This window comes from Pedobacter sp. KBW06, from assembly GCF_003852525.1.
Classification (GTDB): domain Bacteria; phylum Bacteroidota; class Bacteroidia; order Sphingobacteriales; family Sphingobacteriaceae; genus Pedobacter.
In genome coordinates, this window is record NZ_QAJL01000003.1 from 773,371 (window position 1) to 831,041 (window position 57,671).

Annotated in this window: 52 protein-coding genes; 26 read left to right on the forward strand and 26 right to left on the reverse strand. The window is 44.0% G+C overall.

Features of this window, described 5'->3' with window-relative positions:
• The first annotated feature begins 294 nt into the window (after window positions 1-294).
• The gene (locus DBR43_RS18050; protein WP_124583301.1) at window positions 295-846 is read left to right on the forward strand and encodes a DUF1003 domain-containing protein; all 552 of its coding nucleotides are present in this window, start codon (window positions 295-297) and stop codon (window positions 844-846) included.
• A gap of 23 nt (window positions 847-869) precedes the next feature.
• Here the strand turns inward: DBR43_RS18050 and DBR43_RS18055 are convergent, their stop codons facing one another.
• From DBR43_RS18055 to DBR43_RS18065, 3 genes are all read right to left on the reverse strand, one after another.
• Complete coding sequence (locus DBR43_RS18055) at window positions 870-2,303, reverse strand: AcvB/VirJ family lysyl-phosphatidylglycerol hydrolase (protein WP_124583303.1); 1,434 nt, start codon at window positions 2,301-2,303, stop codon at window positions 870-872.
• A 4-nt stretch (window positions 2,304-2,307) separates the two neighbouring features.
• Window positions 2,308-4,896 carry a phosphatidylglycerol lysyltransferase domain-containing protein gene (locus DBR43_RS18060; RefSeq protein ID WP_124583305.1) on the reverse strand — a complete coding sequence of 863 codons (2,589 nt, stop codon included), beginning with the start codon at window positions 4,894-4,896 and terminating at the stop codon, window positions 2,308-2,310.
• Between the two features lie 87 nt (window positions 4,897-4,983).
• Window positions 4,984-5,433, reverse strand: coding sequence for a VOC family protein (locus DBR43_RS18065; RefSeq protein WP_124583307.1), 450 nt, complete (start codon window positions 5,431-5,433; stop codon window positions 4,984-4,986).
• A 72-nt stretch (window positions 5,434-5,505) separates the two neighbouring features.
• Between DBR43_RS18065 and DBR43_RS18070 the strand changes: the two genes are divergently transcribed.
• The 3 genes from DBR43_RS18070 to DBR43_RS18080 are packed head-to-tail and all read left to right on the forward strand — an operon-like array spanning window position 5,506 to window position 7,516.
• On the forward strand, window positions 5,506-5,865 hold the full coding sequence (locus DBR43_RS18070) for a winged helix-turn-helix transcriptional regulator (RefSeq protein WP_124583309.1): 360 nt from the start codon (window positions 5,506-5,508) through the stop codon (window positions 5,863-5,865).
• Window positions 5,862-6,443, forward strand: coding sequence for a Crp/Fnr family transcriptional regulator (locus tag DBR43_RS18075; RefSeq protein ID WP_124583311.1), 582 nt, complete (start codon window positions 5,862-5,864; stop codon window positions 6,441-6,443). Before DBR43_RS18070 ends, DBR43_RS18075 begins: the two co-directional genes overlap by 4 nt.
• 59 nt (window positions 6,444-6,502) lie before the next feature.
• Window positions 6,503-7,516 (forward strand): NAD-dependent epimerase/dehydratase family protein, encoded by a 1,014-nt coding sequence (locus DBR43_RS18080; RefSeq protein WP_124583313.1) that lies wholly within the window; start codon window positions 6,503-6,505, stop codon window positions 7,514-7,516.
• A 37-nt stretch (window positions 7,517-7,553) separates the two neighbouring features.
• On the opposite strand, the gene DBR43_RS18085 is transcribed toward DBR43_RS18080, so the two are convergent.
• The 13 genes from DBR43_RS18085 to DBR43_RS18145 form a co-directional block, all read right to left on the reverse strand.
• Window positions 7,554-8,108 carry a DUF3347 domain-containing protein gene (locus tag DBR43_RS18085; RefSeq protein ID WP_124583315.1) on the reverse strand — a complete coding sequence of 185 codons (555 nt, stop codon included), beginning with the start codon at window positions 8,106-8,108 and terminating at the stop codon, window positions 7,554-7,556.
• A 24-nt stretch (window positions 8,109-8,132) separates the two neighbouring features.
• Window positions 8,133-9,359 carry an efflux RND transporter periplasmic adaptor subunit gene (locus DBR43_RS18090; protein ID WP_124583317.1) on the reverse strand — a complete coding sequence of 409 codons (1,227 nt, stop codon included), beginning with the start codon at window positions 9,357-9,359 and terminating at the stop codon, window positions 8,133-8,135.
• A gap of 4 nt (window positions 9,360-9,363) precedes the next feature.
• Window positions 9,364-10,602 carry an efflux RND transporter periplasmic adaptor subunit gene (locus DBR43_RS18095; RefSeq protein ID WP_233603028.1) on the reverse strand — a complete coding sequence of 413 codons (1,239 nt, stop codon included), beginning with the start codon at window positions 10,600-10,602 and terminating at the stop codon, window positions 9,364-9,366.
• Window positions 10,580-11,833 carry a TolC family protein gene (locus DBR43_RS18100; protein ID WP_233603029.1) on the reverse strand — a complete coding sequence of 418 codons (1,254 nt, stop codon included), beginning with the start codon at window positions 11,831-11,833 and terminating at the stop codon, window positions 10,580-10,582. The genes DBR43_RS18095 and DBR43_RS18100 overlap by 23 nt, the downstream gene beginning before the upstream one ends.
• Window positions 11,817-13,754, reverse strand: a complete 1,938-nt coding sequence (locus tag DBR43_RS33440) for an efflux RND transporter permease subunit (RefSeq protein ID WP_124583319.1) — start codon at window positions 13,752-13,754, stop codon at window positions 11,817-11,819. Before DBR43_RS33440 ends, DBR43_RS18100 begins: the two co-directional genes overlap by 17 nt.
• Window positions 13,751-15,049: an efflux RND transporter permease subunit gene (locus tag DBR43_RS33445; RefSeq protein ID WP_124583321.1), complete on the reverse strand. Its 1,299-nt coding sequence runs from the start codon at window positions 15,047-15,049 to the stop codon at window positions 13,751-13,753. Before DBR43_RS33445 ends, DBR43_RS33440 begins: the two co-directional genes overlap by 4 nt.
• Before the next feature lie 38 nt (window positions 15,050-15,087).
• Window positions 15,088-15,456: a heavy-metal-associated domain-containing protein gene (locus DBR43_RS18115; protein ID WP_124583324.1), complete on the reverse strand. Its 369-nt coding sequence runs from the start codon at window positions 15,454-15,456 to the stop codon at window positions 15,088-15,090.
• Between the two features lie 97 nt (window positions 15,457-15,553).
• Window positions 15,554-15,958: an HYC_CC_PP family protein gene (locus DBR43_RS18120; protein ID WP_124583326.1), complete on the reverse strand. Its 405-nt coding sequence runs from the start codon at window positions 15,956-15,958 to the stop codon at window positions 15,554-15,556.
• A 74-nt stretch (window positions 15,959-16,032) separates the two neighbouring features.
• Window positions 16,033-16,992 carry a quinone oxidoreductase family protein gene (locus DBR43_RS18125; RefSeq protein ID WP_124583328.1) on the reverse strand — a complete coding sequence of 320 codons (960 nt, stop codon included), beginning with the start codon at window positions 16,990-16,992 and terminating at the stop codon, window positions 16,033-16,035.
• A 65-nt stretch (window positions 16,993-17,057) separates the two neighbouring features.
• Window positions 17,058-17,621: a helix-turn-helix domain-containing protein gene (locus DBR43_RS18130; protein ID WP_124583330.1), complete on the reverse strand. Its 564-nt coding sequence runs from the start codon at window positions 17,619-17,621 to the stop codon at window positions 17,058-17,060.
• Between the two features lie 86 nt (window positions 17,622-17,707).
• Window positions 17,708-18,010: a hypothetical protein gene (locus DBR43_RS18135; RefSeq protein ID WP_124583332.1), complete on the reverse strand. Its 303-nt coding sequence runs from the start codon at window positions 18,008-18,010 to the stop codon at window positions 17,708-17,710.
• A gap of 242 nt (window positions 18,011-18,252) precedes the next feature.
• A complete protein-coding gene (locus DBR43_RS18140; protein ID WP_124583334.1) occupies window positions 18,253-18,465 on the reverse strand; it encodes a heavy-metal-associated domain-containing protein in 213 nt (70 codons plus the stop codon).
• Between the two features lie 29 nt (window positions 18,466-18,494).
• A complete protein-coding gene (locus DBR43_RS18145; protein WP_124583336.1) occupies window positions 18,495-20,723 on the reverse strand; it encodes a heavy metal translocating P-type ATPase in 2,229 nt (742 codons plus the stop codon).
• A gap of 440 nt (window positions 20,724-21,163) precedes the next feature.
• Here DBR43_RS18145 and DBR43_RS18150 point away from each other — a divergent pair, with 440 nt between their 5' ends.
• From DBR43_RS18150 to DBR43_RS18205, 12 genes are all read left to right on the forward strand, one after another.
• A complete protein-coding gene (locus DBR43_RS18150; RefSeq protein WP_124583338.1) occupies window positions 21,164-21,412 on the forward strand; it encodes a hypothetical protein in 249 nt (82 codons plus the stop codon).
• Window positions 21,413-21,545: 133 nt separating this feature from the next.
• The gene (locus DBR43_RS18155) at window positions 21,546-22,283 is read left to right on the forward strand and encodes a FadR/GntR family transcriptional regulator (RefSeq protein ID WP_124583340.1); all 738 of its coding nucleotides are present in this window, start codon (window positions 21,546-21,548) and stop codon (window positions 22,281-22,283) included.
• A gap of 58 nt (window positions 22,284-22,341) precedes the next feature.
• Entirely contained in the window at window positions 22,342-24,477 is a 2,136-nt protein-coding gene (locus DBR43_RS18160; protein WP_124583342.1) for a heparinase II/III family protein, read from the forward strand.
• 5 nt (window positions 24,478-24,482) lie between these two features.
• On the forward strand, window positions 24,483-24,818 hold the full coding sequence (locus DBR43_RS18165) for a cupin domain-containing protein (RefSeq protein ID WP_124583345.1): 336 nt from the start codon (window positions 24,483-24,485) through the stop codon (window positions 24,816-24,818).
• 17 nt (window positions 24,819-24,835) lie between these two features.
• Window positions 24,836-25,717, forward strand: coding sequence for an alpha/beta hydrolase (locus DBR43_RS18170; RefSeq protein ID WP_124583347.1), 882 nt, complete (start codon window positions 24,836-24,838; stop codon window positions 25,715-25,717).
• The gene (locus tag DBR43_RS18175; RefSeq protein WP_124583349.1) at window positions 25,714-27,000 is read left to right on the forward strand and encodes an MFS transporter; all 1,287 of its coding nucleotides are present in this window, start codon (window positions 25,714-25,716) and stop codon (window positions 26,998-27,000) included. The genes DBR43_RS18170 and DBR43_RS18175 overlap by 4 nt, the downstream gene beginning before the upstream one ends.
• A gap of 10 nt (window positions 27,001-27,010) precedes the next feature.
• Window positions 27,011-27,763, forward strand: a complete 753-nt coding sequence (locus DBR43_RS18180; protein WP_124583351.1) for an SDR family NAD(P)-dependent oxidoreductase — start codon at window positions 27,011-27,013, stop codon at window positions 27,761-27,763.
• Window positions 27,764-27,905: 142 nt separating this feature from the next.
• Window positions 27,906-31,109 carry a SusC/RagA family TonB-linked outer membrane protein gene (locus tag DBR43_RS18185; RefSeq protein ID WP_124583353.1) on the forward strand — a complete coding sequence of 1,068 codons (3,204 nt, stop codon included), beginning with the start codon at window positions 27,906-27,908 and terminating at the stop codon, window positions 31,107-31,109.
• Window positions 31,110-31,135: 26 nt separating this feature from the next.
• The gene (locus DBR43_RS18190) at window positions 31,136-32,716 is read left to right on the forward strand and encodes a RagB/SusD family nutrient uptake outer membrane protein (RefSeq protein ID WP_124583355.1); all 1,581 of its coding nucleotides are present in this window, start codon (window positions 31,136-31,138) and stop codon (window positions 32,714-32,716) included.
• A gap of 15 nt (window positions 32,717-32,731) precedes the next feature.
• Window positions 32,732-34,015, forward strand: a complete 1,284-nt coding sequence (locus DBR43_RS18195) for a hypothetical protein (RefSeq protein WP_124583357.1) — start codon at window positions 32,732-32,734, stop codon at window positions 34,013-34,015.
• Window positions 34,016-34,018: 3 nt separating this feature from the next.
• Window positions 34,019-36,406 (forward strand): chondroitinase-B domain-containing protein, encoded by a 2,388-nt coding sequence (locus tag DBR43_RS18200; RefSeq protein ID WP_124583359.1) that lies wholly within the window; start codon window positions 34,019-34,021, stop codon window positions 36,404-36,406.
• Window positions 36,393-37,127 carry a polysaccharide lyase family 7 protein gene (locus DBR43_RS18205; protein ID WP_233603030.1) on the forward strand — a complete coding sequence of 245 codons (735 nt, stop codon included), beginning with the start codon at window positions 36,393-36,395 and terminating at the stop codon, window positions 37,125-37,127. Before DBR43_RS18200 ends, DBR43_RS18205 begins: the two co-directional genes overlap by 14 nt.
• A gap of 40 nt (window positions 37,128-37,167) precedes the next feature.
• Here DBR43_RS18205 and DBR43_RS18210 read toward each other — a convergent pair whose 3' ends face one another.
• From DBR43_RS18210 to DBR43_RS18245, 8 genes are all read right to left on the reverse strand, one after another.
• Window positions 37,168-38,160 (reverse strand): aspartyl protease family protein, encoded by a 993-nt coding sequence (locus tag DBR43_RS18210; RefSeq protein WP_124583364.1) that lies wholly within the window; start codon window positions 38,158-38,160, stop codon window positions 37,168-37,170.
• A 2-nt stretch (window positions 38,161-38,162) separates the two neighbouring features.
• Entirely contained in the window at window positions 38,163-39,428 is a 1,266-nt protein-coding gene (locus DBR43_RS18215) for a thioredoxin family protein (RefSeq protein WP_124583365.1), read from the reverse strand.
• A 226-nt stretch (window positions 39,429-39,654) separates the two neighbouring features.
• Window positions 39,655-41,148, reverse strand: a complete 1,494-nt coding sequence (locus DBR43_RS18220; RefSeq protein WP_124583367.1) for a PKD-like family lipoprotein — start codon at window positions 41,146-41,148, stop codon at window positions 39,655-39,657.
• Between the two features lie 20 nt (window positions 41,149-41,168).
• Window positions 41,169-41,939: a DUF4843 domain-containing protein gene (locus DBR43_RS18225; protein ID WP_124583369.1), complete on the reverse strand. Its 771-nt coding sequence runs from the start codon at window positions 41,937-41,939 to the stop codon at window positions 41,169-41,171.
• A 38-nt stretch (window positions 41,940-41,977) separates the two neighbouring features.
• Window positions 41,978-43,390 carry a RagB/SusD family nutrient uptake outer membrane protein gene (locus DBR43_RS18230; RefSeq protein ID WP_158622539.1) on the reverse strand — a complete coding sequence of 471 codons (1,413 nt, stop codon included), beginning with the start codon at window positions 43,388-43,390 and terminating at the stop codon, window positions 41,978-41,980.
• A gap of 32 nt (window positions 43,391-43,422) precedes the next feature.
• Window positions 43,423-46,833 (reverse strand): SusC/RagA family TonB-linked outer membrane protein, encoded by a 3,411-nt coding sequence (locus DBR43_RS18235; protein ID WP_124583373.1) that lies wholly within the window; start codon window positions 46,831-46,833, stop codon window positions 43,423-43,425.
• A 42-nt stretch (window positions 46,834-46,875) separates the two neighbouring features.
• Window positions 46,876-47,934, reverse strand: coding sequence for a FecR family protein (locus DBR43_RS18240; protein WP_124583376.1), 1,059 nt, complete (start codon window positions 47,932-47,934; stop codon window positions 46,876-46,878).
• A 112-nt stretch (window positions 47,935-48,046) separates the two neighbouring features.
• Complete coding sequence (locus tag DBR43_RS18245; protein ID WP_158622540.1) at window positions 48,047-48,598, reverse strand: RNA polymerase sigma factor; 552 nt, start codon at window positions 48,596-48,598, stop codon at window positions 48,047-48,049.
• Window positions 48,599-48,855: 257 nt separating this feature from the next.
• Here DBR43_RS18245 and DBR43_RS18250 point away from each other — a divergent pair, with 257 nt between their 5' ends.
• From DBR43_RS18250 to DBR43_RS18265, 4 genes are all read left to right on the forward strand, one after another.
• Window positions 48,856-49,446: a porin family protein gene (locus DBR43_RS18250; RefSeq protein WP_158622541.1), complete on the forward strand. Its 591-nt coding sequence runs from the start codon at window positions 48,856-48,858 to the stop codon at window positions 49,444-49,446.
• A gap of 28 nt (window positions 49,447-49,474) precedes the next feature.
• Entirely contained in the window at window positions 49,475-50,551 is a 1,077-nt protein-coding gene (locus DBR43_RS18255) for a sensor histidine kinase (RefSeq protein WP_124583382.1), read from the forward strand.
• Complete coding sequence (locus DBR43_RS18260; RefSeq protein WP_124583384.1) at window positions 50,538-51,281, forward strand: LytR/AlgR family response regulator transcription factor; 744 nt, start codon at window positions 50,538-50,540, stop codon at window positions 51,279-51,281. Before DBR43_RS18255 ends, DBR43_RS18260 begins: the two co-directional genes overlap by 14 nt.
• Window positions 51,282-51,737: 456 nt before the next feature.
• Window positions 51,738-52,154: a hypothetical protein gene (locus DBR43_RS18265; protein WP_124583386.1), complete on the forward strand. Its 417-nt coding sequence runs from the start codon at window positions 51,738-51,740 to the stop codon at window positions 52,152-52,154.
• A gap of 165 nt (window positions 52,155-52,319) precedes the next feature.
• Here DBR43_RS18265 and DBR43_RS18270 read toward each other — a convergent pair whose 3' ends face one another.
• Window positions 52,320-53,234 carry a DUF6268 family outer membrane beta-barrel protein gene (locus DBR43_RS18270; RefSeq protein WP_124583388.1) on the reverse strand — a complete coding sequence of 305 codons (915 nt, stop codon included), beginning with the start codon at window positions 53,232-53,234 and terminating at the stop codon, window positions 52,320-52,322.
• Between the two features lie 216 nt (window positions 53,235-53,450).
• Here DBR43_RS18270 and DBR43_RS18275 point away from each other — a divergent pair, with 216 nt between their 5' ends.
• Complete coding sequence (locus DBR43_RS18275; protein ID WP_124583390.1) at window positions 53,451-54,251, forward strand: PAS domain-containing protein; 801 nt, start codon at window positions 53,451-53,453, stop codon at window positions 54,249-54,251.
• A gap of 44 nt (window positions 54,252-54,295) precedes the next feature.
• Window positions 54,296-54,778 (forward strand): GNAT family N-acetyltransferase, encoded by a 483-nt coding sequence (locus DBR43_RS18280; RefSeq protein ID WP_124583392.1) that lies wholly within the window; start codon window positions 54,296-54,298, stop codon window positions 54,776-54,778.
• Here the strand turns inward: DBR43_RS18280 and DBR43_RS18285 are convergent.
• Entirely contained in the window at window positions 54,757-55,101 is a 345-nt protein-coding gene (locus tag DBR43_RS18285) for a winged helix-turn-helix transcriptional regulator (RefSeq protein ID WP_124583395.1), read from the reverse strand. The genes DBR43_RS18280 and DBR43_RS18285 overlap by 22 nt on opposite strands.
• A 125-nt stretch (window positions 55,102-55,226) precedes the next feature.
• On the opposite strand from DBR43_RS18285, the gene DBR43_RS18290 reads away from it, so the two are divergent.
• The 4 genes from DBR43_RS18290 to DBR43_RS18305 all read left to right on the forward strand — a co-directional run bounded on the left by DBR43_RS18290 (window position 55,227) and on the right by DBR43_RS18305 (window position 57,639).
• Window positions 55,227-56,222: a zinc-dependent alcohol dehydrogenase family protein gene (locus tag DBR43_RS18290; RefSeq protein ID WP_124583397.1), complete on the forward strand. Its 996-nt coding sequence runs from the start codon at window positions 55,227-55,229 to the stop codon at window positions 56,220-56,222.
• Window positions 56,223-56,391: 169 nt separating this feature from the next.
• The gene (locus DBR43_RS18295; RefSeq protein ID WP_124583399.1) at window positions 56,392-56,811 is read left to right on the forward strand and encodes a MauE/DoxX family redox-associated membrane protein; all 420 of its coding nucleotides are present in this window, start codon (window positions 56,392-56,394) and stop codon (window positions 56,809-56,811) included.
• A 5-nt stretch (window positions 56,812-56,816) separates the two neighbouring features.
• On the forward strand, window positions 56,817-57,116 hold the full coding sequence (locus DBR43_RS18300; RefSeq protein ID WP_124583401.1) for a hypothetical protein: 300 nt from the start codon (window positions 56,817-56,819) through the stop codon (window positions 57,114-57,116).
• A 310-nt stretch (window positions 57,117-57,426) separates the two neighbouring features.
• Window positions 57,427-57,639 carry a hypothetical protein gene (locus tag DBR43_RS18305; protein ID WP_124583403.1) on the forward strand — a complete coding sequence of 71 codons (213 nt, stop codon included), beginning with the start codon at window positions 57,427-57,429 and terminating at the stop codon, window positions 57,637-57,639.
• Window positions 57,640-57,671: the final 32 nt, after the last annotated feature.

Below are 57,671 nucleotides of genomic sequence, written 5' to 3' on the forward strand. Positions count from 1 at the left end.
ACCATCCGGGCGAATGGCAGAGTAAGATTATGACAACAATTTTGCTGTTCCTATAATTAACCCCTCTTACCTCAAAATTAAGTAGTTAACTTGAAAAATGCAATAGGGAATAAAAAAATTAACAGCACTACAGAAAGAATTTGACATTGCCTATCTTTAAATCACAGCCTGAACAACAAAAGGCACATCAATAATCATTCATGCATGGAACCATCATGATCTGACCGATCATACAACGAAACAGATAATAAGATCATGATCGCTTCATAAACGCTAAAAATCAATTATATTCCAATGGAAAACAAAGAAATCAATCAGCTCATGTCTGATGAAAATGCGCACCTGAAAAAGCTTCATCAGATTGTAAAAGACACCATCGAAGAAGAACAGCTGATCGTAAATAACCTGCTGAACCCTCCGGAAGAAATGATCAGCAAAGGACAGAAAATTTCCGATAAAGTGGCCCGCTTCGGTGGAAGCTGGGTATTCATCATCTGGTTTTTAATTGTGCTGGTCTTCTGGATTGTTTATAATTCTTCCGCATCCGGTAAAGCCGCATTTGACCCCTACCCTTTCATCCTGATGAACCTTATCCTTTCCTGTATTGCTGCTTTACAGGCACCCATTATTATGATGAGCCAGAACAGACAGGAAGAAAAAGACCGGATGAGGGGAGAAAATGACTACCTGATCAATCTGAAAGCCGAAATGGAGATCCGAAAGCTCCATTTAAAGATGGACCTTTTGCTGGAAGAACAGATCAAAACGATTTATGATACGCAGTCCAAACAATTTTTGTTACTGGAAGAAATCTGTGAAAAGCTAAACAGACTGGAATCGAAATAAAGGCAGAGCAGGTTTCCGGGGCATTACTCGGAAACCTGCTTTAAAAAGGCTGTGGCAATAGTCGCGTAATCTTTATTAAAATGGTGGTCTCCGGCAATCGTCAGCACCTTTAATCCGTTCTTTATAAATTTGTTTTTGATCGAATTCCCTTCTCCTGTACCAAAGATAGAAACCTGGTCAGCCGTTTTTATTTTCTTTATTTCGGCAATCACATCATATTTGTTTTTCGAACTGCCAAAATTAAGCAGATCGATCAGGTGAATCTCGAAGTCGGCCGTTACATCCGGAGAAAGAGAAATCACTGCTTTAAGATCATCCTTCAATTCCGCTGACAACCGGTTGGCTACAAAGGGAACAATGGAAGCACCGAAAGAATAACCTGCCAGGATAAAACTTTCTTTTCCCAGTTCCTCTTTATAATGTTGTACCGCCTTAGCAATTTCCAGGCTACTATTTTCCGGAGTTTTTGCATTCCAAAAATATTTCTGTGCATCCAGACCAAGTACGGCAAGCCCTTTAGCCGCCAGAGCTTCAGCCAGCGACTGGTCAAATCCGGTCCAGCCTCCATCCCCGGAAATCATAAATACCATCGGCAGGCTGCTCTTTTTTGCAGCCGGGATCAGGATTAAAGGCAGGTTTCCGGTATAAGGTTTAAGCTGTTTGTCGGCCATTGCTTTGTGTTCCATAGATTTTTGCTCGCTGAATGTCGGCGCGGCCAGGATTTTTTGAAAGGCAGTTTTCAATTCCGGCTGCCAGTCTGCCTGATTTAAAAAGCCGTGTCCCACTTTAGGTAAGGGAATCAGTTCGGTCATGGGCATCCCTTTCAGGAAAGCCGCAGAGGCATCAAATGGACAGGTCAGGTCTTTTTCCCCGTTTAAAACGATAAAAGGGGCAGTCAGGCTTTTCGTACTTTCCAGATAATAGGAAAACCCTTTTTTCAATACATGTAATGTCAGTCCATTTCCCCTGCACAAGGGCTTTTTAAGGTTGATATCCGGAGAAAAGCCCAGCGCAATTGCTCCTCTGAACGTATCCGGCGGTGCCTGTACCAGGGTTCCGTAGATCAGCACAGCTCCATAGGAATAACCCATTAGCACCGGTTTGTGGTAATTGATCAGTTTGTATTTCTTCTGCACCGATAAGCTTAATTCTTCGAAATCGGCCGCAGGATAAAGGCATGCCGCAGAGGCTTTAGACAAATAATAACCATAGTGGCGGGCATCAATCCCAAGCACCAGTGCACCCTCTGCAGCCATATTTTTGGCCATCAGCACTACTGCATCTTTCCAGCCTCCGTCGCCGGAAACAAACAGCACCACCGAAGTCGGTGTATTTTCAGGATGGTAGACCGTAATTTTACCAAACTTCCCATAAGAAACATGGTCAATGACTTCATTAGAAAAAGCCGGAGCACGAAAAAGGATCAGCAACAGGGATATTGTTGTAAATAGTTTCATCTTTTTAGGGTTTAATGACCTTCGTTAATGCCGCCGGCACCTGTAATAAATCAAAATCATGGTCGTAAATCAGATACCTGTTGTGCCATTCCGGAGAGAACTTATCCTTGGCGGCGCGCATTCCCTTATAATGAGAAAATGACCGGATCTTTTCGTAAGCAAATTTCATAGACCTTTCGGGAAAATTATGAGGATCAATCAAGCCCGACATCGGGGCAAAGCCCAGGTTTACCGCAGCAAAGCCTTCTTCCTTCAGGTGCTTAAATAAGGCCACCATAATGAAATCTATGATTCCGTTCGGGGCATCAGCAGTTTTTCGGATCAGGTCGTAAGTGCTCTCACCTTTCACATAATCGGGAATCACATTCAGGAATGCCACGATCTTTTCTTCGCCATTTTCTACCGTAATGATCGTCTGTTCTTTCAATTCTTCCCAGCTAAACATTCCCTGGGAAAAGACAATTTCTTCTCTTTCTGTTCCTTCCAGCCATTCATCTGAAACAGATTTCAGCTTTTGCAGCAAACCATCCTTAATTGGTGCTTCATATACGCGGCTCTGGAAACCCTGATCTGAAACTTTCTTCAGCGCATTGCGAATGGATTTTTTACGCCCTCCTTCCAGAGAAAAGCCAGGCAGGTCCAGAACGCCTTCCTGACCAAGGAACAGCTTTTTCTTTCCGGTAGAAAGAAAGTCTTCCAGACTTTCCTCGGGAACACGGTAATACAGGCTTTTCATTCCGCTTTCAAAACAATAGCGGTCAAAATCTTTGATAAAAGCCGTTCTGATGGCAGGATCACATACCGGACATTCCAGGACTACGGCAAAATTGCCTGCAATGCGATAGGCGACGAAACCTTCCAATGTCTCACTCGTATAAATCAGCTTATCCCGATAGGTCTTAAAATAGTCTACCGCCGAATTTCCATATTGCTTTAGCAACTGCTTCGCCTGCTCAAATTCCGCTTCTTCCGTATCGCTTTTCAGCATGTATGGCCGGATGAGGGTATAGATTAAAAAGGCGATGGACAGGAAACCGCTGATGTTGATTGAATATAGAAAGCCCCGGGCAAAATGGTCCAGTGGCTCCAGGTCATTACTTCCGATCAGTACAAAATTCTCTAACGTATAACGGATGGATTGCGACCAGCTGAAGTCAATCCCGAAATGGTTTTTATCCAGAAAATAAAAGCCTAAGGTTCCATAGATGAGAATTCCCAGAATGCTCAGCAAGGTGGTTTGGATACCAAAAGACCTTAATCTCGAATTGTGTTTCACATAATACTCCTTTCTGGAGCCAATGAGGATCAGGATCACCATCAGGGAAAATCCTGCTTCTTCATAATCAATTGCCTTGGTGATGTGTCCGATAAAGGAAAGCAGACAAAGTGCTAAACCAAAATACCAGGCCATCCGCAATCCTTTCAGCATAAATGCCGCCGTGACCAGCAGGAATAGCCCTGCCACCAGAACAAAATAATTGGAGGCTGTAATGGCTTCCATAGGAATGAAATCTTTCAAAAACCTTAACCTTGCATGAATTGCCGGAGTAAGTACAGACACCACGTTGACCACGCCAAGGAGCAGGAGAAACAAGGCAGGAACTACCCGCATTAACAGCTTATTGATCCTGAAAAGAAAACTCATTGCCCCCAGTATCATAGGAATCCAAAACTCCATGAAACGGTAAAGAAAAGTAATAGATACCGCTTCCGGTGCAGAATAGCCCAGACGGGTAAGGATAAAGGTCATGGAAGCTTCCACCGCTCCCAGTCCTCTTAAAAAAGGAGAAATGATCAGAAAAACGACTGCCACGATGTAGCTGATAATCGCAATGATCCAGGAAGCCGGGATGTTCAGCGCCAGCATGGCAATGTAAATATGAACGATCCCCACCACTTCAATCAGGCTGCTGTAGAGAAAAGTAGAGATGAAATGTTTCCGCTCAATCTTATTGCTCCTGAACTCAGCAGCATAAACTTCAATTACCGGAATATATTTAACGATAAAACGGTAAAAGCTTCCTTTATGGATCACGGAACGGTAAAGCAAATAGATTCCGGCAATGAGTAAGATCGCTGCAATCAACCCAAACCACTCACCATATCCGATGCTTCCCTGCAAAATCGCGTAGATAAATACAGGAATCGCGATCACCAGTACCGATAAGATGCCTACAAATCCGTAAATGGAAGAAGCAAAATTAATCTGAGATTTGCTGACCCCCTTTTGTTCTATAGGACCGCTGAAAAATGCCAGAGAAGAAACTCCTCCGGCAGGTAAAAAGACGCTGACGAAATTACGTTTCAAATACAGCAGAGTACCATCTGCAATGGAAATCTTACTGGATACCGCTGCAAATGAGGAGCGGTACATCATGCCATGGACAAAAACGTAAACCACACTCAGGGCAATCCCTATGGATAACCAAAGCCATTGGGCAGTTACCAGCAATTGTTTGACCTGATGTATTTCTCCGCGTTGCTGTTTAATGAACCAAATGATCAGTCCTATAAAAAAGAGACTGAATACATAACTGGATATAATTTTTCCATTTTCCCGAAGGAAAGGCACAAAGAATTTAAATCGCTTCATTATTTTTATAGGATAACCAGTACCTGATTTGAGATAAAGGTACGTCTTATCAGGATAAAAAAGATGAAGAAATCTTCATATAAATCCTTAAAAGGGAGCGTCTTCTATAAATTCGACCACCTCACCATTAGGGCTATAAACCAGGGAGTTATTGACGATTACCGGAGGGTTCCCCAATGAAAGCCTCATGGGTTCAACACAGGATATTGCCCCTGCCTCCAGGCAACGTTTATAGGCTTCCTTCGCATTTTCTACACTCATGGCCAGGTGCAGTAATGCGCCTGTACGGACCTCCTCTCCTTCTTCGGCAGCCCGCCCTTCTCCTGGTGCATTCGCCTGCCCGTCAAAAATCTCGATAAAGGTATTTCCATCCGATGACTTCAGCATTGCCGCCTGCCGGATGTTGAACTCCGGTAAAGACCAGGTATGACTAACCGAAAAATCAAGCGCTTCGGTATAGAATTTTAAGGTCTGGTCAAAATCTTTCGCTCGGATCGCCAAATGGTGCAAGCCTTTAATTTTACTGCTATTTGTCATAAGTCATGATATTTTTAACCAAATTTACAGCCTGTATACCGCAGAAAGCGACACTTACAAAATTGTAAGCAAATGAGAAAGACCACTTCCACCAACTATGAGAATGAACAGACCCTGCATGAATTTTGCAGCGCAGCCTTTACTTTGTCTGTGATCAGTGGCAGGTGGAAACTCACGATCCTCGTTAAATTAATGGAAAGGGAGCTACGGTATGGCGAACTAAAACACGCCATTCCGGGCATCACAGAACGTGTTCTGGCTTTACAATTGAAAGCCCTGGAAGAAGATCAGCTCCTGCTGAAAATTTCGGATGATACTTCCGGACATTTACCCATGTACAGCTTGTCTCCCCTTGGCCGAAGCCTGGAACCGGTGATCCGCAGTCTTTCCGCCTGGGGCACCACACATCAACCAATTCAAAACTGCAGATGAAAGATCCATACCACAAAATATTAAACCTCTTTCCCGAATATGCGAATGCGGAAAATGCAGACAAAGCACTGATAGAGCGGCTCTTTCATCCGATTGAAATGAAAAAGGGAAGCTTGCTGGTTGAAGAAAATACCATTCCACAATATTTATATTTTATAAATACCGGCTTCGTCAGGGTCTATTACTATCATGATGGAGAAGCCATCACCTGTCACCTCAATTGTCCGAACGGCTTTATCACCTCTTTTGGCAGCTTTATGGCGGAGACCAGGTCTACAGAAATTGTAGAATGTATTACCGCATGCTCCCTCCTTCGGATCAGCAAGAAGGACCTGGACCTTTTATATCAGCTGAGTCCTAAATGGGCAGAGGCCGGCCGCAAGATCTATGATCAGTCTATCGTTTACAATGAACAACGGACCAGGGATATCCTGACCCTCTCTGCAGATCAGCGGTATTTAAAACTCCTGAATGAATCCCCGGAGCTGATCCAGCAAGTGCCACTGCAGATTATCGCCTCCTTTATCGGCATTAAGCCGGAAAGTTTAAGCAGGATCAGAAGACAGCTCATTTCCTAACCCAGGTTAGGTAGATTAGAAATCAGGTGTCCGACCTTTGTTTGATAAAAAATAAACAAATGGAAAATACACCTCTTTCTTTGGTTACCGGTGCCAACGGGCACCTTGGAAATAACCTGGTCAGGACCCTGTTGAATAAAGGAATTAATGTTCGCGCTTCTGTGCGTGACCTGTCCAACACCCTCCCTTTTAATGGATTAAAAGCAGCACTGGTAAAGGCCGACATTACCGATAAAAAATCTATGATAAGTGCCCTTGAAGGGGTCCATACCTTTTATTCCGTAGGTGCTTCTTTTAAACTATGGGCTAAAAATCCGGTTAAAGATATCTACGATGTCAATATGGACGGAACCCGGCTTTGCATTGAAGCGGCAAAAGAAGCAGGCGTCAAAAAGATCGTCTATGTAAGTTCTATTGCCGCATTAGACTATACCCATCTTCCTACCCGGGAAAGCAATGGCTACAATCCCGACCGCCGGAACTGGTATTACAATTCAAAAAATGACGGAGAAAAACTCGCCTTTGAACTCTCCGCAAAACATGGTATAGAATTGGTTTCCGTGATGCCTTCCGCCATGATCGGTCAGACTGCCTTTCCGCCATTGAGCGTCTCCTATGGTATCTTAAAACTCGTTCTGAACAAAGAGATCCCGGTAGACACCAAAATTACCCTGAACTGGGTAGACGTTAAGGATGTGGCCGAAGGACTTTACCAGGCCGCGCAAAAAGGAAGAAACGGGGAGCGTTACATCCTCGCAAATGAACAATGTATGGGCATCCAGGAGGTGACTGCAATTGCTAAAGAATTATATCCCGAACTTGGGATTAAAATGCCTGCTTCCGTTCCAAAAGGCATATTGTATCTGATTGCCTGGCTGATGGAAATTAATGGCAAAATTAAAGGACAGGCCCCTTTATTATCGGTCACCGACCTCTCCATGTTCTCAGGTTTACAACAGAATTTCGACATCAGTAAGGCCCGTACAGAATTGGGTTTTAACCCCAAACCGCCGGGACAAATCGTTGTGGAATCGCTGAAATACCTGATGGATAACAAAGCCTTGTTTTTATAATATTGCGGTCCTAAGGACCGCAATATTACCAGGAATCTTATTTAATCGTTTCTTTCACTTCTCCGCAAGTCAACATAGATTCCCCGTAGTAGGGATTTTTAATATCCTTTTCATTACTCAACCAGGAAGCACCTTTATCGTTCATCGCCATTGGGCAATACTCTACATAGATTTCACCGGCATTAACGCCTGAGGCTTTCACTCTTTCAATAAAATCAGCACTCAATGCGGCAAAAGCAGTTCTCTGAACTTCAATATCCGCAGCATTGCTGATTTTGGCAGTCAAAGCCTGTAAAGCAGCTCCGTTTCCAAGTTCCTTTACCCCAAGTTCTATTGCCTGGGCAGCGACCTTTGCCTCCGCCACATCAGCAGCGATCAATGCCGTACTCAGCTTTAAATAATGCGGATAAACTGCATTTAGTTTATCGTCTTTCAGGCTCACACGACCAATTGCAGTTTTCGGCTCTTCTCTTTTTTCTGCTCCATGATTATGCCCTTCATGAGATTCTTCCGCAGGTTTCTGCGTATTTCCACATGCGGCAAATAGCGTTACTGTGGCGAACGTAAAGGCTAAATTTCTAACTGTTCTCATTCTTATTTGTTTAATAGTTTATATTTATGCACTTATTTTAAGGCCTTCAGCAGGGTTTTTACCTTTCTTCAGGATGTATTCGCTGTATAACAGATAAGCCCCTGTTACCACCACCTGCTCCCCGTTCTGCAAGCCGGCCGTGATTTCCACCTGGTTGTAATTCTCCTGTCCGGTGCTGACCAGTTTTGGCTCAAAGCTGTCTTTGCCTTTTTTAATCCAGACATGCATTCCTTTTCCATCTCTGATCACGGCATCTACCGGTAAAGTCAGGACCTCAGTTTTGCTGCCGGAAGGCAGAAATACGTTGGCCTGGGCTCCGGGCTGCCATTGAAGGTTTGGATTTGGAATGCTTCCGCGAATCTGGGTCAGCTGTGTTCCGGATTGTAAGGCAGGGGTAATGAAACTGATGGTCATCTCCTGAGGCTGATCCTCCCAGCCCGGGATCACCACCTTTACCCGCTGCCCTTCTTTGATTCCTTTTGCTTCGTTGGGATATACATCGGCTTCCACCCATAAATTCCCATAACCCTCCAGTCGAAGAATAGGACCTCCTTCGGTCACATACTGACCCTGATTTACGGAAAGTTCTGCTACCACACCACCCTCAGGGGCAAAGAAGGTGATGTATGGATTTTTTTTCTGTGTATGCTGCAATTGCTGCACCTGTGCAGCAGACTGCCCGTACAGCAACAACTTTTGCTTTGCAGATTCTACAATCTGTTTTTCTATTTTTTCTCCCGGAAATTGCTTTTCCTGTGCAATTGCCATCAGGTATTCCTGTTGTAAAGTAGCCAGTTGTTCGGAGTACAACTGATATAAGGGCTGTCCCTTTTTAACGGCTACGCCGGTTTCCCGGATGTATAACTGTTCTATCCGGCCCGCAATGCGGCTGGAGATATAACTGCTCTGCTCCGGATCTACCGTTAAACGGCCATTGAGTTGTTTTGCGCCCGATAGGTTATTTACACCAATTACCATGGTGGTAATATTGGCTAAGGCCTGACGTTTCTCATCTACTGTCAGCGCTTTTTCATTGCTGTTCTTTTCGAAAGGCACCAAATCCATCCCGCAAATCGGACAGGTCGACATTTCGTCCTTAACTACCTGCGGGTGCATCGGACAGGTAAAAGTCTGTTTCTTTGCGGCCTTTTCTCCTCCGGCTTTCTTTTCTTCACTGCTGCAGGCGGCAATAAATACCGATGGAACCAGGGCAAGCAGGGCGAATTTTTGTATAAATAGTTTCCGTTCCATATCCTTAATGCTGAATGTTTTCTGTCATTTTAATAAAGCTTTCACTGTCTACCAGATAAGCGGCATTTTTACTGATGTTCCAGGTACTGATGTCCTGATTGACCTGGACCATTCCCCCGATGGTGATGCCGGCATCCAGCACTTTAGGAAGGAACACATTGCCCTCCTTCTTAAAGACCACACGTTTATTTCCCACCGAAAGCACCGCAGGCTCCGGCAACCACCAGGAAGCCTTCAATAACACCGGAATCCTGGCCGTCAGCAGTTGTCCCGGCTTAATTGTCGGATTCGCGAGATAGGCCCTGGCAATGGTAAAATTTTCTCCGTTTTTAAAAGTCGGCTGAATGAGGCCAATCTCTGCGGCCTGACTTTCCGACTTATCCGCGGTCTTGTAAAAAATGAACTTTTTACCCTTTTTAATGTGTGCTGCAAAGGCTGCTTTCAATGAAAACTCCGCCACCAGGCGATCTGAACTGTAAATGGTAAACAAAGAAGCCCCCGCACTTACGTACTGACCTTCCCTTAACAACACAGGCGAAGCCACAGGTACCCCCGCAGGACTGGCTGCTGCCGCAGCAGAAGCCCCTCCCATCTCAGCCATACCATCACCACCTGAAGACGCAGCAGCCGAAGGAGCCGGGGGGGAAGTGGCTATAGCTGCTGCTGTTTTCTCCAGGATATATCCTGAGGTATTGCTGTATACCGGAATCCGGTAACCTGGTTTACCTGTTTTTAATAAATTACTGATTCCGGATGGGGTCATCCCCAAAAGGATCAGGCGCTGTTTTCCCTGCGCAAGCATCAGCGGATCATTCCCGCTCCGGTGGATGAACAACAATTCCTGTTGTGCCGCAGCCAGGTCCGGCGAATAAATCTCCATGATCAGCTGTCCCTTTTTAACGGGCTGGTAATTGTATTTGACCCATAAACGCTCTATCCTTCCGCTCACCTTACTGGAGATGTTGTTCTGGTTTCTTGCGTCGTAATTCATCACTCCCTGAACTTCTTCGGTAAAGATTTTAGCCCCGTATTCTGCCTTAATTACCGGCAAAGCAGAGACCACCTGCTCATTGGAAGGTTTCAGTAAATGAGAAAGGTTGCTATCAATCTTTACCGCACCCGGATCATGATGCGCTCCTTTTTTCTCTTTACAGGCGCTGATCAATAGAATTCCTGCCGCTCCCAATATCATAAAACCCCGGAAGGCTGAAGCTCCGCGCCTAACGATATAATTCTTTCTCATAATCTACGATCATTAAATAAAGTTTCAGTTTCTCCTCCAATACATTGTTCTGCATCATGGTTAAGGCTTCCCAGGTACCGATCACCTCCGGCAGTTCCATCTTGTTCTCCCGGTAACTGAGGAAACTTACATCCATAGTTTTCTGAAGCGTAGGAATGATCTTGTCTTCCATCGCTTCAATTCGCTGTTGCATCGATTTAATCTCAAACTGCATCCCGTAAAGCATGCCCTGGGTTTCCTGCAGCATCGCTGATTTTTCCTTCTCCATTGCCAGCACCTCATAGGCCATACCTTTGGCTTCAGATTTATACATCTTTGAAGACCATGGGGCAATAGGAATGCTCACCATCCCCATAATGCTGAAAGCCTTGGGCATCATTTTAGTCAATGGCGACATGTGATCGAAGCGGAGTTTAAAGTCCGGGCGACTTTGTTTCTTCATCGCCTCAATGTTCAGCTTCATCGAATAAATGCTGTAATCCATTTTTTTGATGTCCTTTCTAACCATGGCCAGACTACCCGTATCAATCATCGCCGCCGGCACATACTGAGGCTGATAAGTAGAATCTATGGCAAAGTCCATGTTTCCGGGATTGTTCATCAGGCTGTTTAACCAGGCGCGTGACTTCGCCATATCGCCTTCCTGCATCCGGATCATGTTCCTGTTTTCCTCAATCTTTGCTGAAGCTTTGTAAACACTGCCCAGTTTCGACTGGTTGTAAGGATACCTGATCTCCTCGATCTTTTTCATTGTTTGCATGATCTTCTCATTTTTCTGCAAAACGGAGATCTTCTGAAGGGCAATCAGCCAGGTAAAGTACAGGCGTTTGGCCTGTGCCTTATACTCGTTCAGGGTCACTCCCCTCGTCGCATTTTCGACATTGCCTTTAGATTCGATGAACTTGCGGTTGGCATTGAGCTTCACCGGATTGGGGATGTCCTGTTCAAACTGAACCATGACCGATCCCTTGTCGCGGTCGTCCATCATCATCTGCCCGGGATAAGGCGTCATAAAGGTCCCTACCCCAACCATTGGCGCCATCCACGCGGTGGCGGCTTTACCGAGGTGTTTATAGCTTTCTGCTTTCAATCCGTAAGACTGTAACAGTAAATTATTCTGGTCAATCCTGTTCAGGATGGTATCCAGTGAAAGGACTGGTTTTTGCTGCGCCACCGAATAAAAGGGAAGCAGGCAAATCAGCCATACGATTCTCTTAATGTTGTACATCATGCACCTCCAGTTTTCCATATTTTCTCAATTCGTATTCTTTAGACATCAGAAAGATCAGCGGCGTCACCAACAGGATGTGTGTGGAAGAAGTCAGGACCCCTCCGATCATCGGCAATACGATGGGCTGCATTACATCTACCCCCACTCCTGTGGCCCATAACACGGGTACCAATCCAAAGAGCGACACACAAACGGTCATCAGTTTTGGTCTTAACCTTCTTGCCGCACCGAAAATCACATATTCTCTTAAATCTGCTTTGGTAATCGTTTCGCTGGAATTTCCTTTTAATTTGATCAGCTGCTGCATGGCATCATTGAGGTAGATGACCATCACAATTCCCGTCTCGACAGCGATCCCAAACAGGGCGATAAAACCTACTGCTACCCCAACGGAAAGGTTGACATCCCAGAACCAGATCATATACGCTCCGCCGATTAAGGCAAAAGGAACGGTAATCAGACTCAGGAAAGCTTCCCTGATGGAATGAAAAGCAAAATATAAAGAGAAGAAAATGATCACCAGCACTACCGGAGCAATCCACATCAGGGTTTGTTTCCCTCTGATCAGGTTTTCATACTGTCCGCTCCATTCCAGGAAATAACCTTCAGGAAGCATTCCTTTTTCTTTGTTCAGCTTCTCCATGGCATCCTGAACAGTACTTCCCAAATCTCTGTCCCTTACGTTAAACATCACTGCTCCACGAAGGATGGCGTTATCAGAACTGATCATTGGCGGACCATCTTCAAACTTCACATCAGCCACTGCCGAAAGCGGTACTTCTCCAAACCCTTTGGATTGTACCGGAATGCGCTTGATCCGCTCCACACTATTTCTGTATTCCTGGGCCAGGCGGACACTGATCGAAAAGCGCTGACGCCCTTCAATCGTATTGCCAATGGTGGCCCCACCCAATGCCGTTTCCACGATCTGGTTTACATCATCTACATTCAGTCCATAACGGGCCAGTTCCTCACGCTTCACATCGATAGAAAGGTATTTTCCACCCGTAATCGGCTCTACAAAAAGGTCACTTACCCCTGCAGTACCTTCCAATGCGGCCTTTACACGTTCAGAAACGGAAGCAATGGTATCCAGGTTTTGTCCGAAAACCTTAATCCCTACATCTGTACGGATTCCGGTAGCCAGCATATTGATCCTGTTGATGATGGGCTGTGTCCAGCCATTCACCACTCCCGGGATTTGCAGTTTGGCATCCAGCTCATTGATGATGTCTTTTTTAGTAATCCCTTCCCTCCATTCTTTTTTAGGCTTCAGGGTAATGATCGTTTCGATCATACTGATCGGGGAATTATCGGTTGCCGTATTGGCACGTCCTGCTTTTCCTAAAACCTTATCTACTTCCGGAACAGATTTAATGATCTTATCCTGCACCTGCAGGATCCTTTTTGCTTCTGCATTGGAAACATCCGGTAAGGTAACCGGCATAAAAAGTATGCTTTGTTCATCCAGAGGAGGAATAAATTCTGTTCCCAGGTTTTTCAATAAGGGAATGGTGATCAGCAAGGCGATGATATTTACCGCCAAAGTTGTTTTTCTCCAATTTAAAACCACCCTGATGACTGGCTCATACACCTTTTCCAGCACCCTGTTTACAGGATTCGCATTGTCCGGTCTGAATTTACCCTTCATAAAGAAAGAGATCAGCACCGGTGCAAGGGTAATCACCAGCAAGGCATCGACGATCATGATGAAAGTCTTGGTGAAGGCCAGTGGATGGAATAATTTCCCCTCCTGCCCTGTCAGCATAAATACCGGAAGGAAAGAGGTGATGATGATGACCGTGGCAAAGAACACGCCCCTGGACACCTGTTTACTGGATTTGGTGATCACCGCAAGGCGCTCTTCTTCCGTAATCCAATCCGGAGATTTACGGAATCTGTTTTTTATCCACTTGATCATGATTCAGTTATTTTTTGTTGATCCTGTTCCCAGATCGCATAGCGCTCTGCAAGATGTTTATATGCGTTTTCACTCATGATAATTCCATTGTCGACAATGACACCAATGGCCAGTGCAATTCCGGTCAGTGACATGATGTTAGAGGAAATATCAAAAGCATTCAGCAGGATGAAACTCGCTGCAATGGTGATCGGGATCTGAATGATGATGCTCAATGCGCTTCTCCAGTGGAAAAGGAAAATGATCACAATGATCGAGACGACGATCATTTCTTCAATCAGCGTATGGGTGATGGAATCTACCGCTTCACTGATCAACTCCCCACGGTCGTAGACAATATCGAATTTAACGCCCTTGGGCAATCCTTTCGACACTTCTTTCATTTTAGCCTTTACTTTCTCAATCACCTCGGCAGCATTCTCACCATAACGCATCACGACAATCCCGCCTGCACGTTCCCCTTCACCGTTCTGGTCGAAAATCCCCAGCCTCGTTTCTCCGGTCATCTGTACCGTAGCCAGGTCCGAAATCCGGATCGGCGTTCCGTTCTGGTTTTTCACCGGAATGTCTGAGATTTCCTTAATTGATTTGAGGTATCCGGAAGTCTTAATGATATAGCCCATATCACTCATCTCAAACTTCCTTCCTCCGGATTCATTGTTATTGCTTCGTACCGCTGCAATCACCTCCGGGGCGGACAACTTATAATAAAGCAGTTTATTTGGATCTATGGAGATCTGATATTGTTTCTGGAATCCTCCAAAAGAAGCAATTTCACTCACTCCGGGAACGGTTTGTAAAGCAAACTTCACATACCAGTCCTGGATGGCCCTTTGCTCTCCAAGGTCCATATCGGGGGCATCCAGGGTGTACCATAAGACGTGGCCTACCCCTGTTCCATCCGGCCCCAGCTGAGGGGCAACGCCCTCAGGCAAGGTCTTCGAAATCGTACTGATCCGCTCCAGGACCCTTTCTCTCGCCCAATAGACATCCACATCGTCTTCAAAGATGACATAGATAAAACTCATTCCGAACATGGAAGAACCACGAACATACTTGATCTTAGGAATCCCCTGCAAATTGGTGACCAGCGGATAGGTGACCTGATCTTCGATCAGTTGCGGTGAGCGGCCCATCCATTCTGTAAATACAATCACCTGGTTTTCTGACAGGTCAGGAATCGCATCTATAGGGTTTTTCTTCACGGCATAAATGCCCCATACAAAAAGCCCCAGAGAAAGCACCAGCACAATAAACCGGTTGCGCATTGACCATTCTATAATTTTATGTACCATTTTTTTATTTTAATGATGCTGAGATCAACAATCTGGAACTAGTGTTTTTTCTGGCCTTTAACGGGAAGCTTTTCTTCTCCTTCACGCTCATACTGGCAACATCCGTGAAGCTTGTTATATGCTTCATCGCTGGCTTTATACTTTTGGGTATCGTAACCCACAGCTGCTACTTTTTGCTGTATCTGGTCGTTGCTGATGACAGCAGAATCATAGCTTACCTTTAATACTTTTGTTTCCGGGCTCCAGTTTGCCGCAGTCACTCCAGGCACTTTAAGCGCAGTTTCTATCTTTTTTTTACACATGGTACAGTTACCACGCACTTTAATACTGTCTATTTTGGATTGTGCAAATACAGCAACGCTCAGGAAGGTCAATACGACCGCCGATAGGAATCTCAATGATTTCATAATAATGGTTATTTAAGAAAATGGGTTTAATAAAAAATGGGTTACGACTACATCATAACCAGGACGCGAACGCGTCGGGAAACAAAAGAAAAGGGTATTATATTCTGTAGGTACAGTTTTTCAGGAAGACGGGAATTTTATTGCCCTCAGGAGGTGCATTACTCAATGCTTCCCTGGTAATTTTGATCGGAACCTGGGGTTGGTAATTGATGAATAAGGCAGGCAAAATCACCGCAGATAAGGCCGCGTTAAACTCATAAACCGGAATATTGGTTTTCTGAGATTTGTCTACTTTGGGCTGTTGTTTTTCATCCTCACAGCAGGATTTCGCCTTGGATTTTGGCGTTCCTTTAGGCATTCCGCAAAGACCACAGTTGCCTTTATCCGGCTGATCTAAACCCCAGCTCACCAACTCCCCCATGCAATAATGGAAGTGCAGCGTCGCCCCACTGGAAACACCCAGATAGAAGACAGCAAGTATGGTTAACAGAGTTCTTTTCATTTAAGGTTCAAAGTTTGAAAATTAACGGCTTATATTTTTATATAATTATGGGATTATTTTATAAAATTCTGAGCTCAGGGAATCAAAATGATCTTTCCTGTACTCTTTCTGCTCTCCAGGAAATCATGGGCAGCTTTGCCATCAGAAAGTTTAAAGGCAGTCGGCTCCGGCAAAACGATTTGTTTGGTCCTGATCCATTCGAACAGCTGTCCGGCTCTTTTTATACGTTCCGTTCTGGAAGTCAGATAGCTCCACAGGTCTCCGCCGGTAAGTGTTTTAGAACCGTCCATCAGCATTCTCGGGTCGACAAAAGCAGGATCACCTCCACTCATTCCAAAAAACACGACCTGTCCGCATTCTTTTGTGACTTCAAAGCTATCAGACAAGGTACTGCCGATACTGTCATAGACCACATCCACCGCTCCTACTGCCCCGTTCAGCACTTGTGCCTTCCAGTCATCCCCATATAAATAGACCTGATCCGCACCATTCTGAATGGCAATTTCGGCCTTCTCCCGGGAAGAAGTCAAACCAATCACGGTGGCTCCGGAAATCCTGGCAATCTGCGTGAGCAATTGTCCTACTCCTCCTGCTACTGCATGGATCAGCACCTTTTCTCCTGCTTTTACCAGATGACTGTCGCTCGCCAGGTATTGTGCAGTAAGGCCTTGCAAGAGTACCGCAGCGGCAGTTTCAAAATCAATATCGTCAGGAAGCGGGAGTGCATGACTGACCGGCAGCGCCACATATTCTGCATTGGCAAAAGGGACATCAGCAAAAGCCACCCGATCGCCGGCTTTAAATTCCGGATGTCCGTTGGCATCAATCACCATACCGGCCCCTTCATAACCGGCAATAAACGGAGGTTGCCCTTTCAGGTGATAATTTCCTTTTCTGCGATAGATATCGGCAAAATTTAAGCCTATGGCTTTCATCTGAACCAATAACTCTCCTTCCTTCAAAACCGGATTGGGAACCTCTATGTATTCCAATACTTCGGAGCCGCCAAAGCTGGAAAATGTTAATGCCTTCATATTAACTTTTAATGTGATCAGTTGATAGCCATGAAGGTAATCATCTCTTTTCTTAAAATATCTTTTTAAATTTTGTCGATCGCCATTCGTCCCGGGCTTCCTGCAGACTTAAACTTACTCGGGGAAAGTCCCGTAATGGCTTTGAATTGAGCAGAGAGGTGTGAACTGCTGCTATAGCCCATTTTCACAGAAATCTCATTGAGGTTCAATTCTCCATATCCGATCAGCTCCTTCACTTTTTCAATTTTCTGATAGATGATAAACTTTTCTATGGTCAGTCCTTCTGAATCAGAAAACAGGCGGCTGAGGTAGGTATAATCCCTGTTTACGCCAGAGGCGATCATACTGACCATGCTTTGATCGAGATTGGCGAGGTCAGAATGGTGAACCAGCTCAATGATGACATTTTTTACCCGCTCTACGAGCTGATCTTTTTCTTTATCGATCAGTTCAAAGCCCAGCAATTTCAAGGAGGCCCCGATATTTTCCAGCTGTGTTCCTTCCGGATCGGGATGAATCTGTACCGTTCCCAGGGTTATGTCAGAAACCAGAAAATTTAGTTTTTCCATTTGTTCGCGTACCGCAACGATGCAACGGCCGCAAACCATATTTTTTACGTGTAATAACATGAGTATTCAAGCTTGATTAAAAGTTCAATTTCAGATGATGGCAGCAGCGCGCAAATGGCCTCAGCTCCCTGAAAATCAGACTTGAATCAAATCAGCAATACCCTGTTTGAAATGTAAAGCGGTGTTTTTACATAGAGTGGCGGACCGGTGTCCAGCTGCCATTTTTTAGCATTGATCAGCTTTTCTGAAAGGATTAAACCGGGAAAAGAATCCTGAATAGGGCTAAGCAAAATACTGGGCGCAGTTAATTCTACGGATGCCGTTCTTTTGATGTTTTCTTTGATCACATATTCCCCATGCTCGTCACAGCATTTGCAATCTTTATCCTGAGCACAGGATTTGCCATGTGCACCTGATTTTGCGTGATGCCCTGCGGTGTTTTCCGACATAGCATGAGCTGTCTTTTTTTGAACAAATAAAGATTGACCAGAACAATGGAGCATGCACACAAACAGACCTGTGGTTAACATCAGGTAAAATGCGGCAAAACTTAAAGCTCCAATTCTTTTCATTTTAGGAATAACAAATGGCTATTGTGTTCCCTGCAAAGATGGGAAATAAATCAGGAGAAACCTGAAGTTCAGGTTTCTCCATGTAAATTTACGACATTATACAACTAATTGTCAATGGTTTATATTTTCTCAGATGCATACCCGGCTTTGCTCAAAGTATCTTTAATCACCTGAGCATCCAATGATTCGTCCCCTTCTACGGTAAGGATTTTGTCCGGACTGGTGGTATCCACTTCCCATTTAGAGATTGCCGACAGGTTGTTTAAATGCGGGGTAACGGTTGCGATACAGCCTTCACATTTGATAGTAGTTTTGAATTTTAACGTTTCCATTTGAATTATTTAATTATGATTGATATTGATTAACTTAATTTTGAGAGTTTTAACCTCAGGCTGTTTCCCACTACAGATACAGAACTCAAAGCCATGGCAGCCCCTGCGATCATCGGGTTTAAAAGGAACCCATTGAAAGGATAAAGCAGACCTGCAGCAATAGGAATACCGATCAGGTTATAGATAAATGCCCAGAACAGGTTCTGACGAATCGTACGTACCGTAAGCTTGGAGAGCCTTAATGCTTTAGGCACCTGTTGCAGGTCTGAAGAAACCAGGGTGATTTTAGCCACATCGATGGCAATATCAGAGCCTTTCCCCATGGCGATTGAAACGTCTGCCTGGGCTAAAGCCTGACTGTCATTGATTCCATCACCTACCATGGCTACTACTTTCCCCTGTGCCTGCAATTCCTTTACAAAATCTGCTTTGTCTGAAGGTAAAACTTCGGCTTTAAAATGGTCAATTCCGGCCTGTTTAGCTACAGAAGCCGCAGTCTGCTGGTTATCGCCGGTAAGCATATATACGGTTATCCCCTGATCTTTTAGCGCTGCAACCGCTTTTGCCGAACCAGCTTTGATCTGATCCGCGATGGCAACAATCGCCAGTACCTGTGTCGCATTGGCCAGGTAAATCACCGTTTGTGCCTGTTCCTGCAAAGCGAGGACTTTACTTTCTATTTCTTTAGCAACGGCAATCTTTTGCTCTTTTAAAATTTTGTGGCTTCCTGCCCAGTATTTATTGCCATTGAATACCCCTTCTACTCCTTTACCGGTTAAGCTTTCAAAATCACTGATCAGTGCTGGTTTTACACCCGCTTCTTTTAAGTGGTTTACAATCGCTTCGGCAAGCGGATGCTCGGAAGCATACTCCAGCGCCATCAGGATTTCCGACAACTGCGCTTTTTCTTCAGGCAGGTTTGCAGCCCATTCTACTGCAGTTACTTCTGGTTTTCCTGCCGTGATCGTACCTGTTTTATCCAGGATCACTGCATTTACTTTATATCCAAGCTCCAGGGCTTCCGCATCTTTGATCAGGATTCCGCTTTCGGCACCCTTCCCTATTCCCACCATAATGGCTGTAGGTGTTGCCAGTCCTAACGCACAAGGACAGGCAATCACGAGTACAGTCACCATTGCTAAAAGACCATGGGTAAAGGCATGTTCTCCTCCAAAAACCAACCATGCTCCTAAAGTTAAAACGGCAATCAGCATGACTATAGGAACAAAAATCCCTGCAATCTTATCCACCAGTTTTTGTACAGGTGCTTTCGAGCCCTGTGCATCCTGAACCAGTTTGATGATCTGGGCAAGCATGGTTTCCCCGCCTACCTTTTCTGCTTTAAAGCGGAAGGTTCCTTTTTGATTGATCGTTCCGGCGAAGACCTTATCGCCCTCCGTTTTCGAGACGGCCACAGGTTCCCCGGTAATCATACTTTCGTCCACAAATGAACTGCCTGAGTACACCACGCCATCTACAGGAATCTTTTCTCCCGAACGGACCATCAGCCGATCTCCGATATGTACATCTGATACCGGAATTTCCTTTTCGCCATCTTCCGTAACGAGATATACGGTTTTCGGCTGTAAGCCAATCAGTTTTTTAATGGCGGAAGAAGTATTCGATTTTGCTTTTTCTTCAAGCAGTTTTCCCAGCATGATGAAAACAATCACCACTGCAGCGGCTTCAAAGTATACATGAGGATGGAGTCCTCTGGAATGCCAGAATTCCGGATAAAAGGTATTGAATACACTAAAAATATAGGCAATCCCGGTACTTAGGGCCACCAGTGTATCCATATTGGCTTTCCCGTGCTGTGCCTGTTTCCAGGCATTGATGAAGAAGTTCCGTCCAAAAATAAAAAGGATTGGTGTGGTCAATGCCAGCATATAATAGTTACCGTTGGGCATGTCCATGAAGAACATTCCGATCATGACCACCGGCAATGCCAGGATGGAAGAAGCAATCATTCTCTTTTTTAAAGATTCATAATTGTTCTTTTGTAGTTCTTCCTGTTTTTCTTTTGCCCCTTCGCTTTCCAGAATCAGGTCATAGCCGATAGACTGTACCACCTTCTGAAAGGCAGCAGGCTGTATCTGATCAGGGTGAAAAGTTACTTTTACAGATTGGGTGGCATAATTCACTTCTGCATGATCCACCCCTTCCTGCGCGCCAATCATCGATTGGACGCTCGTGGCACAGGAGGCACAAGTCATTCCTAAAACGGGCAAGGTAAGGGTTTCTATATTTTCTTTCATCACGTATCTTGTTTAGATTCTAAGACAAAGGTACCTCCCCCGATGGGGAACTATTTTATATCATTTCGGGAAAGATTTACATAATATCAGCGAAGCCAATAAAAGAACCGCCAGTATTGTCCTTCGACTACAACAGTTAACTGGAACGTCCCATGGACGCCCCGGAGATGTGTCAGGAACGTCAAATCGCAGGCCTGGACGTTCCTGGTACGTTCCAGAGACGTTCCTGGTACGTTCCAGTTAACTGTTGTAGTCGAACAAGGGACGAAGGAGGACCGACCACTGTTAGCCCCATTCAAAGCAAATCCGGTAAAAACAACGTTACATACCCACAGGTAACAAACTGATAATTAATCAAATCGCCAAACATTTTTGAGGCTTCAATGGTTTATTAATTGCGCTTTCTGATTGAAATTCTGTTAGTTCTAATTATCAAGTCAATGACAAAGATCAATATGTGTTTTGAGCACCAGGTTGCAGTAAAAGCTTTCTTTGTTAACAGAGATAAAATAAAGGATCCTGCAATCATAAAGTACCTCAGGAGTGATCCTGATGGCATTTTGGAAATTCCATTAGATGGAATAAAAAAGGGAAAATGGAAGATGACCCTGGAATGGAATTATGAAGAAAAAGACTATTCCCTGGTGAAGAACATCGTCATACCTGTCCCCGAAAAGTCCGAACTTTAGCCAGACCTGCAACCGCCCGCCTTTAATCCGGCCAGCAAAACCCCTCCTTTCCCCAGGGCTTCAAATAATTTTTGATTAATGATTTTATTTTATAGATTTGGTAAACCAATAATTGGTAAACCAAATATATCGTATGAAATCATTTATAGAAACGATCAGATCTATAGAGGTGGAGACTCCCGTAGATAAAATCATCGGGCAGCTGAAACAACTCATTACTTCCGGACAACTTCAGCCCGGAGATCGCCTTCCTGCCGAAAGACTGCTTGCAGAGAAGTTTGGTGTAGGCCGCAGTTATGTTCGTGAAGCCATCTTAAAACTCGAGTTCTACGGACTCCTGAAAACCAATCCCCAAAGTGGCACTTATGTTTCCGGTTTAAGCATCAAAGTTCTGGACAGCATCATTACTGACATTATAAAATTCAATAAAGAAGATTTTAACGCACTTCTGGAAGCCAGGTATTACCTCGAGCTGGATGCCGTAAAGCTTGCCGCAGAGCGAAGAACAGCTCAGGACCTGATTAACCTGAACGAGGCATTGCTGGATTATGAAGCCAAAGTAAATGCCAGTCAGAATGCGGTGGAAGAAGACATGATCTTTCACATCTGCATTGCGAAGGCTTCCAAGAATTCGGTCATAGAATCGATGATCCTCATTCTGATTCCTGACCTGATCAAAAGCATTGTAGAAAATAAGATCTGTGGAGATAACCGTGGCATTCTCGCCATTGAAGAACACCGGAAAATATTAAAAGCAATACAGGACCAGGATATTGATGCTGCAGAGAATGCAGTTGCAGCACATTTAAATGATATGTTCCAGATTAGTAAAGCGGGATTTGCCGCACAAAAAATTGTACATGGTAACTAAATAAAGACGCCCTCAAAAAATGGCATAAGCCCTAAATTTTAATCTTCTTAAAATCGTTATGAACTACTTAAAAAAGTGGGTATGGGGCGCTATTTGCCTTTTTTTAACCCTTCCTTCCTTCTCGCAGGAGCATCCATCCATCATGCTCAGCAAGCAAAATACAGAAGCGCTAAGAAAAGGTGTACAGACCTATCCCCTGCTTAAAAAGTCCTGGAAGAAGGTAAAATCCGATGCCGACAAAGCCATCCTGGAATCCATTGAGGTGCCTGTGCCTAAGGATGCCGGAGGTGGACGGAGCCATGAGCAGCATAAAAAGAACTATATCAGTATGCTGAATTGCGGAATTGCCTACCAGATTTCAGGTGAAAAAAAATATGCTGCTTATATCGAGCAGATGTTGTTAAAATATGCCGCGGAGTACCAAAAATGGCCCTTACACCCCAAACGAAAAGAAGGCCACCAGGGCGGAAGGATTTTCTGGCAAAGCCTCAATGACTTTGTCTGGCAGGTGTACACCATACAGGCCTACGACCTCGCCCATGATGCCATCTCTGCAGGTAACAGAAAAACCATAGAATCCGGTTTATTTGAGCCTATCCTCAAGTTTTTCACGGTAGATTGTGCAGAAACCTTCAACAAAATCCATAACCATGCCACCTGGGACGTGGCCGCAGTAGGAATGACCGGATACGTCATCAATAAACCGGACTATGTGCAGATGGCTTTGAAAGGTTCTGCAAAAGACGGAAAAACAGGTTACCTCGCACAAATTGACCAGCTCTTCTCTCCCGACGGATACTATACTGAAGGACCTTATTACCAGAGATATGCACTTCTTCCTTTCGTCATCTTTGCTAAAACCATCAATAACTATCAGCCGGAATTAAAAATATTTCAGTATCGCGACCAGCTACTCTCCAAAGCCATTCAGACTTCATTACAACTGACCTATACTGATGGAACCTTCTTCCCCATAAACGACGCCGTCAAAGGTAAAACCTACGAATCTTCGGAGCTCGTATATGGGGTAGACATTGCCTATGCGGATATTAAAGCCTCAGCCGAACTTTTAGACATTGCAGAGAAACAAGGCGAAGTGGTGGTTTCCGATGCAGGGTTAAAAATTGCCAAAGACCTTAGCGAAGGAAAATCCAAACCATTTGTCTACCAAAGTCAGCTGATCAAAGACGGTGCTTCCGGCAACGAAGGCGGCCTGGGAATCCTGAGGTCAGGCAGTAACGAAGACCAGCAGGCTGTGCTCATTAAAGCTGCTTCACAGGGAATGGGACACGGACATTTCGATCGTCTGAACCTTCTATATTACGATAATGGGGTCGAAGTATTTCCGGACTATGGCTCTGCAAGGTTCATCAACATCGAATCTAAAAAGGGTGGTGACTACCTTCCTGAAAACAAAACATGGGCAAAACAAACCATCGCCCACAATACCTTAACAGTTGACCAAACTTCCAATTTCAAGGCCAATGCAGACCTTGCCCAGCAAAGCTCAGGACAGGTCAGCTATTTTAAAGCCGATAAAGACCTGCAGGTCTTTAGTGCCAGAGAAAGCAATGCCTATCCCGGAGTGGAAATGAGCAGAACCACTGCTTTATTAAAAGTTAAAGAGCTTAAAAAACCTTTACTGATCGATATCTTTCGGGTAAATTCAGAAAAAGCACATCAATATGACCTTCCTTTTTGGTACAAGGGAAATCTGGTAGATGTTGCTCCAAAAATCAGGAACTATACCGATCAGCTAAAACCACTGGGCAGTAAATATGGATATGAACACCTCTGGTTAAATGCAGAACAGGCTGTTCCTGAAAAAAGCGGATACCTCAGCATCTTAAACAACAAACGCTTTTACACGGTTCATTTCGCAACAAATGCCCCTCTAAATTTAAAATTTGTCTCCCTTGGGGCCAATGATCCGGATTCCAATCTGCTGGAAAGCAAAGCCTTTCTGCTTTCTTCTTCCGACAGTAAAGATCAGCTCTTTTTCAGCATCACGGAAAGCCATGGACAAACCAATTCTGTGAGCGAAACCACTACCGGAGCCAACAGTATGATCAGCGATCTGAAGATCATTACAAGCGATCCGAATCAGGCTTCCTTTTCTTTTAAAGTCAAAGGAAAAACTTATCAGTACCAGATCAATTACAACAGCAAAGAAAACTTCATAAAAATTAACTAATCAATATGATACAGAGCAATTTATTTCAAATAGAAGAACAGGTGGAATGGCAGGACCTAAAGAACGGGGTCAAAAGACAAGTTTACGGGTACGACGATAAGATCATGTTGGTGAAAGCAAAATTTGAGGCGGAAGCCATCGGAGTCCTTCATGAACACCACCATTCGCAGGTAACCTATGTAGATAGCGGCGTGTTTGAAATGAGGATCGGTGAAGAGAAAAGAATCCTGAAAAAAGGAGATGGCTTTTACGCTCCTCCACATGAGATTCACGGTTGTGTATGCCTTGAGCCAGGGATCCTTATCGATGTGTTCTCCCCTCACCGTGAAGATTTCTTGTAAACCTAAAAACCATTCTAATGAAAAAACTCATGATACTCTGCGCTTTGCTATGGACCACGATCGGCCTTAGCGCACAAGACACTACTACCGTTAAAAAAGTACAATATCCTAAAGGCTTCAGCGAGCAGCTCAATGTTGTGTATACCAAAGTAAATGGCTGGGAAGGAAAACTGGATTTATACCTGCCTCCAACAGGAGGAACAGCTTCCCCTTTAATCATCAACATTCATGGCGGAGGCTGGAATAAAGGAACCAAAGAATCACAGGGCGGTTTCAGTGCCTTCTTTAAAAAAGGTTATGCGGTAGCCAATATTGAGTATCGCCTTACCGGAGCAGCAACTGCTCCTGCGGCGATAGAAGATACGCGCTGCGCTTTAATCTACTTGATCAGGAATGCGAAAACCTTAAATATTGATGTCAGTAAAATTGTCATCATGGGTGCCTCCGCTGGCGGACACCTGGCTTTAATGGGAGGTTTAATGGAAAACAATCCCCTTTTTGATGGCAATTGCAAAGGAACAGAAAACATCAAAGTAGCCGCCATTATTGATAAATATGGCATTACCGATGTCTGGGATTGGGGCTATGGCAAGTTAAAGACCAGCAAATCGGCAACCAGCTGGTTAGGTGCAAAAGCAACAGATAAAGACTTTGCCAAATCTGTATCTCCCCTTTATCAGGTGAAGAAAAGCAGTCCGCCTGTATTTATCGTGCATGGCGATGCCGATCCAACGGTTCCTTATGAGCAATCTGTTGCCCTGAAAGCAAAGCTCGACGAAATGGGGGTTAAAAATGAATTCATTACCGTAAAAGGTGGCTTACACGGAAAATTCCCTGCAGAAGAGAATGCAATGGTCAATGCCAAGATCATGGAATTCCTGAAAGGACTGGGACTATGAAGATCAAAGGATTACGGTGGTACATTGTAGCGCTGATTGCCCTGGCAACAGTGATCAACTATATCGACAGAAGTGCCATCAATATCATGTGGCCCTACATTTACAAGGAATTTGGGATTGCGGATGCCGACAATAAAAATGCGCTTGCACTGATCACGACCTTCTTTATGATCGCTTATGCTTTGGGTCAAACCTTTACCGGTAAACTCATGGATGCTGTAGGTACCCGACTGGGGATGACCATTTCGATCATCGGATGGAGCATCTCCATTGCCCTGCATTCTTTTGCAAGGTCGCTGATGTCTTTTAACATCTTCCGCTTTATGCTGGGTTTTTCCGAAGCGGGCAACTGGCCCGGAGCAACCAAGAGCAATGCAGAATGGTTTCCGGCAAAAGAAAGGGCCATTGCACAAGGGATCTTTGGCGCCGGTGCATCACTGGGATCGGTGGTTTCCGCCCCCATCATTGCTTTTCTGTACATCGTTTTCGGCTGGAAAATGACCTTCGTCCTCATTGCGGCCTTAGGTCTGATCTGGATCATCCCCTGGCTGATCATCAATAAGGCGGCTCCAGAAAAACATCCATGGCTGACAGAAAAAGAAAGAAACTATATCCTCGATACGGATCCGGAAAGCAACAGTTCTGTAGAAGTCGTGCCTGTACTGAGCTGGAGGGAATTGTTGAAATTCAGAAATACCTGGGGCATCATTATGGCCAGGTTCTTTATCGACCCGGTATGGTGGCTGTTTGTGACCTGGTTGCCCACCTTTCTGAAAGAACAGTTCCTGTTCGATATTAAACAGATCGGTGCCTTTACCTGGCTACCCTACCTGTTTGCCGCAATCGGCAGTCTGCTGGGTGGTTACCATTCTTCCTGGCAGGTGAAACGGGGAGTTGATGCGGTTAAAGCAAGAAAAAATTCTGTGGCACTGGGCTGCGGCATTATGCTGGTTTCCCTAATTGCCATTGTTTATCTGCTGGACGGACTGAAATCTACACCCGTCCTGGCCATGGTGCTGATTGGGACTACCCTTTTCGGTTTTCAATTCCTGATCGGCAACCTTCAAACTTTACCCAGCGACTATTTCAACGGGAAAAATGTGGGCACTGTTGCCGGCATGGGCGGTACCGCAGCAGTAGTGGGAACCCTGATCACCACCTGGGCAGTACCCGCAATGACGAAAACGAGTTACGTCTCTTTCTTCGTCCTGGCTGCAGTCCTGGTTCCCGTTACCTGGATCTGCATCAAATACATTACTTCTAAAAAAATCATTCATTCATAAATATTTTAATATGCGTTTAAAAAATAAAGTGGCAATTGTAACCGGTGGTTCAAGAGATATCGGAAGAGCTGTTTCCTTACAGCTGGCAGCAGAAGGGGCCAAAGTGGTGATCAATTACCTGAGCAACCTGGCCAATGCAGAAGAGACGTTAAATCTGATTAAAGAAAATGGCGGAGAAGCCATCATCGTAAAAGGTGATGTGACAAAATCTGCAGAGGTGACCCAACTGATCGAACAGGCAAGGACTGCCTTTGGCGGGGAAATCCACATTCTGGTAAATGTTGCCGGAGGAATGGTGGCCAGAAAACCAACCGCAGAACTGGATGAAGATTTCTGGGATGCAGTGATGGACCTCAACCTTAAAAGTGTGTATCTCGTGAGCAAAGCGACAATTCCTTACATGGGTTCCGGAGCTTCCATTATCAACTTATCTTCCCTTGCAGGAAGAGATGGCGGCGGACCAGGTGCAAGTGCTTATGCAACAGCTAAAGGTGGGGTAACGACCTATACCAGGGCACTGGCCAAGGAGCTTGGCCCGAAGAACATTCGCGTAAATGCAGTTTTACCAGGTATGATCGCAACCACTTTTCACGATACTTTCAGTAAACCTGAAGTGCGGGTAAATGTGGCCAATGCGACTTTACTGAAAAGAGAAGGACAAGCCTCAGAAGTGGCAGACCTGATTGTGTACCTGGCATCAGACCAGGCCACTTACATCACCGGAACAAATATAGACATCAATGGCGGTTTAAATTTTTCTTAAACCGGAAACACCATGCGGGAAGCTCCGGCTTCCCGTATTTAACCAATACTGGCTTTACACTGTTACAAAAAAGCTGCTTTCTACCGTAAATGGGGATTTTACCAAGTAGATACAACCTGAACCAAATATAAATTAACCAGATATGAATTTTAAAGTTTTGTTGCGAAGCATAGGGATTGTTATGCTCTCGTGTTTCCTGTTCGCAAACACAGGCTGGTCACAAAGCAAGGTAAAAGTACAAGGTGTGGTGAAATCCGCAACCGGCGAAACTTTACCAGGTGCATCTGTGACGGTGAAAGATACCAAACAAGGTGCCGTAACCGATAACAACGGAGCGTTTAGCATCACTGCCGAAACGGGAAAGCTATTGCTTTTCAATTTCCTGGGTTTTCAACCGCAGGCCTATGTTGTTAAAAAAGCAGAAAGCATCACCATAACCCTTCAGGAAATTCCAAATACGATGAACGAGGTCGTCGTGATCGGATATGGTACACAGAAAAAATCAGCAGTAACAGGTGCAGTCAGTAAATTGAAAAATGAAAACCTGGATGAAATCCCGACCGCCCGTCTGGACAATGCCCTGATCGGAAAAATTGCCGGAGTGACCATTCAGAATGTCAGTTCCGAATCCGGTGCAGAACCCATTGTCAGGGTTCGTGGGTTTAGCTCGATCAGTGCCGGCTCACAGCCCCTGGTTGTGGTAGATGGTTATCCGGTTCCGGATGGTTTATCCTTTGTCAACCCACAGGATGTGGAGTCTATAGAAGTATTAAAAGATGCTGCATCTGCAGCCATTTACGGTTCCAGGGCGGCCAACGGAGTCATCCTGATCACCACCAAAAGTGGAAATTCCGACAAGCCCAGGTATAGCCTGAAATCCTATTATGGTTTCAAGAAACCTTATGCGCTCAACCCGATCATGAGCATTACCGATTATACAAAAATGCTTTTTGCAGAAGCTGCCCTGAGGGAAAATGACCCGACGGTCCCTGCCAATTCAAAAAACCTGATCACGGGTCCGGAAAGAGCAGCTTATATCATCGAAGACCAGATTAGTGGCATCCCCACCGACTGGCAGCAGGAAGCCCTGCAAAGTGCAGGCATCAAAAATATTCAGCTGGGCATCTCCGGCGGTAAAAAAGACCTTCGGTATTACATTTCTGCCAGCGGGCAAAAAGATGAAGCCGTGCTTAAATACAGTGACAACAGCCGGATCAATGTGAAAGCGAAAGTCGATGGCGCATTGAGCAAGAAAGTCGATTTCAGCATCAATTTCAACCCTTCCTATATTAAAACACAAAGACCTGCAGTAAATTTCACGGATTATTTCAGGTTTGGCTCCTTCCTCCCGGTTCGTCACAATGACTTTACCGCAGCTTATGTGCGTCAGAACTCTCAATGGGCAAATATTCTTCCCGGAGATTTTGTACAGGCGCGGCATTTTAACGGATTGCAATATTCAGGAACCATGCCCGACGGAAGCAGCTGGACGAGTACCGGCCCGGTGGAACCTTTTGCCACGAGTAACAATACCCCGGTTTCCATCGCTGCACGTGAAACCCGCGACCAGCAAACCTACAGGATGCTTGGCGGAGGTGATGTCAGCATCAAATTCCTGCCAAACCTGATCTTTAAAAGCTCCATAGGCGGTTACTATTCCCAACAGGAAAACAATACCTTCACCAAATCCAGCGCCCGAAAAGATGGCGATGTGAACGAAGCGACCATATATACCAAAACCTATCTTGACCTCCTGCTGGAAAACACGCTGAACTATAACCTGACCAAAGGGAACCATAGCTTCAGCGGATTACTGGGCTTTACCACCCAGCAAACCCAGATTAAAGAATCAAACATGGTTGGAAGAAACTTCCCTACCGACAACTTTGAAACCCTGAATCAGGCTGCACAAATTGACCAGGCTTTAACCAATACTTTAAAAGACCGCATCGGCCTGATCTCTTACCTTGGCCGTTTCACTTACGATTACAAGAACAAATACCTGCTGGCAGTTAGTTTCAGGATGGATGGCAGTTCCTATTTCGCCGAAGGACAAAAATTCGGTTCCTTCCCTGCGGTATCTGCCGGATGGGGAATCGGAAAAGAAGAATTTATGAAAAATATTTCCTGGATCAGTAACATGAAAATCAGGGCCAGTTACGGGGCTACAGGAAACAATAAGATCCAGAGCTTTGCCTTCCAGAACCTGCTGTATCCGGGCAACTATTCTTTCGGAAGCGGCACAGGTTCCGTGAACCTTGGCCTTGCCCCCAACTCTGATGTACTGGCCAATCCGAACATCACCTGGGAACGGACCTTTGAATTCAATGCAGGCTTAGACCTCGGTTTTATGAAAGACCGATTCGGACTGACACTGGAATACTACAATTCCAATACCGATAAACTCCTTTACAAACGCTCTACACAATCTTTCAGCGGATCTTTTGAATATTTCGACAACTCGGGCAGGATCAAAAACCAGGGTCTGGAAATTGAACTCAGCTCCCACAACATTAAAAATGATCATTTTCAATGGTCAACCTCTTTGAACTTTTCTGCCAACAGGAACAAATTACTGGAACTTGGCGGCGAGCCCTTTCAATACAATTACGGGGAAAGGAATGAGATCTATGCCGCCATTGTCGGACAACCGGCGATTCAGTTTTTCGGATATAAAACAAATGGGATCTGGACCTCACAGGCGCAGATTGATGAAGCAAAGGCAGGCGGACAAACTTCTACGCTGGCAAAATATTATGCACCCGGAGGTTTAAAATTTGTAGATGTAAATGGCGACAATAAGATTGACGTAAATGACCGTACCGCATTGGGAAGTCCTTTTCCGGATTTCACCTGGGGCATCAACAATACGTTCAAATACAAAGGTTTTGACCTCAACATCCTGATTCAGGGCGTTCAGGGTGTGAAGCTGATCAACGGAGATGCAAACTATAACGAATCCAGAAGGTACAATGAAAACTTCAACAAAAACAGGTGGATCAGTGCCGCAAATCCCGGCGACGGCAAAACCCCTTATTACACCAACGGAGAAAACTGGCTGTTAACAGACTATGTGATCGAAGATGGTTCTTACGCCGCCATCCGAAATGTAATTCTGGGCTATACCATCCCTTCAAAATTCACTAAAAAATTAGGAGTTACCGGAATCCGGGTGTACAGCTCCGCCGACAATTTACTCTACCTGATGGGAAAATCTTACCGGGGCATTAACCCGGAAGCCAGGGCCACTTCTTCGCAATATTCCTCTCCTCTTGTAGATGGATACCAACGCGGCGCATTCCCGATTTCCAGGACCTACACTTTTGGGATAGATGTTAACTTCTAATGATGAACCACCTAAGCATATTTAAAATGAAAAAGCTGACGCATATCGGAACAGGAATTTTACTGATCATGAGCACAATGGCTTGCAAAAAGATCATCAACATTGATCCCATTTCCAACATCGGGGTAAATGCCTTTTATAGAAATTATGAGGAAACCAAGGCAGGGTTAACCGGCTGTTATTACGGGTTACAAAAGCCGCTGGAATATGAATGGATGCTCAGCGACCTCAGAACGGACAATTCCAAACAAGGGGTAGCCAACAGTTCGGCAGCCATCAATTTCGAGTTCAATGAACTGGATATGTTTACGCTGAACTCGGCACATGATAAAGTTTACCAGTACTGGCTGCAGACGTACAAAAACATCAGGTCGGTCAATTATGTATTGAAGAGTCTTGGCGTCGGTTATACCGCCGGAAAAACTAGTCTGGGAGAAGGAACAGCAGTGATGAGCGCGGCACAGAAAAACCAGCTTGCAGGGGAAGCCCTGTTTTTACGTGCTTACCATTATTTTAACCTGGTCAGACTGTATGGCGATGTATTCCTGGTGACGGAGCCCGTAGATCCGGAACAATCAAAGAAAATTGCCAGGACACCTGTAGCAGCCTGTTATGAATTGATCATTGCAGATCTGACGGCCGCCAAAGACCTGCTTTCTCCGGCCCCCTATTCCCCGGCCAGCAATACCGAGGTGGGACGCGCCACTTCCTGGGCAGCAAAAGCGCTCCTGGCAAAAGTATACCTGACTACCAAACAACCTGGAGCAGCTCTCCCTTTACTCGATGAAGTGATCAGCAATAGCGGACATGCTTTACTGCCTTCCTTTGCAGATGTATTTTCCATCAACAACGAGATGAACAAAGAGATTGTTTTTGCCGTGAGGTTTAAAGCCGGTGGATTTGGCCTGGGCAACCTGATGGCCAATAACTTTGCGCCCACCTCCAGTGGAAGTGCGATCGTAAATGGTGATGGCAGCGGTTATAATTTCCCGACCAATGAATTGGACCTGGCCTATAAAACTCCTGCTACAGGAGCTACCGACAGCAGAAAGGCCGTTACCATGGCCAAATATTCTTCTAAATTATACGTCAAAAAATTCATCTCCCCGGTACTGGTCAAATTCGATGCAGAAAATGATTTCCCGGTCCTCCGCTTCTCAGATGTACTGCTGATGAAAGCAGAAGCTTTAGGCTTTGGAAATGCGGCGACCGTACTGATCAATCAGGTGAGGGAAAGAGCCGGAGCTGTGGACTATACCAGCGGCGATTTCAATACCGGATTCTACAAATATCCGCTGGATGGAAGTAACCCGAATGGGCTCACAGATGAGTCCCGCTTTTTATCGGCATTGCTGAACGAAAGAAGGTTTGAATTTGCATTTGAAAATCAGCGGTTCTTTGATCTTTTGAGAACCGGGCAGGCGATAAAAGTGATCAAAAATCATTATGCATTGGAGTTTGACTCGCATTATAAAGCCTACCGCCCGGCATTTACCCTTGCCGAATTACAGGCCAACCTGACCGAAGAAAAATTATTATTGCCCATTCCTCAGCGGGAACTGGATGCCAACGACCAGATAAAAATCATTCAAAACCCAGGGTACTAACCTTTAACCAAACTGATGATGAAGCATACTTTTTTAACCATTGCGCTTTTGACCGGCATTCTCTTTCAGGGCTGCAAAAAAGATAAAACAACAGGCAGCAGCCCGGACACAGTCAGCACCAAGGATTTCAGTTATAACATGGCGACCAGACAGATCAGCCCTGATACAGAAATTAACGGCGAACTAAACTCGCCGGCAGGAATCAAACTGATTTATTATTACCTCGTGCGAAACAACGTTCCTGACTCCCTGATCTATATCGGAACACCTCCCGGAGAAAGCAGAAATGCCTATAAATTCAATGTTCCTACCCTCAGTTTTGGAAACGCAAAAATGATCGCGGTCTCCGGCGTAAAAATGATGGTGAAACACCTGGACAATACCTCTTTTGAAAGTTTCATAAAGGTCAGCGCTTTTACACCTCCCCTTCCTAAATTGGAAAACACGCCTTTAAGCCTGCTTCCGGATAACAATGGTAAAATCAGCATTACTGCAAAGGCCAGTTCTGAAAACGGCCTGAAACTGATCGAGATCTATGATGATTATGAAGGGACATTTGCACTCGTATCCAAAATCGATCTGACACAGAATGAAAAGATATATGCACTGAATTACGACTATACCTATCGTAAAAACGCAGCGAAGCTAAAAGTAGTGGTTACAGATCATTTTGGATTAAAAGCCGAGGCCTTCATTACCATTCCATTGAGGTCCTATGCCTTGTATCAGGACCTGAGTATGATGGCCAACGGAACAGCTTCCGCCCCATCTTCAGGCAGCTTCTTTATCGGAGAAAGCGGTACCATTCTGGGCAGTTGTAACATCAGCGGACAGGAACAGAAAATGGATTTTGTAACCTATTGTTCCGGCACCACTCCCGTCTTCACCCTCTATAGCCCGGGAAATACGACCACCATTGCTAAAAATTATAAATGTGGCGCTTTAATCTGGGAGCCAAATGCAGCAGACCTCAAAGCAACCCGGTTCAGGGTATTGATCCCCGGAACCGCCGCCGCAGACAAAATCTATGCAGCCTATACCAGCAATAGTATTACCGATCTGGATGATAAATTCTTTGAAGGAATTCTCGTTCCAGGAAGCAGTACCGCCAAGTTCGATGCCCTGGTTACCAATCAGGCCGCCAATACCTTTAACCTGACGACTGCCTATCTCATCTGGATTCGCGTACCTAAAGCTGATGGCAGCTTTGTCAATCAGTTAATGAGGGCAAAAGAAGTCAGTATCGGGTCAACTCCTGCATTATCCACTATTAAGTTTGACATTTTAGTTTCCAAATAAGCCATGAAGACAATTAGTTTATCTTTTCTCCTGCTCTGCAGCGTCGGCGCTTTTTCTGGTCCGGAGAAAGCAGGGGCAGCTTCCCTCCGGGGAGGCACGACACTGCTGCAAGGCCAGAATCCCGTACTCGTGGAAAGTCCGGAAGCCTTAAACGCAGCGGTTGCGAAAGCAAATCCCGGCGCAGTCATTCTATTGAAAAATAAGGAATGGCACAATGCAGGACTCCGGCTTCAGGGAAAAGGAACCGCAACAAAACCAATCGTCATTATGCCGGAGACACCCGGTGGCGTCACCTTTACCGGCCAGTCATTTGTACAGCTGGGTGGTTCCTATCTGGTATTTAAAGATTTTCATTTCAGGAATGGTTTCAGTCCGAAAAGAGAAGTGATTTCCTTCCGCATCAGTAATGAGATCCTGGCCAACAATTGTCGGGTTACCGGAATTGTGATTGAGAATTACAGTCAGCCGGAAAGGTTTAAAGCCGACAGCTGGCTGACCTTATATGGCAAACACAACCGCATTGACCATTCTACTTTTGTCAATAAACTCAATTCCGGACCGCTTATTATTGCAGAGCTGGACGATGAACGCAGTCAGCAAAATGAGCACAGCATCGACAGCAATTATTTCAAAGGCCGTCAGCGTTTCGGTTCTAATGGCGGAGAGACGATCCGGATAGGTGTTTCCAGATATTCTTTAACCGCTTCCAGAACCAATATTGTCCGTAATTTTTTCGAAAGATGCAATGGAGAAGTAGAGATCGTGTCAATTAAATCGGGTGAAAATAACGTCAGCTTCAATACCTTTCTGGAATGTGAAGGCGGACTGGTATTGAGACATGGTTCAGGAAATGTGGTGGAAGGCAATTTTTTCATCGGGAACAACAAACCCTATACCGGAGGTGTCCGGGTAATTAACCCCAACCAAAAAGTCTTTAACAATGTATTTTCTGAGCTTCAGGGTACCAATTTCAGAGCTGCGCTTGCGGTATTGAACGGCGTCCCCAATTCATTGATCAACAGGTATTATCAGGTAAAAGACGCCCTGATTGAGCGCAATACTTTTATCCATAGTGCCAGCATTTTATTCGGGGCCGGTAAAGATGCCGAGCGCACACTTGCCCCTGAAAATGTGGCCTTTAAAAACAACCTGATCCTGAGTTCAGGACCGGAAATTTACAGCAATGCAAATACCGGAAAGGGAATCATCTTTTCCGAAAACGGACTGGATGATCATTTCGAAGGAGAGGTTCCCCCGGGATTCAAAAAGATAAAAACCAATACCATAAAGATTAATGGTTTTCAGCTGCCTTACGACAAAAACTATGGCGCTGATTTAAAGAAACTTCCTTTGATCAAAAAAGAAAATACCGGTGCTTCCTGGTACCGTCCTGAACAGGAAAAAACACACAGAAAGCCCATGAGCTTTCCCGTTAAAGCCAGCGAGAGCCATACTTTAGCAGCAATCCTTCAGCAAGCCATTCCGGGAGATACCATTGTCCTTAACGAACCTGCTTTGTACAAGATGCAGAAAGCACTTTTGGTAACGAAACCCCTCGTCATCATGGCGGCAAAAGGTTTGAAAAGCAGACCTGTTTTAGTCAACGCTTCTTATAAAGCCATGCCCGCTCTCATCAGTATTGAAAATGGAGCTGACCTTGCGGTAAAAGGCATTGCTTTCAAAGGAACCTATGAAAGTTTCTCCGCTGCTGATGCCGGAATCCGCTCTACAGACCTGCCCATGAACAGGCCTTACCGTTTGTTTATTGACGATTGTGAGTTTTACGACTATAATGAAAGTACGAATGCCGGTTTCAAAGCTTCAAAAAGCACATTGGCAGATAGTCTTGTGGTTACCAATTCCATATTCCATCACATGTCAGGTACGGGAATTGACCTCGCATCCGAGAAGGACGACAAAGGGATGTACAATGCAGAATATACGCTCATCAAAAACTGTACATTTACGAACCTGCTGGGTGCTGCCATCAATGTTTACCGTGGCGGGAATGATGAGAGTACTTTAGGGCCTTTTGTAACGATAGACCACTGTACTTTTAACGAGGTCGAAAACAGAGAGCAGGGAACGGTAGTCAGACTGATTGGTGCACAACAGGCTTCCCTGACCAACAGCAACTTTTCCCATTCCGGACAAGGCGGCCGGGCGATTCTCTTCCAGGAATACCGCTGGGACAAGATCCTGGTTGATTACTGCAACTTCTACGAATCGGGAAAGGTAGAGTCCTTTTATAATAAAGTCTCAGGCCCGCACATTTACCAGATTAAACCCAGCTATAAAAACCCGGAAAAATTAAACTTCGAATGGTCTGATGGAGCTCCTGCGGCTAACGATCAATCTCTTATTGGAATTACGAACTATGAACCTGAATAAATTCCTGCTGCTTGTAGCATTAAGCTCAGTAAAGCCAGCCCTTGCACAGCTGCCTTCAGAAATATTAACCCTGCAAAACTGGAAATTAAACGTTCCGGAAGGGATTAAAACACCTGGCAGATCTGATGAATATAAACAACCGGAGTTAAATACATACCAGCATCCGCAATGGTTTCATACCAATGCTTCCGGAGATGCGGTCGTATTTCGGGCCAATACCGGGGGAACAACCACCTCCGGCTCTGGTTATCCGAGATCGGAATTAAGAGAGATGACAAACGATGGAAAGAAAAATGCGTCCTGGTCTTCTTCAACAGGCACACATACCCTGTTTATTGACCAGCGCATCAGCCATCTTCCACTCGAAAAGCCGCACATTGTAGTTGGCCAGATTCACGATGACCAGGACGATGTAATTGTCTTCAGGTTAGAAAAAAACAAGCTATTTGTTAAAATGGGCGATGAAAAAGGCCCGGTACTGGAAGAGAATTACCAGCTGGGAACCCGGTTTACCGTGTCCTTCAAAGTGAGCAAAGACCAGACTGATTGTTATTACAATGGACAGCTCAGGTTCAGCTATCCTAAAGCATTTCGAAATGCCTATTTTAAAGCCGGGGCCTATGTACAATCTTCCTGTCAGGGGAAGAGGAAAGTAAAGGGAGAATCCTGTGAAGCCTATGGGGAAGTAGAAATTTATAAAGTCTCCCTAAACCATGAATAAACGAGGTTTGAAGCAGGGTTATGAACCCTGCTTCAAACCCTTATTTCTTTTGCTGCTGCAATACCGCAGCCATATCATAAAATTTCATGGTTTTGTCAGGATAGCTGATCTCCACAAAAAAGTATTTCAAAAACTGAAATCCCAGGATTCCGGAAATGTTCATTTTTTTATCGAAATCGGGCATTACATTCAGGCCCATTCCAATTTGTTCCATATTTAAGCCTCCGATCAGGAAACTTTTAAGCTTACCTCTGCGGACTTTCCCGCCATTGCCACTCCCCTCCGTCATGTTTACCGCTCCTGTTTCTGTCCAGATCGCAGCAATCTCCTTTTCAATGCCCTGATCAATAACATTATCTGTGGACCCGGTATCCATCACAAACTGATAAGCCTGATCTCCAATGTTCGCTTTTACCACCGGAAAACCATTCAGCAATTCAAAAGGAAGCTGAATAATGGGAAGGATATTTTTAATCAAAGGGGATTTAACCAGCTTCTTACTCAATTCCAGCTCCCTACTGGCAAAGTTCATCACCAAATGATATTCTTTAAAAAAAGAACTCCCGATCAGTCCCAGAACCTTATCTCCTGTTCCGGTTTTAAGCTGGCTCATGTTAAAGGCGGGAAGGCTTTGATTTTCCAGTTTCAGGTTCTCCCATTCCAGTTTTTCCAGCTTCACCTTTTCTATGGCCAGGGCTCCAGCCATTCCTTTCATTTGCAGGCCACTGGATTGGGATTTAAAGTATTCAGAATTGAGCAGGATAAAACCATTGCTTCCCGTATCTACCAGCAAAAGCCCTTTTTCTCCATTCACGACCACCTCGACAAACATTAAACCGCCCAGGAATTTAAAGCCCGATTTGATCTGTTCAGGTAATACCGGCGCTTTAAGCCCGGCCCCCTTCTGCACACTTTCTATTTCAGTTTTAAAAGAATGGAGGCGGTCATGAGCAGCAAATAACTCTGCTGACGATCCCAGCATGAGGGCTAGAAAAAGAATGTTGCGCATCCTTACATTTCTTGATAAATTCATATTTAATTGATCACAATTTTAGGGGTAATATTGGACGACAAAGTTCTCTTCAAAAACTCTTCAGGGCTGATATCCGGATAGTTGGGTTTATTTTTCCTCATGATTTCCAAGGCTTTAGCGGCATATTCCAAAGCCTTTACCGGCTCGGCATGATAACTGTATAGCTTACTCAGGGTCTGGTTCACTAAATAATCTGAACTCTGCCCGTAAGCAGATAAAACCGACAGCGCCAGCTTATTGTCTTCCTGACTGGCCCCTGTTCTTGCAATCAGGAGGGCCAGTTGTGCAGACTGCTGCATGTCTGGTTTTGAACCATGTTTTGCCAATACCTCTTTGGCTTTTAAACAGGCCTGATCTTCATCCAGCATTTTAAGGATGGATGCGGCATGAAAAGCGCTCAGAAATTCGGCGGTATCGGGTGCATAAAACTGTTTAAAATAAGCAGATAAACCGGCCTCATCAATGCGGTAGCTCTTCTGGTTATCTTTTCCCATCTCTATTTTCAGCGCTCTGGACATGATCTCCGCATCAATCACTTTCTTTAAGTAAGCCTTTGCTTTTTCATTGCCGATGGCGGCAGCCAGCTTCTCTTTATTCTTCAGGAGTTCCATGAAATACTTACTGCTGCTTCCCGTGGTCATAAACATCATCAGCTGAATGCTTTCTAAAGAGAACTTATCTTTTTGAAGGTTAAGAAAATCATCCGCAACAGCAGCAAGTCCTGAATCTCCGGCAGCAGCCAGTTTCTTAACATAGGCCTGTATAAATTCAGCAGACCTTTCACCTTTACTATACCTGTTTTTGAACGACAGCATTTGCTGAGCAGGGTCCAGTGCCTCTTTTCCTATAGCGATGAAATCAGCAGGTTTCAAACCTCCTCCGCCAGCTTTATGAATCAGGGTACCCTGTTCATCAAAAAACAGATAGCATGGATAAGAATTGATCTGATACGTTTTTTCAAACCTCTCCGCATCAGCATACTGCCCTTTTTTAAGAGCGTCGCCTTTTGGGGTTTTATCCATTTGTAATTTAAAGCTGATGAAATTGGCATTGAAAAAATCGCCCACTTCTTTCAGCGGAAAAACATCTTTGTCCATTTGTTTGCAAGGACCACACCAGGTGGTATAGCTGTCGACAAAAATGGCTTTCTTTTCTTTTTTGGCCTTCGCGAGGACATCTTTCCAGCCAGGCACATTTTCGAAGTTAATGCCCTGGGCATAAGTAAGGCCTGTGACCATGCTCAGGATCACTACAAGTATTCGTTTCATAAGGTTATAATTTGTGTGTGTTTAGGATGTACAAAAACCAGCCCCGAAGGAGGGGGAGCTCCCCCGGGGTAGTTTTTAAAGAAAGAGTAGTCTCAAAATGGATTCATCATTCCGGAAGGAGGCCCGCCGGACATAACTGAGTACCAACAGCCATGTTTATGCGACACCAAACACATAAAGCCTTTAAATGGCAAAATGATGAATTTTATTAATCTGACCACTCTTGTTATTTCCAGGGTATTGCTGGATTGAGTGTATTGTTTTTATACTTTACCTCAGTAATTTTTCCGAATTTTTCATACTTAGAAAAGTAGGTATCCCCTGTGAATGAACCTGTAGCGGCTACTTTAAAGAAGAAAACAGCACCTGAATTGCCTGTCTTGCTGTTTACCACTGCAAAAAGCTGTGTTCCGTTTGTCATCAACTGATCAATGGATACATTCGTTTGATCAAAAGTATAGACCATCCTGGCCACATCATTGGTAAAATCATAAGCGTAAATCTTATTTTCGGATGCATAATAGGTAAGTGGATTATTGGAAGCATTCACATAAGCTGTTGCTGTAGAAAAGCCGGGAGCAGTCACCTCTTTCACACTTTCGCAATAACTGGCCAGCGACCTGTAAAAACCAAATTTATAAACAAAGGTTTTCCCGGTCTGATTGTCTTTACAATAAGCCAAAGGCTTTAAAGTATTGAAATTTGCGGCACCGGGGCTTACCGTGGAAGCCATATTGTGGTCGAAAAGCAGACAGGATTTATTGCCTATATCTTCGATATCAAAAGCATCTGCCGGATTCTTGATAATGGATTGCATTTTCCCGGCAGACTTATTGAACTTCAAGAAGCGGTGATGGAGGTCATCGTATACAAAAACATAAGTACTCATGATCAATGATTTTGTAGCCTTATAATCACCAGAAGCCCGGTAACCGAACAACAGTGGCGGGGTGATCAGATTCGTGGTATGTACATTTCCGTTATTGATCATGTAATTGTTTGCGCCAAAAAAATCCTGGTAGATCAATGTTGGTGCATACGTACTTTGAGCATCAAAAAACCAGGCTTTAACATCCTGTAAGAAACCAAAGCTTGGCAATAACGTATAACCACCGCTTTTTCTAAAGACATATAGTAAACCACTGGCATTTGCGGCCGACTGGATCATGCTCATCCCGGTGGCTTCCCTGAGGCTGAAGGTATTGTTAGCGGAGAAAGCACCCCAAAAAATCTCAGGCTTGGTATTGTCCAGAATAACGTCGATGTCCTGAACACCTCCCTCTTTGTCATTCAGCACCAGAAATCCCTGTGAAGCTTTTGCTTTTACATTAAGCCCGTAGGTTCTGCTCCTGATGATGTCAGTTTTTACATCTTTCACTTCCAGAAGAACAGTGTAAAGCCCGATGGGTACCCGGACTACATACAACAGGTTTTTCAGTGAAGAGATCTTTTTGATGGTGGTATCCCCTACCCTTGCCAGTTGCGGAATCAGCTTCCAGCTGTACTCCAGATGCGCACTGTCTCCCGTAAACGTCACCTCCGGATTGATCTTCAGGCTATCGAGCTGAGAAAAGACGAAATTGTCCTGGTTGAACTCAGGCCCCTGGGTACTGAGCTGATCCACAGGCCTGAGGTCATAATTCCCTTTGTCCTTATAACAGGAAGAAAACAGGATTCCAATAAGGGAAAGCAATATAAGTGAGTAATGAAATCGTTTCATTTTTTTATCAGTTAAACAGGTTAAGGAAATATGACATTTAAACCGTTCTCATCCTTGAGCGGATAAGTAAAAGGATCATCGGCGGCAGGCTTCAATGTACCTGCATTCAAATCGTCCAGGACCGACCTGAGTTTCAATTGAAAATTGGCAAATTTCACCCCTGAAAAAATATACCGGGAAGGATCTTCCAGGGCTGCTGTAGCGGCAAAATTGATTTCAGGGAAGCCGAGCTGATACAATATAAACCGGTGTTTGGTTTTAGAATAAGCACCAAAGAAACGCAGCATTTTCGCATCCCAGTCTATCGGTTTCACCATGAAATTGAAAAAAGCCACTTTACACTTCAATTGTTTGCTCAGGCCTGGCTGAAAATCTGCTGAGGCCACAATTTTAAAGGAGACTTTCTTCCTGATGGTTTCCAGATCTTTGGTTTTGCGAAGGATCAGCTTAAAAACGCCCTTAAATTGTCCGGCTTTAATGATGCCTTTTCCAAAATCAAAATCAATGCCCTCTACCGCAGAAGACTCTTCGGGAATGGCAGCTACTTTAAATTCGCGGTCTCTGTTTGCCGTCCTTCCGGTTACATCCACCGGGAGAAACAGGGTATCGTTTTCCAGATTTCCTTTTGAGGCAAAAGAGAAATCCAGACTGTCAATATAAGGTGGCGGATTGGGAATATTTAACCTGGAAAACTGCACACGGTCTCCTCCGTCATAAAGCTTTACCTCCTCCTTTTTACAGGAAGACAGCAGCAGCAAAATCAGGGTGCTAATGTATATTGTTTGTTTCATTGTCGTTTATTTTTGGTTCATGGTGATCAAAAAGGCGCTTACCTTGCGCCATATATTTTTTCATTTTCCGGCAAGGGAAGCACATAACTTTTGGCAGACATCTGTGCAACAGGGCTGTCTTCAATATGATTTGCATTTATCCTTTTGTAATAGAAGAAAAGCTGCCCTTCCATAAAAAACTCTTTACGGTATTCCTTCCTGAGCTCTGTCTGCAGATCGGCACTGGCAGGAATTGGTAAAAGGCCCCTGTTGCCCACAACGGTATTGAGGTAGCTCAAAGCCGTTACCGGGTCTGCAGCTGATTCAGCGGCGATGTAATACATTTCCGTCAGGCGCATCAATGGGATATAGTTCCTTTGCAGATTGAGCGTTGTTCCCTCATCGGCAAGGTCAGGATACAGGAACTTATGTGAAATCAGAAAACCTTTAATCTGCTGCATCATCGGCGCCTTAAACCGGATGTCTGTAGGCTGGTCTCCAAAAATGTTCCCTCTGAGTTTAGTTTCCTGGGTAAAATAATAAGGGGCGCTGGTGGTCAGATTGGTTTTTGGCTCCAATACCGAAAGCGCTCTGGCTTCGAAAAGTTCACTATATAGGGAAAACAAATGTTCCGTATGAAAACTACGGTCGGTATTGATCACCGTTCCGGCCTGCATCAGAAAGACCTGTTTTGCATCGATCACCTCCTTTGCTTTGGCAAAGGCTTGTAATTTATTACCCATGTAAAGATAAATCCTTGCCTTAAGTCCTTTTGCAGCATACAAATTCATCCTCACCTTGCGGTCAGCAGCCCCTTTAACTCCGAGAAGGTCGCCAGCCATCAGGCCTTCTGCCTGATCCAGGTCTGCGAGTGCTTTACTTAGAATTTCTTCTACCGTTGAGAATGGGCTGACCGTCCTTCCGTAGTTCGTCACATAAGGCATATATTTCTGATTGTCCCTTGCAAGGTAAGCCGGTGCAAACAGGCGCAACAGGTCAAAATGCAGGTAAGCCCTCAGTGCAAGTGCCTCTCCTTTGATCAATCCATATTTATTTCCGGAAAAGACCGCTTTCTTTGCATCGATATGCTCCAGGATTGCATTGACCTGAGCGATGCTATTGAACTGCTGCAACCATACCCTATCAATCATTGAACGGAATTGTTCGGTTTCATAATCCAGGTTTTCTACTGGTTTCAACAGCCTTGCAGCCTGCTCCGAAGAACTGCCCACAGAATAATCAGAAGCCATCACGCTCATCATCCCAAAGGTAAGTTCCCGTCCATAGGTTGCTTCTTTTGTCATGGATACATAAGCACCAATCATGGCCTCATTGAAGCCCTGCTCCGTGGAAAAAAGCTCCTCTTGTTTCAGGTCTGTTTTTGGCTGTACATCCAGCCATTTCTTACAGGAACTCAGGGCCATTACTGCCAGCAGGAATACAGGCAGGCATCTGTTTTTTAATAACTTCATTTTGCTAAAATATTTTTTGATTGATAAGACCATTAGAAAGTAACATTTGCCCCAAATGAGATCCTTTGTGCAAAAGGATATTGTGTACCACGCTCAATCCTGATGGTAGAGAAGCGGGCTACATCATTCATGCTCAGGCTCAACCGAAGGTTTTGCATATGCAGGCGTTTCATCATCGCAGTATTGTTCAGTGTATAACCCAGCGTAATCGCCGAGATCGTCATGTAATTATTTTTCTGAACAAAACGGGAGGTCGATCCAACCCTGTTTGCTGCCCTGTTTAAGGCAAAAGCACTGTATTTTGCTTCGTCGCCAGGTCTTGCCCATTTGGATTCATAGGCTCTGACATCCACGTTGTTCTCGCTGATGTCAATGTCTTCCACTTTAGAGAGTAAAGTAGAATTGTACAGATATCCGCCTACAGAATAGCTCGCAGCAATTACGGCATCCCATCCTTTATAGCTGAAATTGGTTCCAAAACCTCCGGAAACCACTGGCCGTTCATCTGCAATGGCAATCTGATCTGCAGCTCTCCAATCACTGCCAATACTCCCGTCACGATATCGGAAAATTTCATTTCCTGTTGCCGGGTCTATCCCAAGAGAAGGCAGGGCATAAATGGCAGATCTCGAACTTCCTTCAGTAAAAATATTCGGTGGCAGGGTCGACTTTTCATCGCTGTCAAAACTGTATTGCATGGCATCCAGGATCACCTTATTCCGCTGTTTCATGGCATCAGAGATCTTGGATATTTTGTTTTTATTCGCTCCGATATTCCCCCACATTCCCAGCCTGACTTTGTTAACACCTCCGGGAAGTAACCTCAGGTTCAACCGGATATCAAAACCACTATTAGTCAGTTCTCCGATGTTATCGGTAAAACTTGAAAATCCTGTAGATGGTGCCAGCGTGATGCTTTGTAAAAGGTTGGAAGTATTTTTCAAATAGTATTCCGCATTGATGGTCAAAAGAGAGCCAAATAAACCCATGTCCAGGGCTACTTTCTTCTGACGGGTGGTTTGCCATTTCAGGTCTGAATTTCCAAGCCCCTGAATTAAGGCCCCAAAATCACGGTCGTAAATGTTATCCGTATTGTACTGGTATTTGGTCATGGCCTGATAAGGCGCAAAATTCTGGCTCGCCGTTTCCGCAATTGCCCCTGTTAGCCTCAATGAACTAAAGAAATTCAGGTTTTGGATAAAAGCTTCCCTATGGAGGTTCCAGCCCAATCCTGCCGACCAGACCGGTGCATATTTTTCATTCGATCCAAACTGAGAGGAACCGTCAAGTTTAAAGGAAAGGTCTACAAAATACCGGCTGTCATAAGCGTAATTAAAGGTAGCCAGCAATCCCGCCAGACGGCTCGTATTGTCCAGTCCGCCGGGACGGGAATTCTCCCTGTATTGTTTTGCAAAAGCAAGTTCATCCATTTTTGGGTTTGGAAATCCCTGTGCCTGTACCCTGCTGATACTGGAAACAGATTCCTTAATATTGAAACCCGACTGAAGGTAAAAACTATGTTTATCAGCAATCAGTTTACTAAAGGTGGCAAAAAATGCCCCCTCATATCCAAAAGAATTGGTATTGGAAACATCGAGACTTCCACGTAATGCATAGGCTGCTTCCAGAGGAGAAATATTTAAGAAGCTGGAATGACTGGCAGGCTTGAAATCCTTGGTATCGGAATACCGCTTAGACAGGCCCAGCGTGGCCCTTAAGCGAAACTCATCATTCACCTTCCACTCCGCAGAAAGGTTATTGACGATCTCCGTATATTTACTTACATTCTGGGTATTGATCGTTCCATCGTACAAAGGGTTGACAATAAAAGATGCCCGTTCCCCGTTTGTGGAAGTCTGCTCATAAAGAAAGGGAGAATCTCCTCCTCCGGCTCCCGGAATAGGAAAATAGGGCTTTGCATTTACGAAAGACTGGAAGCTGCCATATGGCGTACTCTTCCCTGTGGTATTGGCTACCTGAAGGTCATTTCTAAACAAAAAATCACCGGTAATGTAATTGAACAACATATTTCCCTGATAATTATTTCTGGAAGAGCCTTTCATAATTCCGGGATTAAGTGCTGCTGAAAAGCCGACACTGTATTTAAAAGACTGTTCGCCACCATCTAAAGTGAGGGAATGGCGTTGTTCCAGCGCCGTTTTCAATGGCTGGGACAGCCAGTATGTATTTGCGCCGCTTTTCAATAATGAAAGCCGGTCATTATAAAGTTTTTGTTGTAAAATGTGTTCTGCGGGCGAACTGCGGCTATAGAGGCCAACCCGGTCTTCGAACTCCAGCAACCTTGCCGCATCCAGCATATCATAATCCCTTAAATCCGGGATCACCATATTAGCGCTCAGTGCATAAGTAGCCCTGAGTTTCCCTGAGGCCGGAGATTTGGTCACGATAACAACCACTCCATTGGCCGAACGTGTACCATAAATAGCAGAAGCAGAACCGTCTTTTAACAAGGTCAGCGATTCGATCCTGTTCATATCCAGGTCGATGATTCTTTCCAGAGAGGTTTCAAAACCATCCAGAATAAATAAGGGCAGGTTTGGATTGCCGTAAAAGGCAGAACGAAGATCACCGCTGGCATAACTTTCGGAAAGGTTGTTGCCTCCGCGGATCTCAATATTCGGCATGGAATTGGGATCCGAACCAAGTATATTGTTGTCTATAATCCGAAAGGAAGGATCTAACAGACCCAGGCCCTGCAGGATATTTCCGGAACTCAGTTTCATCAGTTCCTGACCGGTAAAGGTAGTCGAGCTTCCGGTATAAGTATCTTTCTTACGTTCCGAAATCCCGGTCACCACAACCTGGTTCAGTTCAGAAACCTCTTCCTTCAGAACGGTGGTTATGGTGGTATTTTTACCGACCAGAACTTCGGTCCGCATAAAGCCGATATAGGATAATACCAGGATTTCTTTATCGGAAGCACTAATCCGGTACTTCCCCTCCGTATCAGAGATTGCAGAACGCCCCGGATGTCCTTTTACACGGATGGAGACACCCGGCAAGGGCTTTTTCAAATGATCGATTACCGTTCCCGAGATCGGGTTGAGGCTTACCGCTCCCGTTTCTTTTTCGATGGCCGCAACTTTTGCTTTCACGGCAATCATGGTTCCGTCCTGTTTAAATTTCAGGAAGACTTTAAGCTCCAGTTCAGCGAGAACGTCCTGAATGGTACGGTCCTTTTTCTCGAAACTAATCAACTCCTTAGTATCGAGCTGCACGGCATTGTAATAGAACTTAACTTTATACACCTTTTCTATTTGCTTAAAAGCATTTTCAATGGTTTGCTTTTTAAATGCCAGGGATTTCTTTTCCTGTGCCTTGGCACTGCCGGAGAAGACGAAAAATACGGCAATAAAGATCACACCTATCCCGCAGCAGGTTTTTACCCCATGCCGCAGCAGGTCCAGTAGGATTTTATTCATAATGTGGTTAGTGGTGGTTGTGTGTTTGGTTTATAATGTGGATTAATTGAAGTCGATGATGACCTTATCCTTTTCTATTTTGAAGCTGCAATCGGTGGCGAAGCAGAAGATATTCAGGACACGTTCCAAAGGTTCATTTTCATAGGTTCCGGAGAATTTTCCGGCAGACTGTTGTTTTCCGCGAATTTCAAAAGGAACGCCATACCAGTCCTCCAATGCCCTGACTACGGTATTAAAGCTGGTATTGTTAAATTTAAGCTGCCCTTTAATCCAGGATTCACGCGCCTGAACATCGAAGGTCTCCTTCTCCATCAGGTCTACAGATCTGTTCAGCATGACCATCTCTCCGGGGCCAATGATTTCTGGATTGTTGTCTGTTTCTGAGGAATAGGATTTCTGGACTTTCAGTTTACCGGTTAACAGTTCAACCTGCTGTCCGGATTCATGAGGATAAGCGCGCATAAAAAAAGAGGTTCCCAGTACCGTTGCTTTCATATCTGAAGATTCGATCACAAAAGGCAGGGAGGCATTAGGGCTGACTTCAAAATAAGCGGCCCCCAGCAGTACCAGTTTGCGGCTGTCTTTATTGTAGTGATGAGGAACTTTAAGTGTACTGTTTGAATTGAGGATAACTTTGGAATGGTCAGCTAAGGTTACCGTTAACCTTTCTCCTACCGGAGATTTATAAATGCGGTAGCGTTGTTGTTCCTGCTGAAGTGCCAGTTCCACTTTCTGCTGCTGCTGATGCCGGTAGAATAAAAGAGAACCCATAACCAACAGAACAGAAGCTGCAGCGACATACCACATCCGGTTAACGGGATGTGATTTCACGGCGGTCAGCGAAACGGCATCCTCAGTTGTTTCCAGTCCCCGTTTTTGCGCAAGCACCAATGCCCTGAATTCTTTTAGCGCAGTTTTCTCTTCCCGTTCTTTCAACATCTGGTTCAGTGCAATCACCAACTTTGCAGCTTCCCTTACCTGTGCTTCATTTTCTACCGACGCTTTCGCGTAATTCTGCCAGCGAAGGACATCTTCCTCATTACTTCTATGGCAATAATTGGTAAACGTCTGGTCTAATATGATTTCTTCAAGTGTATACATCCCTATCTCTTTTCATACTAGACGGAACAAGGCTGTTTTTTTACCATGAAAATTTCAACTTTTTCAAATAAAAAAGATAAAACACTGTAAATGAGAAAGAAAAAAGCAACCATTAAACGAACATCAGCGTCAGGAAGATGTTCAGGTCTTTAGGGTTAAACTGGGCTTTATTGAGTTCTTCACGCATGCGTTTGATGCCTTCAAAAAGGTTATTATAGACACTGCGGATGGTTAAAGAAGTACGTTCTGCAATCTCTTCATTGCTCAGCCCTTCGTAATATTTCAGGAAAATAACAGTCTGGCAACGTCTGGGGAGGTTTTCAAAAATCCTGGAGAGCTGATCTTTGAGTTCTTCCAGTGCCTGGCTATTGAGCATGGTCTCTTCTGTGGAAGGCTCTGTCCAGGTGTCTGTAAAATCATCCAGAGATTCCATTTTATATCTTTTTTCCAGCCGGTGGGTATCGATCAGTTTTCTCCTGAAAGAAGTAAGGATATAGGACTTGATGTTGCTGATCTGTGTAAAATCTGTTTTTTTCTCCAGAAAGGACAGGAAAGTCTGATTGATCTGGTCTTTGACAGTGGCCAGTTCCATACCACTTTTAAGGCCCACAAAAACGAGATAGCTGTAATGCTGCTGATATAAGCTATATATATCATCAGGCATTGCCAACCCTGGTATGTTGCCATCTAGCTCAGACATGTATGTGATCCTCCTTAAAATAAAATCGCAATCTACCATTCTAATCCTTTAACAGGAAATATATTTCTTAACCGTCACCATCATTTTACCAGCTGTCAACGCGATCATGCCCTTGGTCAAATACTTTTTCCATCAACAGGGATTATTCGCCCCTTTGCAGCCAACAAATAAAAATTACTTAACAAATGCCGGTTCCGCGAACCAGCAAAAACATTAAAAAAATGAAAAAACAATTTCTTCTACCTCTGATCGCATTTTCAATGATGGTACTTTCTGCAAACGCTCAAAAAAATCCTTTCCATATTGGTCTTAAAGGAGCAGCTAACTTCAGTAAATTACCCATTTCTTCTTCCGGTATTTCTTCAAAATATGCGACAGGTTTTTCAGCAGGAGCATTCACGAGGATAGACATTTCTAAAGTTTATGTTCAGGGAGAACTTTTGTTCACTAAAAAATCCAGTAAATATGAATCTGATCTTTTTGGCGGCGATAAAAAGGTAAGCTGGTCTACCGTTGATGTACCGGTATTGGTGGGTTATAAATTGCTCAACATGGATTTGCTGAATGTAAGGATCTTTGGTGGTGGTGTTTATTCTTATACCATCAGTGATAAAGCTTCCATTTTCAAACAGGTGGACAATTCTTTCAGCAAATTCGACAAATCCAATATCGGTTACCAGGTGGGTGCAGGAATTGATGTAGGAAAGCTTACTTTTGACCTCAGATATGAAGGTGGATTATCCAGCCTTAGCAAACAATTTAAATCCCGTCCAAACTCCTTTCAGGCAAGTGTAGGATTTATGATTTTCTAAAACCTTTGATCTAGCATATTTCATCAGCATGAAGAAACCCGTATTTGACAAACATTTCTTTTTTATCGCCGGATTCTGGGTCCTGCTTACCATTACTCTGATTGCACAAATCAGCCGGGATTATCCTACCGCTTATGTCATTTTCCCTTGCTTGCTAATCATTGGATGTGCCATGCTGATTTCTTATGTTTTCAGTAACAGGATTCTTCCCAACGCTTTTATAAAGGGGAAAACACCTTTGTTCGCGATGCAGAGTTTCAGTGTTATTGTATTGCTCACCTTTGTCATTGCAGCTGTGAACTACATGACATTTCTGAAGTACGGAGCCAATTATACACCCAGCGACTTGTCTTTGATAAAATCACAAAACTCTTTTTGGTTTTTATTTTTCACAAGTTCCCCAGCGTCTTTATTGATTTTAGGATCAGTTTGCGGGTTCAAATTTTATCAGAGGCACAACCAGATCGAACAACAGCATAATTTATTAAAACAGGCCCATATGGAAGCGCATGTCCGGATCTTACAGGATCAGATCAATCCGCATCTTATGTTTAATGTACTTAATCATATCCATATCCTGATGAAAAAAGATGTGGATTTAGCCTCAGTGTTGCTGGTTCGGTTTTCGGATATCCTCCGATATCAGATCTACGAGTGCAACAGGGAAACCGTAACACTGGAAAAAGATGTCAAGTACCTGAAGGACCTGGTTTCGGTAGAAAAGATCCGATGGGGAGATGAACTGGATGTCAGATGCGAATGGAATATCACTAATGGAAAGAGGGACATCGTCCCTCTTTTACTCGTTCCATTTGTAGAAAATGCTTTTAAGCATGTCTCCCGTTTGCCCTCTTCCAAAGGTTATGTTCATCTGGAATTATACCAGCATGAGGAAAACCTCAGTTTAACGATTGAGAATTCAAACTCTACGCAACCCTCCAGAAAGAACAGCAGCAATAGTGGACTTGGACTGGAAAATGTTCGTCAGCGTCTGCAGATTCTTTATCCGGAGCATCATGAACTGGAGATTACCAACACGGGTACAACTTTTAAAGTGGTACTGAACATAAATTTAGAAAAGAAAGCAAACTATGCAGAGCAATAAAACCCATACAGAATTACCGCTACAATGTCTGGTTATTGATGATGAACCTATTGCAAGAACAGGGATCATCGATTTTATTGATCAGCTGGATTTTCTACAGGTGGCCGGCTCCTGCTCAACGGCTATGGAAGCATCAGACTTCATCCATAGTAACCCTGTGGATTTATTGTTTCTGGACATTAACATGCCCTACCTCACCGGTCTGGAGCTATTGGAGTCTATGGAAAACCCGCCATTAACCATTCTTACTACTGCCTATTCAGAACATGCGCTGGAAGGATACCGATTACAGATTGTCGATTATCTGTTAAAGCCCATCACTTTTCAGCGCTTTCATCAGGCGGCAACAAAAGCAAGACAATTGCACCAGATGCAACGCTTGTCAAAACAGGCACCTACCATAGACCCTTTCCTTTTCGTTCGTCAAAAAGATAGCTTTAAGAAAATTCTGTGGGCTGATATTTTATATGTAGAAGGCATGCAGAACTATGCCAAGTTAAAGTTCAAAGATCAGGAGCTGATCATTCATCAGACTTTAGTCTCCCTGGAAGAGATTTTACCTGCTGATCAGTTTTTCAGGATCCATAAATCTTATCTTGTCAATATTGCGCATATAGATGTAGTATCGGGCGGAAGAATATTCATTGATGGCCATGAATTACCGATCTCCAGGCACCGCAGGGAAGAATTGCTAAAACAAGTCGTTTACAATAAGCTGATCAGCCGTTAAGCGCTGTTCAAATACAAAAGAAGATGTCTTTTCAGACATCTTTTCTTATTTTCATATAAGACGTCGGTAAGCTTATCGCAACACATCTGGTACACTCTCTTAGATATGAGCATATCTATTTTATACACAATAACAACACCAACACACACTTTAGATTAAATTAGAAAATTTAGAGAAAAGCCTAAATTTGTTTTAGCCTAAAAAAACGTTTGATGTTTTATTGTTTTTTAAGAAAAAAAACTATTTAGAACCCACTAAATAAGCAAATTCCAGATTTTTTGTATAGAAAATTACAAGAGTCCAGGAAATCCACAATAAAGCCTCACATACTTATTTAGGAGGTTTAGCTATTATTTCAGCAGGTTCGTTAGTTTTGGGTTTAATCAGCAATTCTGATCTTGGTAAAGAAACTACTATTGCTAAGTGGGATACGGTTAAGGTTTGTAATTAAATTAGATGTTAGATAGAAAATTGATATTAGGATACATCCTTAGTAAGGAATATTTGAAGGAGCTTCATGGAGATGGTTTTTTTGACTATGCGTACAGTCAAGCTCTATTGTATTTGTCTTGGCCATACTCATTTCATATTAGTGCTTTGTTTACATTGTCTGTAACTTTTTTATTTAAATCATTTTTTGCTTTCGATTTACGAGGAATATCATTTTTTATATTGATGACCGCATTTTTTATTACGGCATTTTTGCTGGCTAAGCACTTTAAAAGTAAATATCATCCGGCTACCTTTGAAAACGAAGTTAAGGGCTTATCGGATAAAGATAAAAAATCACTCAGAAGATTTTCGACTTTGTTTTTTGTGCTGAATCTTCTATTGTTTTTGTTGATAGAAATGCCACTTGTAGTTTTTCTATGAATTGTAAAGTATTTCCATGGTTGGACAATAGGTAAACCTATCGTGGCATAAGACAGATGCCCTCAATTGAAATCAATGATACAATTGAGGACATCGCCTTTATTTTTTGACGCGCTTAACTTATCCTAAATCAGACTGCACTCCAAAACATCTGATGGATGCAAGCTATTTCTTTCCGAAATTCCATTTTAATCCTACCGCTCCATAAGGCGCCGGTTTAAAATAAGGTACTTTTTCATCCTTTTTATCCTTAAAAAAGTCAGATAACTTTCTGCTGGTAAAGGTCATCGAACGGTACACAGAATAACCTGCGGTCAGTTCAATGCTCAAGGATTTACCGATTTTAAATTCTGGTCTCAAGCCGGTCACCACCTGCAGATAAGAGAGCTGGAATTTATCTTCCCTGTCTACGTCAGCCGTCATCGAACTGATCTCCCCTACAGCTTTCAAATTGATGGCTTCATTTACTTTCATCCCCACTTCAACCCGCTGCGGGAAGTTCACGAGCACCTGGAATTTTCCCTCTGTTTTCCAGGTAAAATATAGGGCGGGCAAGATCATAGGCACCCCAAAACTATTCGATACTACAGGTCCAAATCCCAGAGCCGTTCTTGGATTGAATTGCTTGATAAAGATCACCCCTCCCATTGCGAGGATATCCCTGGAATCGATCTTTTTCATATTCGTATATACACCCGCCGAAGCCATAAACATGATGTTCCAGGTTTTACTCATTGGCCGGAGGTGCATCAGTCCAATACTTGCATTTAACAATTCATTTGGAAACAGGCTTTTTTCAAAATCCCGGTTTTTTATCGAGGCATAGGAACCTTCAAGTGACATCGCCCAGATTTTTGGTCTGCCCAGAGAATCCAGTTTCACCGATAACGGAATTCCGATCCCTCCCTCAATTCTTCTCATATCACTCTTGCCGCTATTGCTGTCTCCATTGCCATTTGGATTATAATTGGAAAAAGGAATATATTCGCCTTTAAGCCTGATTCCAGGCTCCATTTGTGCTTTACTATTTAAGCTGAAAAATGCTGCTATAACCACAAAGCAGTACGTTGAAATTTTCATAGTTTTTATAAATCAATGATTAAATATATTTTTCGGCGAATTACGGGATGTTCCATCCCCCCGGAAAATATTATTGACCACTGGTAATCTCGTGTTGACAAAAGGAAGTTTTTCGACCTGTCAATAAGATTTATAGAAATTAAGCTGAATTTCATTTTTTTAATACATTTGCAGCTTAGCGGGATATCCTGATTTATTCTATGAAACATCAACAGTTTGAAGGCAAGAGACTATAGAATTCCCATCATTTATATCGTATTAGGTGTTTTATGGATTACACTGAGCGACAGCTTCTTAAAAACTATGGAGTCGTATTTAACGCCTTCAATAGCAAAATACACCGCTTCGTTAAAAGGCATCTTTTATGTCATGGTTACCGGACTTTTATTGTATTTTCTTCTCAAAAAAGAACAGAAGAGACTTGCAGAAGGCGACAACAGGCGGATGACGGAGATCGTTGACAAGATGAACAACCTTGTTATTGTCTCTGATATTGAAGGAAAAATTACCTGGGTAAACCGTGCATTTGTGAACATTACTGGTTATACCATGCAGGAAGCCCTCGGAAAAACACATGGAGCCCTGTTATATGGCCCTAAAACTGACCTTGAAGTAGTAAAAACGCTGAGTAAAGCAATAGAAAACAAAGAATTCTTCAGTGGAGAACTCGTCAACTATGCAAAAGGAGGAAAGGAATACTGGTCGCAGTTTAACCTCTCTCCCATGTTTAATGTAAAAGGCGGACTGGAAGGTTATATCTCTGTAGAAAACAACATCGACGACAGCAAGCATAAAGAAGATCTTATTGTACAGCAGCACCAGAAATTAAAGGCCGTTTCCTGGTTAAATTCACATGAAATCAGAAAACCTGTTGCCTCTATTATGGCGCTTACAGAATTGATTCTGGAAGAAACAGACCAGGAAGAACAAAAAGAACTGGTCAAATACCTACACCAAAGCGCTATGGCTCTGGACCTTGTCATTCATCAGATCAATGAAGAGGCGGCAGTAAAATAAATTATGTACCTTTGAGCCAACATCAAATAAACCATTTCCTTAAAATGATCCGGCAGTTTACACCATCCGATCTTAACCCGATGAGGGAGATCTATAATCACTATGCGGAAAATACGCTCCTGACGTTTGACGAAGCAGCATTGACAGCAACCGAATTTTCGGATAAACTTAATCCGGTTCTTTCTAAATTCCCTTGCGTGGTATATGAAAAAGAAGGAAAGGTGCTGGGCTTTGCCTATGCGACAGAATGGAAAGAAAATCCGGCCTATCGTTTTACGGTCAGCAGCTCCATCTATCTTCATCCTGAAGCCCTGGATAAAGGCACAGGAACAGCTTTATACCGTAAGCTGATCGAGGAGCTCCGGGAAATGAAAATACACTCTATCGTGGCAGGAATTCTAATGCCAAACGAAAAGAGCACAAGGATGCACGAAAGACTGGGATTCAGCAAAGTTGCCCACCTGAGTCAGATTGGATACAAATTCAACAAATGGATTGATGTCAGCTACTGGCAGATGACTTTGTAATTCCCCATCCGCCTATCACCCCATTCCCGCAAATGATCTATAAAAGGAATCAGTTCTTTTGCCGATTCCGTTAAAGTATATTCGACCTTTGGCGGTACCTCGCTGTACACCTTCCGGATCAGCAGGCCATCTTCTTCCAGCTCGCGCAGGGTTTGCGTCAGCATCTTCGGGGTAATTCCCACAATGCGCCTCTTTAGCTCCCCGTAACGAAGAACAGTAAACGTATGGACATACCAGATGATCCTGCCTTTATATTTCCCGCCGATCCTTTGAAAAGCATAATCTACGGCACAAACCGGATCTGAATTGAGCTTTTTTGTCATTTTCGTTTTTTTTTATAACTGATAATCAGCATTAGTATGTTTTTAGTCTGTAGGATACCAAAAGGTGCATACTTGACACAAAGATATCACTATCCTAGCTTTGAGGAAATTAAAGATCAAAAAGGATGAAAACACTGATTGTAAATGAAAAATATGGAATCGATCACCTGAATCTGACCCCAGGTCAGGTACCGGAACCAAAAGCGGATGAAGTGCTGGTTAAAGTTGCTGCCATTTCCTTAAACTATCTCGACCTTATGGTGATCAGAGGGGATTTCGGCCATCAAATCCCTCATATCCCAGGCTCCGATGCCGCCGGAACGGTACTGCGTATTGGTTCTGCGGTAACCGGCTTTCTTCCGGGAGATCAGGTTTCTACCCATTTTACCCCTGGATGGCAATCTGGAAATTTAACGCCCGAAGGATTGGAAAACAGACTGGGAATTGACGCAGCAGGCGTATTTTCCACTTATATCTGCCTGCCTGAAACAGCCCTGGTAAAAAGCCCGGTCAATTTAAGCGCTCAGGAATCCGCAACACTTCCCATCGCAGCTTTAACGGCATGGGAAGCCCTTCATGAGGCCGGCGGACTTAAACCCGGGGAAACCGTTCTGCTCCAGGGAACCGGAGGCGTATCTGTCTTTGCCTTGCAGTTTGCAAAACTGGCAGGCGCCCGCGTGATCATCACTTCCAGTTCGGATGAGAAACTGAAGCGGGCCAGGTCAATGGGTGCCGACCATGTTTTCAACTACAAAACAGAACCCGACTGGCTGGAAAAAGTAAAAGCGCTTGGAGGGGTAGATCTTGCTTTAGAAGTAATAGGAACCGGATTTAAAGAATCCATACAAGCCTGCAGGTTTGGCGGACGCATCATCATCATCGGTTTTCTAAACGGCGCAGAAACCAGCCTGAGCATCTTTGACTTTTTACAGAAAAAACTAACCGTCAAAGGCGTTTTGGTAGGATCAAAAGGCGCATTCTCTCAAATGAACGAGACCATTGAAAAAGCGGGCCTTCATCCCGTAATAGACAAGATATTTCCTTTTTCCGAAGCCAGAAAAGCCTTTGAATACCTGGCTGCCGGAAAACATTTTGGAAAGATCGTCCTGGACCTGAATTAAAAACACCAGGCATTAAATAAAGCAGTATGAGACCGTTTTATTTAATGCCTGATCTCGACAATTGTCCATAAAAGATGTGACAATTGTCTGCAAAAGATGTGACAATTGTCCAAATCAACGCCCCCCTTCCACACGTAACTTAGTATTCATACGAAAATTGAATACGAAGATGAACATTATACCTTTTTTAATTCTTGTCATTACCACGGTTATGATGCTCTTATGGGCCTATTCTGCCCTATCTAAGTTCCGGGATTTACCCCGGTTCAGACGGGGATTAAGAAGTCAGGCATTTCCCAGGTGGGTTGGAAAAATAGTATTCTGGACACTCCCCGTTACAGAACTCACACTGATCATAATTTTGTGGTTACCGGATACCAGGTTACCAGGAATGTATCTTTCTGCCCTGTTGATGCTGACCTTCACGATTTATATTGGCGGCGCCGTATATGGCTTCTACGACCGTTATCCCTGCCCCTGCGGGGGTATCTTCAGAGGAATGAAGTGGAACACCCACTTCAAAGTAAATTTCATCCTGACCTGTATTGCAGTCGCAGGTATACTCTTAATGGAATTTGGCACAAATTAAATCAAATGACTATGTTATCCTGGTACATCTTAAGCCTGGGCAATGACCCAACTACGAAATACAACTATGAAAAAGTTTATGCCCAACCTACCTGCTGTGGAACGGAAGCCATTTGTGCCATCCGGGCCTTTGACGATGGCCATAACCACCCCCTGATCTCTGAGCAGCTGAAATTTGAAATGATTTCTGCCTTATGGAACAACAGGGAAACCCCTAATGTACGGTTACACTATTCCGGCCGGGAACAGGAGTCAATCAACATTGTATGTCATAACTATCTCTTTAACAAAACGGTCGGCGTTTAATTTCAGCTTTGCTGTAGATTTTATTACGATCCGGACAATTGTCCGGAAAAATTGTGACAATTGTCCAAAAAAAAAGTGACAATTGTCCGGCAATAGGCTGTATTTCCTAATTAACTTGGTATTTATTAAGGGAGATGCCGGATACCCATAAAAGCAGGCAAAGGGAAATACTGAAAACCCTGAAAAGAGTAAGTATAATTTTAATTTAAGAACCATACTCACTATTACAAACATTAAAACTTTGGGAACTGACACAGGAGGGGTCCTCCTGTGTTAATTATAGTGTAAAGGCGATTAAAAAACAGACATTATGCAATGGTATTCATTTATAGGAACAGATTCCTTAAATCCAACTCATTATAAAATCAGGCATACCGATCCGCGTTGTTCAGGAAGCCGGACCATTTGCGCTATTTTTACATCAGGTGATATTTATCCCTACATAGACTACGATGTGATCTGCTACATGGTATTAGCACTAAGTAGTCGCCGAAGCAATGAGAAGGTGATCTTAAGAGATTAAAAAAATAATTCTTTATGTCACCACTTTCCACA

What these genes read in the sequence shown, in the direction of transcription:
- DBR43_RS18050 (WP_124583301.1), top strand. Translation starts at nt 295, where the DNA reads ATGGAAAACAAAGAAATCAATCAGCTCATGTCTGATGAAAATGCGCAC.
- DBR43_RS18055 (WP_124583303.1), bottom strand. Translation starts at nt 2,303, where the DNA reads ATGAAACTATTTACAACAATATCCCTGTTGCTGATCCTTTTTCGTGCT.
- DBR43_RS18060 (WP_124583305.1), bottom strand. Translation starts at nt 4,896, where the DNA reads ATGAAGCGATTTAAATTCTTTGTGCCTTTCCTTCGGGAAAATGGAAAA.
- DBR43_RS18065 (WP_124583307.1), bottom strand. Translation starts at nt 5,433, where the DNA reads ATGACAAATAGCAGTAAAATTAAAGGCTTGCACCATTTGGCGATCCGA.
- DBR43_RS18070 (WP_124583309.1), top strand. Translation starts at nt 5,506, where the DNA reads ATGAGAAAGACCACTTCCACCAACTATGAGAATGAACAGACCCTGCAT.
- DBR43_RS18075 (WP_124583311.1), top strand. Translation starts at nt 5,862, where the DNA reads ATGAAAGATCCATACCACAAAATATTAAACCTCTTTCCCGAATATGCG.
- DBR43_RS18080 (WP_124583313.1), top strand. Translation starts at nt 6,503, where the DNA reads ATGGAAAATACACCTCTTTCTTTGGTTACCGGTGCCAACGGGCACCTT.
- DBR43_RS18085 (WP_124583315.1), bottom strand. Translation starts at nt 8,108, where the DNA reads ATGAGAACAGTTAGAAATTTAGCCTTTACGTTCGCCACAGTAACGCTA.
- DBR43_RS18090 (WP_124583317.1), bottom strand. Translation starts at nt 9,359, where the DNA reads ATGGAACGGAAACTATTTATACAAAAATTCGCCCTGCTTGCCCTGGTT.
- DBR43_RS18095 (WP_233603028.1), bottom strand. Translation starts at nt 10,602, where the DNA reads ATGAGAAAGAATTATATCGTTAGGCGCGGAGCTTCAGCCTTCCGGGGT.
- DBR43_RS18100 (WP_233603029.1), bottom strand. Translation starts at nt 11,833, where the DNA reads ATGATGTACAACATTAAGAGAATCGTATGGCTGATTTGCCTGCTTCCC.
- DBR43_RS33440 (WP_124583319.1), bottom strand. Translation starts at nt 13,754, where the DNA reads ATGATCAAGTGGATAAAAAACAGATTCCGTAAATCTCCGGATTGGATT.
- DBR43_RS33445 (WP_124583321.1), bottom strand. Translation starts at nt 15,049, where the DNA reads ATGGTACATAAAATTATAGAATGGTCAATGCGCAACCGGTTTATTGTG.
- DBR43_RS18115 (WP_124583324.1), bottom strand. Translation starts at nt 15,456, where the DNA reads ATGAAATCATTGAGATTCCTATCGGCGGTCGTATTGACCTTCCTGAGC.
- DBR43_RS18120 (WP_124583326.1), bottom strand. Translation starts at nt 15,958, where the DNA reads ATGAAAAGAACTCTGTTAACCATACTTGCTGTCTTCTATCTGGGTGTT.
- DBR43_RS18125 (WP_124583328.1), bottom strand. Translation starts at nt 16,992, where the DNA reads ATGAAGGCATTAACATTTTCCAGCTTTGGCGGCTCCGAAGTATTGGAA.
- DBR43_RS18130 (WP_124583330.1), bottom strand. Translation starts at nt 17,621, where the DNA reads ATGTTATTACACGTAAAAAATATGGTTTGCGGCCGTTGCATCGTTGCG.
- DBR43_RS18135 (WP_124583332.1), bottom strand. Translation starts at nt 18,010, where the DNA reads ATGTCGGAAAACACCGCAGGGCATCACGCAAAATCAGGTGCACATGGC.
- DBR43_RS18140 (WP_124583334.1), bottom strand. Translation starts at nt 18,465, where the DNA reads ATGGAAACGTTAAAATTCAAAACTACTATCAAATGTGAAGGCTGTATC.
- DBR43_RS18145 (WP_124583336.1), bottom strand. Translation starts at nt 20,723, where the DNA reads ATGAAAGAAAATATAGAAACCCTTACCTTGCCCGTTTTAGGAATGACT.
- DBR43_RS18150 (WP_124583338.1), top strand. Translation starts at nt 21,164, where the DNA reads ATGACAAAGATCAATATGTGTTTTGAGCACCAGGTTGCAGTAAAAGCT.
- DBR43_RS18155 (WP_124583340.1), top strand. Translation starts at nt 21,546, where the DNA reads ATGAAATCATTTATAGAAACGATCAGATCTATAGAGGTGGAGACTCCC.
- DBR43_RS18160 (WP_124583342.1), top strand. Translation starts at nt 22,342, where the DNA reads ATGAACTACTTAAAAAAGTGGGTATGGGGCGCTATTTGCCTTTTTTTA.
- DBR43_RS18165 (WP_124583345.1), top strand. Translation starts at nt 24,483, where the DNA reads ATGATACAGAGCAATTTATTTCAAATAGAAGAACAGGTGGAATGGCAG.
- DBR43_RS18170 (WP_124583347.1), top strand. Translation starts at nt 24,836, where the DNA reads ATGAAAAAACTCATGATACTCTGCGCTTTGCTATGGACCACGATCGGC.
- DBR43_RS18175 (WP_124583349.1), top strand. Translation starts at nt 25,714, where the DNA reads ATGAAGATCAAAGGATTACGGTGGTACATTGTAGCGCTGATTGCCCTG.
- DBR43_RS18180 (WP_124583351.1), top strand. Translation starts at nt 27,011, where the DNA reads ATGCGTTTAAAAAATAAAGTGGCAATTGTAACCGGTGGTTCAAGAGAT.
- DBR43_RS18185 (WP_124583353.1), top strand. Translation starts at nt 27,906, where the DNA reads ATGAATTTTAAAGTTTTGTTGCGAAGCATAGGGATTGTTATGCTCTCG.
- DBR43_RS18190 (WP_124583355.1), top strand. Translation starts at nt 31,136, where the DNA reads ATGAAAAAGCTGACGCATATCGGAACAGGAATTTTACTGATCATGAGC.
- DBR43_RS18195 (WP_124583357.1), top strand. Translation starts at nt 32,732, where the DNA reads ATGATGAAGCATACTTTTTTAACCATTGCGCTTTTGACCGGCATTCTC.
- DBR43_RS18200 (WP_124583359.1), top strand. Translation starts at nt 34,019, where the DNA reads ATGAAGACAATTAGTTTATCTTTTCTCCTGCTCTGCAGCGTCGGCGCT.
- DBR43_RS18205 (WP_233603030.1), top strand. Translation starts at nt 36,393, where the DNA reads ATGAACCTGAATAAATTCCTGCTGCTTGTAGCATTAAGCTCAGTAAAG.
- DBR43_RS18210 (WP_124583364.1), bottom strand. Translation starts at nt 38,160, where the DNA reads ATGAATTTATCAAGAAATGTAAGGATGCGCAACATTCTTTTTCTAGCC.
- DBR43_RS18215 (WP_124583365.1), bottom strand. Translation starts at nt 39,428, where the DNA reads ATGAAACGAATACTTGTAGTGATCCTGAGCATGGTCACAGGCCTTACT.
- DBR43_RS18220 (WP_124583367.1), bottom strand. Translation starts at nt 41,148, where the DNA reads ATGAAACGATTTCATTACTCACTTATATTGCTTTCCCTTATTGGAATC.
- DBR43_RS18225 (WP_124583369.1), bottom strand. Translation starts at nt 41,939, where the DNA reads ATGAAACAAACAATATACATTAGCACCCTGATTTTGCTGCTGCTGTCT.
- DBR43_RS18230 (WP_158622539.1), bottom strand. Translation starts at nt 43,390, where the DNA reads ATGAAGTTATTAAAAAACAGATGCCTGCCTGTATTCCTGCTGGCAGTA.
- DBR43_RS18235 (WP_124583373.1), bottom strand. Translation starts at nt 46,833, where the DNA reads ATGAATAAAATCCTACTGGACCTGCTGCGGCATGGGGTAAAAACCTGC.
- DBR43_RS18240 (WP_124583376.1), bottom strand. Translation starts at nt 47,934, where the DNA reads ATGTATACACTTGAAGAAATCATATTAGACCAGACGTTTACCAATTAT.
- DBR43_RS18245 (WP_158622540.1), bottom strand. Translation starts at nt 48,598, where the DNA reads ATGCCTGATGATATATATAGCTTATATCAGCAGCATTACAGCTATCTC.
- DBR43_RS18250 (WP_158622541.1), top strand. Translation starts at nt 48,856, where the DNA reads ATGAAAAAACAATTTCTTCTACCTCTGATCGCATTTTCAATGATGGTA.
- DBR43_RS18255 (WP_124583382.1), top strand. Translation starts at nt 49,475, where the DNA reads ATGAAGAAACCCGTATTTGACAAACATTTCTTTTTTATCGCCGGATTC.
- DBR43_RS18260 (WP_124583384.1), top strand. Translation starts at nt 50,538, where the DNA reads ATGCAGAGCAATAAAACCCATACAGAATTACCGCTACAATGTCTGGTT.
- DBR43_RS18265 (WP_124583386.1), top strand. Translation starts at nt 51,738, where the DNA reads ATGTTAGATAGAAAATTGATATTAGGATACATCCTTAGTAAGGAATAT.
- DBR43_RS18270 (WP_124583388.1), bottom strand. Translation starts at nt 53,234, where the DNA reads ATGAAAATTTCAACGTACTGCTTTGTGGTTATAGCAGCATTTTTCAGC.
- DBR43_RS18280 (WP_124583392.1), top strand. Translation starts at nt 54,296, where the DNA reads ATGATCCGGCAGTTTACACCATCCGATCTTAACCCGATGAGGGAGATC.
- DBR43_RS18285 (WP_124583395.1), bottom strand. Translation starts at nt 55,101, where the DNA reads ATGACAAAAAAGCTCAATTCAGATCCGGTTTGTGCCGTAGATTATGCT.
- DBR43_RS18290 (WP_124583397.1), top strand. Translation starts at nt 55,227, where the DNA reads ATGAAAACACTGATTGTAAATGAAAAATATGGAATCGATCACCTGAAT.
- DBR43_RS18295 (WP_124583399.1), top strand. Translation starts at nt 56,392, where the DNA reads ATGAACATTATACCTTTTTTAATTCTTGTCATTACCACGGTTATGATG.
- DBR43_RS18300 (WP_124583401.1), top strand. Translation starts at nt 56,817, where the DNA reads ATGACTATGTTATCCTGGTACATCTTAAGCCTGGGCAATGACCCAACT.
- DBR43_RS18305 (WP_124583403.1), top strand. Translation starts at nt 57,427, where the DNA reads ATGCAATGGTATTCATTTATAGGAACAGATTCCTTAAATCCAACTCAT.